Below are 50,809 nucleotides of genomic sequence, written 5' to 3'. Positions count from 1 at the left end.
ATGTAATGAATTATATTACACACAGACAAAAGGAGCAGGAAATATTGAAAAATACAGGGAAGGGACTACATATTTAGGAAATAATACAACCCTAATAAGATGTTATACTTATTGAGCGTCCGCCCTGGAAAGAGGGAGATAGTACTTGAAAAAGAAATAAAAAAGAGGAGAATGAAGTGCATTGATAATCAATCATTTGCGACTCAGGGGTCTGGAGGATATCAGGTGTATGATAGACTTTTCAATATTTGGCTTAGGAGGAATTACTGATTTAACCGGAAACATCAGTGCTAACCATCTTCGCGGCTGTCGGTGATTGGTATAAAAATAAAAGACCGGTGTCAGTTCATTCGACGACACCGGTCTTTTATCCTTTTATTCATCAATCAAGTTTCTACTTTACTTCGATGCCCTTGTTTTTCAAAGTCATATTCAATATTGTAGTATACTTCGTGTACTGAGCATCCGTCAACGTTTTTTTCATCAACTTCAGATTTCCGTAGACAGCGTTACGAACCAGGGTGTCTTTATTCTTTTTTGACGTAGTGGCTCTTCCCATCTGCTCGTCAAAGTAGTTACAAATGTTGGCTACTTCTTCTGCCTGTACAGAAGATAAATTCAGGTATTTACCCAATTTATTCACATTGATGTTACCTTCCCATTTTGCAACTGTAGGTTGATTTTCTGCTGCAAATGTGGTGGCAGCAAGGCAGAGTGCTGCTACTAATGTTAATCCTAATCTTTTCATAATACCTACTTTTTTAATTGTTATTCCTGAAAACTAATCTTTGTCCCTATCCTTATCATAAGGACCCCTAATACCTATTAAAAACAATTGTTAAGCTCTTAGCTTTTTCTTTTTACCTATGCAAATATACAAATATGTTGTTCAACATAAAAGGGATAGGGAAGGGAAGTAGGCAATAAGGTGTCATTTCTTGATGTATATCAAGAAAGAAGTGTGAAAAAGATAACATTATTGCGAAAATTGAAACAGTTTTGTAATAAGATACCTATATGGAACAGAATAGTGTCACCAGAAACGGCACGCTAAAGTCCACAATGAAACCATGAAAGATAGAGACTATGACGAATTCCTGCCCTGAACAACGGGTGATAATGGGAAGAGTCGTATCCATAGTGGTAGCTCCTCCGACTGAAATGGGGGCCAGTTTTCCGAAGAACTTTACCAATAAAGGAGCACAAAGCAAGGCGATGATTTCGCGCATGATATTTGAGAGCAGTGCGATGGTTCCCAGTTCGGCTCCTTTGTATTCGGTGATGAAAATGCTTGAGAGTGAATAATACCCGAATCCGGAACCCACTGCCATGCAATCGGCCGGTGAGCGATGCGATAGAAAGAGACTGACTACGGCACATCCTGCCAGTGTGCCCAGAATGGTCATTACGGGTAGGAAGAGTAAGCGCGGATTCAGTGACCGGAAACTTTTCAATGTTTGCGGATCATTGCCTATACTGATACCGACACAAAACATCAGCCCGCATAAAGCATAAAAACTGAGTTTGCTTTGGCTGAAATCATATGGAATCAGATGAAAAAGTCCGCACAGGGTGCCGACGATAAAAAAAGAGACGATAATAAGGCTGCCTTTCATGGCTTCACCTCCTTTTTCTGATAACGTGCATAAAGCAGATACCATAGTCCCCATGCAGCCAGTGTGCTTCCGGCTACGGCTGCTGTGGTGATGATGAAGGCTTCCAGCCCGATGGCGTGCAGTCCTTTCACGATGGCTTCGTTGCCTCCTACATCGATGCCGAGGAGGAAGAGCAACAGCCATATTAATAATGTGATGACTTTATGTATCCATGTGAGTCTTTTGCTACGTAACAGGTAGCCAAGCAGCATACCTGTAAGCATGATTCCGATTATTATAAACATATAAATGTGCTTTTAGGGCACAAAGATAGTGGTTTCTTTATAAATCCGGCATCGTTGGGGGAACTGCGTGGTTTTTAACCGTCAGCATGTAGTTGGTTTCTGCGCTGAATCCAACCATTCCGGTACCGCCGTTCACATTGCTGGGGAAAGCAATGGGCTCACTTAAGGTATTGTCATAGGCATCTGAGTCGAGCAGGTTCAGTGCTCTCAGATAATAATATTCTTTTTCGGTGATGCTGAGTATGCGGATATAGACATCTGTTTTTATCCATGTATATTCACTTCCCCAGAATCCCCATCCGTAAATATCGTTATAGACAGTCATTGTATAACTTCCGTCCGCGAAACGTGAGTCGTCAAATACGGCATACTTGTTAGTGACACTGCCGAACAGGCCGTTTTCGTCATCTTCTTCCGTACTCGGCTTGCCGTCGGTCAATACCACATCTTCGTTTGTCTGCAACTTAAAACTTTTCGACATGGCCGATTCCCAGTTAATCTGGTCACCCTGTTGCCAATAGTATTTCCAGTATTTCCGCTGTTCCACAATGATCCGATAGAAATTCTTCTCCCCCGGACGGTCGTTTATTTGGATTTGATAACGGAGATGTCTTCTCGGCGGAGTCCCGTAACCATAGTTACTTGGTATTCTCATGATAGAGACTGTATCTACCTTTTCTATCTTCCCGATAGGTTGGGGGACGGTGACTTCCGCCCATGCATGATATGCACCGTCATCTGTCATGGCGTCTATGCGGACTACATCGCCCGGACGGAAAGTACTGTTGATATAAAAACGTCCTTTATCGCTGCTGTACGGATCGGGGCGCAGCGTTTCGCTGAGAGAACCGTTAATGCGTACTTCCACAGTGGCTCCGTTGATTTGTCCGATTTGGTTTCTGCCGGTAAAGTTCAGGAACAGTTCGTTGTAAGTGCTATCGGCGTTGATGATGGCGTTCATCACCAGTTTAGGCGGATTCTCCTTCAGATCGAAAGGGAGATCGTGGTTGCAGGCTGTGGCAGATATAATAACCAGCAGGAACAGGAGTATGTCGTGAATGGATCGTTTCATAAATACTTAGAATTTATATGTATAACTGAATGAAGGAATACAAGGCAACAAGGTGAATTTCCGGATGACCGGTATGCGGTTGCCTTGTGCTTGTTCGCCTTGAGTATATTCAGTCTTTTTGTAGGTGCGGTATACCAAGGTAGGGTTCATGGCATTGTATACATTATATATACTGACGTTCCAGATACGCATGCCATGCCGTGTTTTCTTGCTGAAATTAACACCTACATTGAGCCGGTGCGTGGCGGGAAGGCGATAGTTGTTGCGGTGCTTGACATAATCTCCTTCTTGTATCGATGAATTGTTATCGCCCGGACGGATGATAGCCGTCAGTTCAGTGGGGATTGTGGTTGTACCTCCGGTGGTAAGTATCCATGAGGCACTTACGTCGATTCGTTCGTTGAACCGGTGGTTGAGGGTCAGGTCTATATTGTGCCTCCGGTCATATTTATATGGAAAGCGTGCCCCATTGTTTATCCCTCCTTTGGCAAATTTACGGTCACTCTTGGCCAATGTATATGCCAGCCATCCGGTTGTCTTCCCGATGGTTCTCTGTGCCATGAATTCTATACCCATGGAGCGTCCGCGTCCCATCTCCACTTTGTCTTCCCATCCGGTGGAAGAGCCGAGGAAACTGACTCCGTCTTTGTATTCAAGCACATTTTTCATTCCTTTATAGTAGCTTTCCACCGAGAATTCCCATCCGTCGATTCCTGTGTAATAGCCACCCAACGATACCTGATGCGCCTGCATAGGTTTGATTTTATTGGTCACCGGCACCCACAGGTCGGTGGGCATGGCGAACGGCATGGATGAAATCAAGTGTACATACTGGCTCATTTTGGTGTAAGAAGCTTTGATTACGATGTCCTTGTTGAGCTGATAGCGTGCGGAGATGCGGGGTTGTATGGAGAAATAGTTTTTCTTTTGCACTTGGAAAGTCGAGAAGTGCAGGCCCAGATTCATACGCAGGCGACTGCTTAGATTGAAGTTATCTTCAAGGTAGGCAGATGCTTCGTGGGCAAGGATTTCGCTGTTAGAGGCGGTATAATACGTCGTATCCCGCTCGATGGTTTCTCCGGTCTTGTCGAATATCTTTGAGGTGGATACTTCCGGACGGAAACTATGGTGCAGGTATTGCATTCCGAACTTGACATGGTGTGCGGGGATAGGATTATAGTCAAAATCTATCTGAGCACTCCAGTCCCGGATTCCCGATTTATAGTCGGCTTTATAGCGGTTCCAGGTTATTTGGTTGTTTGTATGTATCTCGTTCTTGGTGAACGTGCTGACGTCAAACTTATAGTTATTGAAAGCGACTGTGGTATTGCTGAACAGTTTGTTGTTAAAGATGTAATTCCAGCGTCCCGAAACGATGGTGTTGCCCCAGTTCATTTTTCCGCCGTCCCTGTACTTGTCTTCGTCACCGTAGTAAGTGTCGTCATACTTTGTCATGAAATGGTCTTTGCCATTGTATGCACTGAGGAAGAGGCGGCTCCGGTCGGAGAATTTATGGTTGATTTTGGCATTGATGTCATAAAAGTAATAACTGTACTTTTCTTCTTTCGGCATGAAGGGTTTGGCCAGCAGGTCGATGTAGGAGCGGCGGGCAGAAATGTTGAAAGAAGTCCGGTCCTTGATGATCGGCCCTTCGAAATTGAGTTTGCTGGTCAGGAGTCCTATACTGACTACGCCATGATAGTTCTTCATGTCGCCATCATTGGTGCGTACGTCAATTACGGAGGAGAGGCGTCCGCCGAAGCGGGCGGGGAAAGAACTTTTGAAGAGGGTTACTTTCTTTACGGCTTCGGGAGTGAAGACAGAGAAGAATCCTAATAAATGATCTACGTTGTACACCGGTACACCGTCCAGCAAGATCAGGTTCTGGTCGGGGCCACCACCACGTACATACAATCCGGCAGATCCTTCCATTCCGGCCTGTACGCCCGGCATCAACTGGATGGCTTTCATTACATCTGCTTCTCCCAGTATGCTGGGAGTGTTTTTTATTTGTGTCATCGGTATCTCGCTGGCACCCATTTGAGTGGCCATGATCCCCGATTCGGTCTTGTCCGACACGACGACCACTTCTTGCAGCATGTTGCTGTCTTTCATCCGGATGTTCAGCAGGGTGTCACGGGTCAGGGTCAGTACGTGTTGCTGGCTGGTGTAACCCAAATAGGAGAAGCTCAACTGAGCTTCTCCTTCCGGCAGCGTAATGCTGTAGAAACCGTAAGGATTGGTGGTGGTTCCTTGATGATGACGACTCTCAAGAATATTGGCACCAATCAGCGTTTCGGCAGACGCCCCGTCGGTTACGTATCCACTGATAGTAAACCTGCGGCTTACGGGTTTGGGGGGGATTTTTTGTAACAGGATGTGCTTTCCTGTTATTTTATAGCTTATCGGTTCGTTGGCAAACAACTGGTTCAGAACTTCTCCGAGAGGTTTCTTCTGTACGTTGAGGCTGACTTTATGGTCGAGTTTCACCTCTTCACCGTAGATGAAAGAGAAACCGGTGGCTTGTTCTATATGCCGGATAATCTCTGAGAGGCTGGTGTTTTGCAGCTTGAGGGTGATCCTGGGCTCCGGTGTCTGCGCGTTGATAGTTGAAAAGAATATGGAAACCACACACATCAGAATGTAACTTCTGATGTGGTGGAAATCCGGATTGGATTTTCTCATGTTTAGTTAAGTTTAGTAGTAATCGTTATTTTTTCATTGTTGTGTGAATAGTTGAATTTACCGACTGTATGCAGCAGATCGAGAATCTGGTCGAGTCCTTCTCCGTCGGAGAATCGTGCCGTGATCCGGTAGTTCTGCAATGCTTTGTCTGCTATGGAGATGTTTACACCAAACGTGTTGGACAACTGTCGGGCGATCTCCTGCAGGGGAAGGTTGGTGAAGACTAATTCGCCATTCCGCCAGGCTATCTCTTCGGCAGCGCGATCTGAAACTTCAAGGGTCATGCTCTTTTTCACCTTATTATATATAGCACTTTCGTTTGGCTTCAGAACCATGCGCACAGAATTGGCTTTATTGCTCACCACCACGGAACCTTCGAGTAGGGTGGTTTTCACTTCCGGATCGTCCGGATAGGACTCTACGTTGAAGTGAGTTCCCAGTACCTCTACATTGACCGACTCTGTCTGTACGATGAAAGAGTGTTCCCGATTCTTCGTCACTTCGAAATAGGCTTCTCCTTTCAAGTCTACTTCCCTGTGTTTCCCTTTGAATTTCTCGGGATAGGTGAGAGAAGAGAAATGGTTCAGCGTCACTTCCGTTCCATCGGGTAACTTTATAGTCCGTGTGTCGGCCAGTGTAGAAACGGTTTGCAAGGCGGCAGGTTTCAGATAGCAATAAGTGCTCCATCCGATGTAGCAGAACAAAGCGATGGCGGCTACTGCCGAGAAAATGCGTATAGAGAAAAGCCGGTGTGCCGGACGTGGCAATCGCTTCTCTAATATCTGATAGCTTGCCGCTGCCGAGAATCTTCCTCTGGGCGAGCGGGTGGAGGCTATGAGTTTCTCCAATAATCGGTTAAGTTCCTGGTCGGTATACTTCATTTTTTATTTCGTTATTTTTTCACCAGCCGGATAGACATCTGGGTCGTTTCCGACTTTCCGTTCTGAGGCCGGCAGACAAGCTGAATGTATTCATTCGTTCCCACTTTCTGGGGATAGACCAGAATAGTGGCTTTGGCCGATTTACTGCCTCCCTTGATGGTGACTTTATTATCTTTAATCTTAAAAAACTGTGCCGAAGGGCTTCCGGGCTTCGTCGGACGTGAGGGTGATTCGATGAAGACAATCCGGTCTTCTTTCGTTTTATCAACCGCAATGATCTTTACTTGGAATTCGGCTTCCGCAGTATTCTTTTGGTAAGAGAAGTCCTGCGCTTTCTTTTCGAATCCCAGATATTCCTTGGGATAGGAGTTGTTGCCGTTTTCGCATGCAGTGAAACACAGTGCCATCGTAAGCAATGCAAAGGTTGTAGGTCTTAATAACTTCTTCATAAGCTAAGTCTTTGTGTTTTGATTAAAATGAATTTCACTGATAAAGACAGAGCGTTCGAAGGATCTCCCTATCGGGGATGTGCAAATAAAAGTTAAACCTTGTCCATCGTTTCCGGCCGGTGGTTCATTGTTTATCGTTCATCGTCAATATCGCTTCTTTCAGTCGGATTGTTGCTTTCTGGAGTTGGGCGTCTACGGTCTTTGTGCTGATGCCCAATTCTTCGGCCACCTGTGCATAGCTTTGTTTTTCTTCGCGGATGCGGATGAACACTTCTCTGCAACGTTCAGGCAGGCGGTCGAGCGCCTTCACATAGATGGCGAACAGCTCTTCACTGATCATCGATTCCTCGGGCGAATCGCTTTGTGCTTCCGGTTCCGGCAATACTTCGGTGGATACGGTTGTGCGCCTGTTCTCTTTTTCCAGATAGTTGAGTGAGGCGTTTTTCACCAGTATGAAGCAATAGTCCTCAATGCTTTTGACTTCGGGCAACGAACTGCGTTGTTCCCAGAGTTTCAAGAATACATCAAGTACGATCTCCTGCGACCATTCTTCCCGCTTTACGTAATAGTAGGCAATGCGGTAAAGCCGGTCGTACGTCATATCGTAGAAGGATCGGAACGCCGTTTGCGAGTCCAGCTCCTTCATTCGTCTTAATAGTTTTCGAACCTCTGATTCGGTCATGACTTTATAATTTTAGTTGTCCACCCGGAGAAGATCGCTCATGATGCTGTCGGAAATAAAAATTCCTTCTCGGGTGAGGCGCAGAGCACCTTCGTGTATTTCTAATTTGCCGTTTTCTAAAGAAGGACGTGCCATCTTGAGGCAGTATTGTTCCAGTTCGGTTCCATAATCGTTGCGGAGGCGTTCGAGTGAAATTCCCCATTGAGTGCGGACGGAGGTAATGACAAATTCATTGTACCGGGTAGTTAAATCCCGTTCTTCCCGTTCAAAGTCCCGTTTACCGCTTTCGATGCCTGCTATGTATTTCTCTATCGACGAACAGTTCCATTCGCGTGTTGCTTCGTCGAAAGAGTGTGCCGACGGACCACAACCGAGGTAGCTGGTCCCTTGCCAGTACGAAGTGTTATGGCGTGAATACATTCCCGGCTTGCAAAAGTTGGATATTTCGTAGTGCTCATATCCTGCTTCCTGCAGCCGGTCTATCAATAAGGTGAAGAACCGGACACTGCTGTCCTCGTCCACTTCTTCAACCTGGTGTTTTTGCAACATTCTATAAATAGGAGTACCTTCTTCATAAATCAGGTGGTAGGCCGAAACATGCTCCACATTGAGGGCAACGGCCTGTTGCAGGTCCTTTTCCCAACGCTCTGCTGTCTCACCGGGAAGTCCGTAAATCAAGTCGATGCTGATGTTGCGGAACCCGTAGGTACGGCATAATTCTACTGCACGAATGGCTTGAGTGGCATTGTGGCGTCGCTTCAATAACGTAAGCGTGGCATCATCAAAAGTCTGGATACCCATACTGATGCGGTTGAATGGCAAGCGGGAGAGCATTTGCACATATTCCGGACAGAGGTCATCCGGATTGGCTTCAAGCGTTATTTCATGGCAATTTTCCATTCCGTATACACGCCGGACGGTGTCGAACACTTTCCGGAAGTCCTCTTCATCAAGTTGCGAAGGAGTACCTCCACCAAAGTAGAGCGTTTCTATGGGCTCTCCTTTCAGGTAAGTATATCTCATTTCCAGCTCCTTGCAGAGGGCTTCGATGTAGTGTCCTTTCCGTTCGCTTCGCGTGGTGGAGTAAAAATCGCAATAAATACAGCGTGTCTTACAGAAGGGGACATGTATGTATATGCCTGCCATGATAGTCTGAGTTATTTTTGCGTTTTAAATTGCAAAAGTAAGGTTTTCGTTTTAGTAAACAACTTTGCAGGGCATATATTCTTTCTTATTTAACGGGAGGAAAGTTCCTTTTTAACCATTTGACAATCTGATTATCTGATGATCTCAGAATGCTTTCGTTTCGTGCCGCTCTGAAAGTTGGAGAAAAAAACGCCTGCATTTGCCGGTAGGATTTTCCCATGTGTCGCAGATCTGTGATATCTGTTCTCCAATAGATAGCTGTGCGGCGGAATCCTGCCCTTTTTCTTTTATTTTCCTCTTCCTCCGGTGATTCTGTTATATATGGTTTGACTGGCTTTACAGAACAACCGGAGGAGAAAGAGGCATTCATACGGCCTTTTTGTTATAACAATATATGTAATGTGGCAAAACATGAGGAGATTTTCGGAAATGAAGTAAGCATTTCCGGAAAGTGCTTACTTCTTTGGGTCCGAATGCTTACTTCTTTTTCCGGAAATACACCGTCTTTGTGCTGAAAAACCGCCGTCTTTTGCCTCAAATACTCCCGTTTTGCGGCGAAAACCCCGTTACTGAATCCTATTTCATTCAGTTTGGCAGAAGGCAGTGTAAGCAAATGTGAGGTGAATAATGTTTTTTAATAGATAATAAAGGAAAAGACTTTCATTCTGACAAACGGTTTATTCTCTTCCCGTTTGTATCAACATGTTACATAACATTGTTTAGTAACACTGTCAGTTTTATTGCTTTTCATTTGATTAATGCCTAATTTGCGCCTCAGTAAAAAAAGGGTATGCGAAAAACACATACTGAATCATTCATTTAAATCTTATATATCATGAAAAAGACCTTAAGAATTTGTTTAGGAGTGACTTTCTTTTTATTTGTTTCTGTTAATGTCTGTTTGTCTGCGTTGAAAAACAAAGATAAAAAAGCGAATATGAAGATGCTTACTTTAGAGTGTCTTGCAATGGGAGAAGGTACTGATACCGGAGAAGGAGGAGGAGGCAACTATTCATGTACAGTAACTGTAGAATGTGGATTTCCTCTATCTGGTTCAGTATCTTGTAGTGGTAAAAAATGTAGTAGAGGACTTGATTGGTTAAATGGTGCCTATGTTGAATGTGATGGAAATAAGACTTATTGCTAAAGGGTAATGAATAGAATATTGATTCTTATTATCGCAATTTTATGTTTTTCTTCTTGTAACAACAAGGAGAAAAATCGTAACTTAATGTATTGTCAGTCGGAAATTAAGATAGAAGAATATCCTGATTCTAGTTTCTTCTCCAACATTACGTGTATGACTTATTATAAGAATAAGATATATGTTTTGGACAAAAAACGGGGAGACATTGTGGCGTTAAGTGATAACTTAAAAGAGATGGAATATGTTAGCAAACATGGTGAAGCCCCTTATGAAACAACATGGCCATTTACCTTTAATGTACTGAATGACACGGTATATGTTGTTGATTTTGGAACAAAGTCAATGAAAAAATTTCATGGAGGAGTTTTCTATGGTGATTTTTCACTTTCAAATGCAAATGAAAACAGATTTAGTCTCAATGATTCTTTAATCTTTTTATCTGCGAATACGGATTCGACAAGTTTTCTAATGATTGATAAATATCACCCAAACAAACAAATCCCAATGGGAAAGGTTGTACGAGAAAAAACTCCTTTTAAAACCATTATATCTAACAAGAAACATATTCTTTATGATCAAGGCAAAGGAATATTTTCGATTTCAAATTGCTACCCTTATATAGAGCAATATAATATTCATGGAGAATATATTAAAACATTTGATATCTCTTCAATTCCTATAATAAAAGAAGCAACAGAAATTGCTAAAAAGAATTCTAATAAAGAGAAATCTGTCTATATATACATACGTGATGCTTATCTTGCAAATGACCATATATATATACTGTGTTCATCACGGAGCTCATCAGGCGATTATCGTGTAAATACTATTTTGAAATTATCAATCAATGACGAAATGAAGCATATCTCTACCTACATTCTTCCACATGATATATATTCTTCTTTTTGTGTTTCAGACACATATCTATTTGCTTCACAAGAAGTGGCAGGAGTAACCATTGAAAAAATAAAAATAGGTGATGCGAAAAAATAAATTCTTTACCTTATTTATATTGCTTTGCATTATATGGGGATGTAGCAATAATCAAAAAAAAGAAAATGATGTTACTAAAACTCCCCAAAAGGATGTTTATAACTTAATAGGGAAAAGGGTAACCTCCATTGATTCTATTGTGTCAAATAAGACTTGTAGAGTTATTTTTCTATTTAACTATTATGATTGTGGGAGTTGTATAGATTTAGGATTCTCTATTACAAAAAAAATAGATTCTCTTTATAGAAATAATAAAGTAGCTATTATTTCAACTATGGGAAGCCCTTCATCTTTCCAGAAACGTAATAAATATTATGAGTATATATATCTTGACTCAAAAGATCTGATAAGAAAAGAATTGAAATATGTTCCAACACCTATAATGCTTTTATTGGATTCTTCAAACTGTATAAAAGACTATATATTCCCTAATACATCAGATGATAGAGAAGTTGTTCCATTTATAGAATCTGTTTTATAAGGAAGCATAAGCCAAGAGGTATATTATATTGGTGTTACCAAGTTCGATAATACGGAAAGTTGTTATCCTAATTCAACTTCGTTTAGAGAGTGCCAAGAGTTTGTGACACTGTGATATCTGCTTAATAAACAGATCCTGTATGTTACATAACATTGTTTAGTAACACTGTCAGTTTTATTGCTTTTCATTTGATTAATGCCTAATTTGCGCCTCAGTAAAAAAAGGGTATGCGAAAAACACATACTGAATCATTCATTTAAATCTTATATATCATGAAAGTATATCAGACTAACGAAATTAAGAACATTGCCCTTCTTGGCAATGACGGCTCAGGAAAAACCACTCTCACAGAAGCGTTGCTCTATGAGAGTGGTATTATAAAACGTCGCGGCAGGATTACTGCCAAGAATACCGTAAGCGATTACTTTCCGGTGGAACAGGAATATGGATATTCCGTCTTTTCAACTATTTTTCATGTGGAATGGAATGGAAAGAAACTGAACATCATAGACTGTCCGGGCAGCGATGACTTTGTAGGTGCTGCCATGACGGCACTCAACGTAACCGATACAGCTATTTTGCTGCTGAACGGACAATATGGACCGGAAGTGGGAACACAAAATCATTTCCGCTATACCGAAAAACTGGGTAAACCGGTAATCTTCCTGGTGAATCAACTTGATAACGAGAAGTGCGATTATGATATGGTGCTTGAACAACTGAAGTCCATTTACGGACCGAAAGTGGTTCCCGTCCAGTATCCTTTGGCTACAGGCCCGAATTTCAACTCACTGATCGACGTGCTGCTGATGAAGAAATACTCTTGGGGACCCGAAGGTGGAGCACCCACTATTGAAGAGATCCCGGCCGAAGAGATGGACAAGGCTATGGAAATGCACAAAGCCCTGGTAGAAGCCGCTGCTGAGAATGATGAAGGCTTGATGGAAAAATTCTTCGAACAGGATTCACTGACAGAAGACGAAATGCGTGAAGGTATCCGCAAAGGATTGGCTGCACGTGGCATGTTCCCCGTATTCTGTGTCTGTGCAGGCAAAGATATGGGTGTACGTCGTCTGATGGAGTTTCTGGGTAATGTAGTGCCCGGTGTATCCGAAATGCCGAAAGTGCATAATACCCGTGGTGAAGTGGTGGAACCCGATCCCGATGGGCCTACTTCACTCTATTTCTTCAAAACAGGTGTGGAGCCGCATATTGGCGACGTTCAATACTTCAAGGTGATGAGCGGAAAAGTGCACGAAGGAGATGACTTTACGAATGCCGACCGCGGTTCGAAAGAACGTGTGGCACAGATTTATGCTTGTGCCGGTGCCAACCGTATCAAAGTAGAAGAGATGGTGGCCGGTGATATCGGCTGTACCGTGAAGCTGAAAGATGTTCATACCGGAAACACGCTAAATGGTAAAGGTGCCGAAAACCGGTTTAATTTTATTAAATATCCGAATTCTAAATATTCACGCGCCATCAAACCGGTGAACGAAGCCGATACAGAGAAGATGATGGTTATCTTGAACCGTATGCGCGAGGAAGATCCGACTTGGGTCATCGAACAATCGAAAGAATTGAAACAGACCATCGTACATGGTCAGGGTGAATTCCACCTCCGTACTTTAAAGTGGCGTCTGGAGAATAATGAAAAACTTCAGGTGAAATTCGAGGAACCGAAGATTCCTTATCGTGAGACCATCACTAAGGCGGCCCGTGCCGACTATCGTCATAAAAAACAATCGGGTGGTGCCGGACAGTTTGGTGAAGTGCACTTGATTGTAGAACCATATTATGAAGGAATGCCGGTGCCCGATACGTATAAGTTCGGTGGACAGGAATTTAAGATTAATGTGAAAGGTACCGAAGAAGTTCCATTGGAATGGGGCGGAAAATTGGTATTTGTTAACAGTATTGTCGGTGGTTCTATCGATGCCCGCTTCCTGCCTGCTATCCTTAAAGGTATCATGTCCCGTATGGAGCAGGGACCTCTCACCGGTTCGTACGCCCGCGATGTACGTGTCATCGTATATGACGGAAAGATGCACCCGGTAGATTCTAATGAAATCTCGTTCATGCTGGCCGGACGCAATGCTTTCAGCGAAGCATTTAAGAATGCGGGACCGAAGATTCTCGAACCTATTTATGATGTAGAAGTCTTTGTGCCTTCCGATAAGATGGGTGATGTGATGGGAGATCTTCAGGGACGTCGTGCCATGATCATGGGCATGAGCAGCGAAAACGGTTATGAAAAGCTGGTCGCTAAAGTGCCTTTAAAAGAGATGTCTTCTTATTCGACAGCGCTCAGCTCGCTTACCGGAGGTCGTGCTTCGTTCATTATGAAATTTGCAAGTTACGAACTTGTTCCGAGTGATGTGCAGGATAAATTAATAAAAGACTTCGAATCCAAGCAAACAGAAGAATAATGTGGTTACAGCCTGCCGGACTGCGGGCTGCAAATGGCTGAACTGCTGAGTTATAAAGCTATGAGGAGTGTACAATGTATGTGCAACTGCTCGTAGCTTTATTCTTTTAAGGCATTCTGCTTGTGGTTGTAGCTGCCGTTACATGCCATTGACAGTTCGTCGGTCGCCTCTTGAAACCTGCTTACTCATTAACAATGATTAAAGAAAGTAGATTTTCTGAAGAGAAATCTTTAATTTTTTATTAAATTTGCAAACCAAAGGCATATACGTTTTGTTATAGTGGTCAGAATACGACCTAAAAAACGTCTTTCGGTTAATTATAGAGAACATCCTGTTAAAACAGGTTAAGCTGTTAGGAGTGTTAATTAGGGAGTGTTAATTTTGTTGCTATGAAAAAGTCAACAATCTGGATATTAGGCATTATTATGGGTCTTTCCTTTCTGAGTTTGCTCTATTTACAAGTGAGCTACATCGAAGAAATGGTGAAGATGCGTAAAGAACAATTTAATACATCCGTGCGAAATGCTTTGTTTCAGGTTTCAAAGGATGTGGAGTATGATGAAACGCAACGTTGGCTGTTAGAAGACATTACTGAAGCGGAACGTAGAGCACTGGCTCAGTCTTCTTCTACTACCGAACAGAAAAATGGTTTGATTCAGCAATCGGAGCGTTATAGGTTCAAGTCACCGGACGGAACCCTGTATTCGGAGTTTGAACTAAAGATGATTACCACCGAGCCGTCGAAGGTGCCCAAAGCCATGATTTCGGAGAGACATGGCCGGAATACCATTCCGCAGACATCGCGAAGCTTGACCGACGCTATTAAAAATAGGTATATGTATCAGCGTTTCCTGCTCGACGATGTAGCTTTGCGGATGATTTACAAAGCAAGCGATAAGTCGATTGGCGAACGGGTGAACTTTAAGAAGCTGGATAATTATCTGAAGTCTAACTTTATTAATAATGGTATAGAGTTGCTATATCATTTTTCGGTAATCGATAAAGATGGACGTGAGGTATATCGCTGTTCGGATTACGAAGAGGGAGGAAGTGAGGATTCTTATACCCAACCTCTGTTCCAAAATGATCCGCCTGCGAAGATGAGTATTGTGAAGGTGCACTTTCCGGGAAAGAAAGATTATATCTTCGACTCGGTTAGTTTTATGATCCCTTCGATGATATTCACTTTCGTACTGTTGATTACATTCATCTTCACTATCTACATCGTCTTCCGCCAGAAGAAGCTGACAGAAATGAAGAATGACTTTATCAACAATATGACACACGAGTTCAAGACACCGATATCTACCATCTCGCTTGCCGCGCAGATGCTGAAAGATCCCGCAGTCGGGAAATCACCGCAGATGTTCCAGCATATATCGGGAGTCATTAATGATGAAACGAAGCGGTTGAGATTCCAGGTGGAGAAAGTTCTTCAGATGTCTATGTTCGACAGACAGAAAGCAACACTGAAGATGAAAGAACTCGATGCCAATGAGTTGATTACCGGGGTTATCAATACGTTCGCTCTGAAGGTGGAACGCTATAATGGTAAGATTACATCGAACCTTGAGGCTACCAATCCTGTTATATTTGCGGACGAAATGCATATCACCAATGTGATATTCAACCTGATGGATAACGCGGTGAAATACAAGAAGCCCGAAGAAGACCTGGTGCTCGACGTGAGAACTTGGAACGAACCCGGTAAACTGATGATTTCGATACAGGACAACGGTATTGGTATTAAAAAAGAAAACCTGAAGAAGGTGTTTGATAAGTTCTATCGCGTGCATACAGGTAATCTGCACGATGTAAAAGGTTTCGGTCTGGGACTGGCTTATGTGAAAAAGATTATTCAGGATCATAAGGGAACCATCCGGGCGGAGAGTGAACTGAATGTAGGAACTAAATTTATTATTGCATTACCTTTATTAAAAAATGATTGATATGGACGAGAAACTGCGTATTTTATTATGCGAAGATGATGAAAATCTTGGCATGCTTTTAAGAGAATATTTACAGGCGAAAGGTTACTCTGCTGAGTTGTATCCTGATGGAGAAGCCGGATTTAAGGCTTTCCTGAAGAATAAATATGACTTGTGCGTGTTCGACGTGATGATGCCTAAGAAAGATGGTTTCACGCTGGCACAGGAGGTTCGTGCGGCCAACGCTGAAATTCCGATTATCTTCCTGACTGCAAAGACACTCAAGGAGGATATTCTGGAAGGATTTAAGATCGGTGCGGATGATTACATCACCAAACCTTTCAGTATGGAAGAACTTACTTTCAGAATTGAAGCGATCTTGAGACGTGTTCGTGGAAAGAAGAACAAAGAAAGCAATATCTATAAGATCGGTAAGTTTACGTTTGATACACAAAAGCAGATTCTGGCTATCGGTGACAAACAAACTAAGTTGACTACCAAGGAATCGGAATTGCTGGGATTGTTGTGTGCACATGCCAACGAGATTTTGCAGCGTGACTTTGCTTTGAAGACTATCTGGATTGATGATAACTATTTCAATGCCCGTAGTATGGACGTATATATCACCAAACTGCGTAAGCACCTGAAGGATGATGATTCGATTGAGATTATCAACATCCACGGAAAAGGTTACAAGTTGATTACCCCCGAACCGGAATCATAATGGAGAGGGGGATATACAGAAATAAAAAAGCCGGAAAACATTCGTTTTCCGGCTTTTTTATTTCTGTTGAAAATATTAATCCGCAATTCTTTTATTGATCGCAATGTAAGAAATGAGTCCGAGTACCACCAATACTATCGAGCCTCCCAGGATAGCGTTGTTGTTCACGTCTCCGGTCAGAGAACAAACAATCAGAATGATTATTCCGACTAAGATTAATATCAATCCTAAATTCTTTAATAAGCCTTTCATGTGTGTGTATTTTAATAGATTATTATATTCCAGTCACAAATTAACGCATAATTCTTTAACGAGCGAAATTATTTTCGCAAAAAAACCATTAATTAGCCATAAATAGTTGATTTGGTTGCTTTCACTTCTCCGTATTGATTAATCTTTGGTATTGAAAAATATCTTTCTCAATACTTCCTGGCTTACGCTTAATTCTTCGACTGTGATGCCGTGCAACGCCTCTTTCAGTGTCCGGTTGGCTATAACACGGGCTTTTTCTTCCAGTTCTTTTCCTGTTTTGGTCAGGTGGATCAGATTGGTACGACGGTCCTTTTTGTCGGAGATACGGACAACCAGATGCTGGCGTTCCATATTGTCGATTAAGCGGGTCATACTCGGTTTATCTTTAAAAGTTGCATTGCACAACTCTTGTTGGGTCACTCCGTCTTTTTCCCAGAGAAAAATAAGAACCGTCCATTGTTCCGGGCTGATCTCCAGACCGTTCTGTCTGAAGTTACGGTATAGCTTACGGTTGATGGCGGCAGAAACTTTGCCATTCAGGATAGCAAAGATTAGTCTGATATCAAAATTAAATTGTTCGATCATGAAATTATTGTTTAAGCAACTTTGCAAAGATAAATGTCTTCTTCGACAAATCCTATCCCGTGGCATAAAAAAAGATTAAATGTTTGCAGTTCAAAATAAAATGCCTACCTTTGCACCGCATTTTTAAAATCAAATAATTTATTTATTTAATTAAAACGAGTATGAATCAATACGAAACCGTTTTCATTTTAACTCCCGTTTTGTCTGATGTTCAGATGAAGGAAGCGGTAGAAAAATTCAAAGGCATTCTTCAGGCTGAAGGTGCTGAGATTATCAATGAAGAAAACTGGGGACTGAAGAAACTGGCTTATCCAATCCAGAAGAAGTCTACAGGATTCTATCAGCTGATTGAGTTCAATGCAGAACCTACTGTTATTGACAAGTTGGAATTAAATTTCCGTCGTGATGAACGCGTAATCCGTTTCCTGACTTTCAGAATGGATAAATACGCTGCAGAATATGCTGCAAAGAGAAGAAGTGTTAAATCAAACAAAAAGGAGGATTAATCATGGCACAACAAGTTCAATCAGAAATCAGATATTTAACTCCGCCTTCAGTAGACGTTAAGAAGAAAAAATACTGCCGTTTCAAAAAGAGTGGTATTAGGTATATCGACTACAAAGATCCTGAATTCTTGAAGAAATTCTTGAATGAGCAGGGTAAGATCCTTCCGCGCCGTATCACCGGTACTTCTTTGAAGTTCCAGCGTCGTATTGCGCAGGCTGTGAAGAGAGCACGTCACCTGGCGTTACTTCCATTTGTAACTGACATGATGAAATAAGGAGGAAAAGTATGGAAATTATATTGAAAGAAGACGTAGTAAACTTGGGTTATAAGAATGACATCGTAACTGTTAAGTCTGGTTATGGTCGTAATTACTTGATCCCCACCGGAAAAGCTGTTATTGCTTCTCCTTCTGCAAAGAAAATGTTGGCTGAAGAACTGAAACAGCGTGCTCACAAACTTGAGAAAATCAAGAAAGATGCTGAAGCACTGGCTGCTAAGTTGGAAGGTGTATCTTTGACTATCGCTACAAAGGTTAGCTCAACCGGTACTATCTTCGGTTCTGTTGGTAACATCCAGATCGCTGAGGAATTGGCTAAGTTGGGTCACGAAATCGACAGAAAGATCATCGTTGTAAAAGACGCTGTAAAAGAAGTTGGTTCTTATAAAGCTATCGTTAAACTGCACAAAGAAGTTTCTGTAGAAATTCCTTTTGAAGTAGTAGCTGAATAAGCCTATCATATGACATTGAGAAGGGACATTCCAAAACGGGATGTCCTTTTTTTTTTGAGAGATTATTGGGAGAGTGTCTTTGTTTATAAATAAAGAGATACCCGGCAGAGGTGCCCAGTGTTGAAGAAGGGGAGATGTGGAGGAAACGACTTCCGTAATGGAAAGGTACGGATATAAAAAAAGTCTGTACGTGCTTTTGCACGGCAGACTTTCAATTCTCTCTAATGTTGTTCGAGATTATTCAGCTACAACTGCTTCAGTTGCAGTAGAGTCAGTTGCTGTAGTATCAGCTACCTGAGCTGCTGCTTCAGCTGCAGCTGCTTCAACTGCTGCGATAGAGTCAGCGATACGGATAGAATCTGCAGTTGCTTTTTCAGCGTTAGCTGCTTTGTTACCACAAGATGCGAATGATACTGCTGCGATAGCTACGAACATCAAAACTAATTTTTTCATTTTCTTTGCTTTTTAAATCTGTAATACAATCAATTGCTTATTAAAACGATGCAAAGGTATGTACTTTTTGCATATGTTGTACTCCTAAACCCAACTTTTTTTTATTTTTTTTTTAGAAGAATGTTTCATTATGTTTTTTTGTATGTTTTAAAACATATCTAATCTTCTGCTATACTGTTATATAGATAGCGTTTGATACTTCTTTTCGGAGTCTTCTCAAACTCAGTGGGGTAGAGTTGAATCTGGCTTACTTTTTCGTAGGCTGCCACGCTATTATTCAAATTCTTCAGGTTTTCGTCCATAATCGTTTTCAGGTTATCTTCGTGGTTGAGTCCTAAAGAATCCAGCGCTTCATAATCGGCATATACCAAGGCAACCAGTTTCTTGTTTCGTTCTATGATAAGACTTTCGAGAATGAAAGGCAGATTATTAAGTTTAGCCTCAATTTCTTCGGGGAAGATGTTCTGTCCGCTCGAACTGAGTATCATCGTCTTCAGGCGGCCACGGATGAAAATATTACCTTCATCGTCCATAGTGCCTAAGTCCCCGGTGCGCAACCAACCGTCTTTAGTGAAAACTTCGCGGGTGGCTTCCGGATTTTTATAATATCCCGTCATTACGTTTTCTCCACGCACTTGTATTTCTCCGGTACCGGCTTCCGGATTCTCCTTATAAATACGGGCTTCCATGATATCGAGTATTTTACCTGATGAGGAAGGGACGAATTTATCCCAGGGAGCATAACTGATGAGCGGCCCACATTCCGTCATGCCGTAGCCAATGGTGAAAGGGAACTTGATTTTATGGAAAAACTCTTCTACTTCCGGGTTCATAGCGGCTCCGCCGATAATAATTTCCTTGAAACGTCCTCCAAGGGCATCGATCAGCTTCTTGCGAATCTGTCCGTATATCTGGCTGTCGAGAAGGGGGATGCTCAACGCCCATTTCATGCCTTTCTTGCTGATGATGGGTTGGATTACATTTTTATAGATCTTCTCGATGACAAGCGGTACTGTGATAATCAGGTTGGGTTTGACCTCTTCGAAAGCTTTCATTATGATTTTGGGGGAGGGAACTTTGCCAAGCAGGGTTACGTGCGTGCCAACTGCCGTAGCTGTCAGAAAGTCGAAAGCACATCCGTAAGCATGGGCAAGTGGGAGGAAAGAGAGCACTTTATCACCTTTTTTTAGCAATTCCGTTCGGATACCGAAAGTCACATTACCGGCCAGGTTGTTGCCGGTCAGCATTACTCCTTTACTGAATCCGGTAGTGCCGGAGGTATAATTCAGTAACATAACCTTGTCGTTGGACAAGGTGGTGTAAAGGACATCTTCTTTTTGGAATCCTTTCGGGTAAGTTTCTTCCATGCACTGATTGATATGTTTCAGGAATTTCTGAACCGTTTCGCCATCGCGTTGGTGCAGGCAACGGAAGTCTGTCAGTGAAAAGACGGCACGGATGCCGGTCAGTCGTTCTTCTTCCAAAGTTTCCCAGATGGTGTCGCTGGTGAAAAGGAAGACAGATTCAGAATGATTTACGATATGGTGTACATCATTCGGATTGAAGTCTTGCAAGATAGGTACTACGATGGCCCCGTAGGTAATGGTCGCCATGTAAGCGATGCACCAACGGGCATTATTTTTTCCGATGACTGCGATTTTATCTCCCCGGCGCAAACTACAGTGCTTGAAAAGCAAATGAAGTTTGGCTATTTCTTCGGCTACTTCACCGTAAGTATAACTTTCCGGTTCACCATAATTGGTGTAGCAGGGCAAATCCCAGTTTTCACGGAAACTATTTTCGTAGAGTTTTATAAAGTTTTCTTTTATCATTGCACGTTTTTTGAAGATTTGTGCAAAAGTAGGTATAAACTTTCAGAATAGAAAACCTCTAACTCCTTTTAACTCCTTCTGCATCTTTACTCCTAATAATAATGTGTAACTTTGTACCGAATATGCGTTTTTACAGATTATGATAGATACCACTGTATTTCAAGATAAGACAGCCGTTTACTATACTTTAGGCTGCAAGCTGAATTTCTCAGAGACTTCGACGATTGGTAAAATCCTGCGTGAGGCAGGTGTGCGTACGGCCCGGAAAGGTGAAAAGGCTGACCTTTGCATTGTCAATACCTGTTCGGTGACCGAGATGGCGGACAAGAAGTGCCGTCAGGCTATTCACCGCCTGGTGAAACAACATCCCGGTGCGTTTGTGGTGGTGACAGGTTGCTATGCCCAGTTGAAACCCGGTGATGTGGCAAAGATAGAGGGAGTGGACGTTGTGCTTGGTGCGGAACAAAAGAAAGACCTGCTTCAATACCTGGGCGACTTGCATAAACACGAAGGAGGAGAGGCTTATACAACCGCAACGAAAGATATCCGTTCCTTTGCCCCGTCTTGTTCAAGAGGTGACCGTACCCGCTTTTTCCTGAAAGTACAGGATGGGTGCGATTACTTTTGTTCTTACTGTACCATTCCTTTTGCCCGTGGACGGAGTCGCAACGGGACTGTCGCATCTTTGGTGGAGCAGGCACGGCAGGCTGCTGCCGAAGGTGGGAAAGAGATTGTGCTGACCGGAGTCAATATCGGAGATTTCGGAAAATCTACCAGCGAGACTTTCTTCGATTTGGTGAAAGCGCTCGATCAGGTAGAAGGCATTGAGCGTTATCGCATTTCTTCTATTGAGCCCAATCTGCTGACGGATGAGATTATAGAATATGTGTCCACCTCCCGTAGCTTCATGCCTCATTTCCATATCCCTTTGCAGTCCGGTTGCGATGAAGTGCTCCAGTTGATGCGCCGTCGGTATGGAACGGAACTTTTTGCTTCGAAGATTGCAAAGATAAAAGAGGTGATGCCTGATGCGTTTATCGGCGTGGACGTAATTGTGGGTACACGTGGCGAAACCGACGAGTATTTTGAGAAAGCCTATGAATTTATTTCCGGACTGGATATCACGCAATTGCATGTGTTCAGTTATTCGGAACGTCCCGGTACCCAGGCACTGAAGATAGACCATGTGGTGACTCCTGAGGCGAAGCATCAGCGAAGCCAGCGTTTGCTTGCGTTGTCGGATGGGAAAACGAAGGACTTCTATGCCCGTCATATCGGCCAGACTATGCCTGTCCTGATGGAGAAACCTAAGGCAGGAGCGCCTATGCACGGCTTTACGGCAAACTACATTCGTGTAGAGGTGGAAAGTGACCCGGCATTGGATAATCAAGTTGTAAATGTTCTCTTGGGAGATTTTAACGAAGATGGCACTGCACTGAAAGGAACTATAACACAATAAACATGAAATCGAAACTTCTTTATTTGTTAACCTATGTGGGGATGTGGCTTTTGGCTATTCTTCCGTTTCCGGTGTTGTATGCTCTGTCCGATTTTATTTACTTCTGGTTGTACCACGTGATCGGTTACCGGAGAAAGGTGGTGGGTACCAATCTGAAGAACTCTTTTCCGGAGAAGTCGGCAGCAGAATTGAAGGCCATTGAACGTAAGTTCTATCATTACCTTTGCGACTATATGCTCGAAGATGTGAAAATGTTGCGCATGTCCGAGAAAGAGCTTTGCAAACGTATGACTTACGAAAACAAGGAAGCTTATCTCCGGATGATTGACGAACGGGGCGGGATTGTCCTGCTGATCCCCCACTATGCTAATTTCGAATGGATTACGGGGATGGGAATGATTATGCGTCCCGGCGATGTACCTGTACAGGTATACAAACCTTTGAAAGATGTTTATCTGGATGGTCTTTTCAAGTACATCCGCAGCCGCTTCGGAGGGTACAATGTGCCGAAGCACTCCACCGCCCGCGAAGTGATCAGGCTGAGACGTGACGGCAAGAAGATGGCTATCGGACTGATTACCGACCAATCGCCCAATACGAACGAGGCGCACCATTGGACTACTTTTTTGAATCAGGACACGGTGTTCATGGATGGTGCCGAGCGCATTGCCAAGATGATGGACTTTCCGGTTTTCTATTGTGAGTTGCGCAAGGAGCGGAGAGGGTATTGCCGCGTAGAGTTCGATCTGGTCACCGATCGTCCGAAAGAAACCGCCGATGGTGAGATTACCGAAATCTTTGCCCGCAGATTGGAGCAGACCATCCGGAAGGAACCTGCTTACTGGCTTTGGTCACATAAGCGCTGGAAGCTGAAACGCCCCGAAAAGAAAGATGAATAAGATATCTGTCGTTATATTGAACTGGAACGGTTGCGAAATGCTCCGTTCGTTTCTTTCCTCCGTACTCCGGCATTCCGAGGCGGAAGGTGTGGAAGTTTGTGTGGCTGATAATGGTTCTACAGATCAGTCGGTAGAGATGCTGCGGCACGAGTTCCCTTCGGTTCGCCAGATTCTGCTGGATGAAAATCATGGTTTTGCCGACGGTTATAACTTTGCCCTCCAACAGGTGGAAGCCGAATATGTAGTTCTGCTGAATTCTGATGTAGAAGTAACAGAGCACTGGCTGCAACCGATGGCTGATTATTTGGATACCCATCCGGAGGTTGCTGCCTGCCAGCCTAAGATACTCAGTTGGCGACAAAAGGACCTGTTTGAATATGCCGGCGCTTCCGGCGGATTCATCGACCGTTATGGTTATCCGTTTTGCCGGGGACGGGTGATGGGAGTGGTCGAGGCGGATAAAGGACAATATGATACAGTATTCCCCGTGTTCTGGGCTACCGGTGCCGCCCTGTTCATTCGTCTGGCAGATTATCGTGAGGCAGGCGGGCTTGACGGGCGTTTCTTTGCTCATATGGAAGAGATAGACCTTTGCTGGAGGCTTCGTGCCCGTGGACGGGGGATCGTTTGCATTCCTCAAAGTACGGTGTATCATGTAGGAGGGGCCACATTGAAAAAAGAGAATCCGCATAAAACCTTCCTCAACTTTCGTAATAATCTTGTCATGCTCTATAAGAATCTTCCGGATGAAGAGTTGCCCGGAGTGATGCGGGTACGTTGCTGGCTCGATTACATTGCGGCAGCTACGTTTGTTCTTAAAGGACAGCTGCCCAACGCAAAGGCCGTTCTCCATGCCCGTCGTGAATTTAAACAATTGCGCGATAGCTTCCGGGATGCAAGAATGGAGAATCTCAGAAAAACTTCCTCACACTTTATTCCCGAACGGATAAAAAGTAGTATCTTAGTGCAGTTCTATGTGAAAGGGCGGAAGTTCTTTTCGCAATTACCAGATTTTAAAGGATAACGTTATGGAAAAACTAATTCGAAGAATCGGGCTGGTAGCACACGATGCTATGAAAAAAGACCTGATTGAATGGGTTCTTTGGAACTCGGAGTTATTGATGGGACATAAGTTTTATTGTACAGGTACCACCGGTACGCTGATATTGGAAGCATTGAAAGAGAAACATCCCGATGTGGAATGGGATTTTACCATTCTGAAGTCAGGTCCTTTGGGGGGTGACCAGCAGATGGGATCGCGTATTGTGGACGGAGAGATCGATTATCTTTTCTTCTTCACTGACCCGATGACCCTGCAACCGCACGACACGGATGTAAAGGCACTGACCCGTCTGGCAAGTGTAGAGAACATTGTTTTCTGCTGCAACCGTTCCACTGCCGATCATATTATTTCGAGTCCGCTCTTTGTTGATCCGGATTACGAACGGACACATCCGGACTACTCCGGCTATACGAAACGTTTCGAAAACCAACCGGTAGTTACCGAAGCAGTAGAATCGGTAAAGAAAAGAAAGAGAAAGAAATAAGAGCCTATTCGGCTGCAAGTATATTTCACTACAGAGTACACAGAGGGCACGGAGCTTTAATTATATAGAATTACTATATAATAACTCCGTGCCCTCTGTGCGTTCGGTGGTACATCTACTTTGTGGCGTATCGGTTTTGCCTGTCGTTTATCTTTCTGTTTTTGTCAAGAGCAGATTTATGTATTGTTAACTTCCAAGCCTTCATCTTTCCCGCCGTTGATTATCAATAGGAGAAAAAAGATTATCTTCTGATGAAAACACATTTTCATGCCGGGAAATGTGTCCCGACATACCGGGAAAAGTATCGGAAGCAACCGTCTGAATGAGTAAAACTCAGGCTCTAAATGGGGGAAACACCGGCTCTGCAGGCTTCAAACCAACGCTCTTCCGGAATTTTTTGATGCAGGTACAAAAAAATAGGGAGAAACATTTATTCCTCCCTATTACCGTATTCTAATTCGAATATACTTTATGACTACATAGGCAAAGATACTCTGTTTTCTTGCAGAAGTCAAGCTTTTGCCTGTTTTTATTTTTCCAATGATCCGGTCGAGAATATGTTTTCACTCATTATAATAGGTGCTCAACTGTTCTATTACCTTTTCCGGTTCGTCCGGGGCGGCTGCGTGTCGGATAGCTATTTTTCCTGTTTTATCAATAACTACAAAGCAGGGGATACTCAGTATTTGCCGTTCGTTTCCAAGTTCGGCATACAACGATTTTCCTAACTTTTCGTTTACCAATAAGTGATAGCCTTTCAGTTGGTGATATCCGATGGTTTTCTCCCATTTCTCCTTGTCCTGAGGGCGGTCTATCGAGATGTATAGGTACACAATGTCCATGTTATGTGTTTTTTCTTTGAGGGCGGGTAGGTATTGGAACTTTTTGATGCATGGGGCGCACCAGGTAGCCCATACGTCGATATAGACCACTTTGCCTTTGAAGGGTTTTACCGCATCTTCCAGATTTTCAACTGTGGAGTCGCAAGGCAGAATGTGATAGTCCTTGTCGTCGATGCGGCTGTTTTGGAAGCGGAGGTTTTTATTAACGCCCGGTTCAAGAACAGATAGAAAGGGGCTATTGGGGAATTCGGCCTTATATCTTTCGTATAGTTGGGGGATTGAGGGAGTATTTCTTGTTTGAAATTCGTCTTCGTAGATAAGTAGCGCTTGTGCATATTGCAGATTGTCGCCTTTGAAGAATTTCCGGTAGCGGTCGAAGCGGAAGGCGCAATAGTCCTTTATCTCTTCGGGTTTGCCATTTTCCAGTTTTATGAATTGTGCGCCGATCAAGTCGTTTATAAAGAGTCCGATTCCGCGGTAGGAACGCAGATAATCACTGTCTACGGGTTGATTGATGATTTCTGCAAGTTCTTTACGCCAATTTTCGGTAAAGTTTTCATTTTTCACCAGATACATTGCGACGTGCAGAAAGATAGACCGATGGGTGTAATCGATGTGTGCATGCTGCTCTGCGAGAAACTCTTTATCAAGTCCGGAGGCATTTACAGAGTCGAGTGCCTGTTTCATCCTGGCATCTGCCAACTGATGATATTGTTCCAATGAAGTCACCCCTTCGAGTTCGTGAGGCTGCATGTATATCAGATTGTCGCTATATTGCTGATAGTCGTCCACCGCTTTCAGACATCGGTTGTAGACCCGGTTGGTGCCACTGAAGTTGATCGTGTTTTTGGCCACAGCGATAGTATCTTTGCTTCCCGGTGTCAGGTAGAGCGTGAAAGAATTATTCCCTTTGGCCCATACATGAATCGTAGTGGGACGGCTCACGCTGAATTCATGAACGAACTGCCCCTGAGGGTCAGCTTGTGCCTTAGTGCCCAAGGTAATGAAGAACAGGTGATCTTTTCCTGTAGGCCAGTAAGCGATTTCGTTGTCCGGGGTGGTCTTGACTACAATTGTCGCAGTTTGTTGTGCGCTGATTTCTCCCGTTAGCAACAACAGGAGGATTAATAAAAGGTTTTTCATCGTATTAGTATATTAATGTTGATTCAGTCTCTCGTGCAATGCATCTCTACTCCGGCAGAGTCGATGTCTGCTCCCATGGGCGGATTCCTTTTCGACAGTTTGATTTCTATCTCACTGATTTTCGGGAAGTCCCGGAAGAGTCTTTTCACGATTCGTCCGCAGGCGTGTTCCAGCAGTTTAGAGGGAATATCCATTTCTTCTTTCAGCGCGGCGTGTATGTCTGCATAGCTGACGGTATCTTCTACTTCATCCGTTTCGGTGGCTTTGCCAAAGTCGGTTTTCAACCTCAGGTTGATGATGAACTCGTTGCCAATCGCAGTCTCTTGTGGAGCTACTCCATGATAACTGTAGAAACGGACGTTTTCCAAAAAGATATAATAGTGGGTAGTCATAAATATAAAGATTGATATTGTCTTCTGGCAAAGATAAGATAATAAATGCAATTATGATTCCTGTTGTTGCGATTGCTTGGTTTTGATAAAGTCTTTTTGCGCCACAGCCTGCGGAATCAGTTTCAGAAATATGGGAGTTGCGGCAATGCAGATTGTCAGGGTGAGCAATAGCAAGACAATGGCTTGTCCCCATTCATTATGGATAAACCGGCTGACAACCGGATATTCGAAATGTAAAAGGGGGGCATGTATTCCCAATGTAATGACCGAGTAACGTCCCAGATAAGAGATGACAGGGAGCTTTTTAAACTTTTTGCAGAAAAGCATAATCATAAAGATGCCGGCAAACGCTGAGGCCCAGAACTGGAAAATGTTGCCTGCATAATTGTTGGTACGCATACCGACAAACGTGGCGGTGAAGTACATCACGACCAAGGCTGCCAGGATACATAGCGGAATCAGTTTGTCAAAACGGTGGGGAAAGAGGAAAAAGTTGTAACGGCGAATCCAGAATCCGGCCACATAGAAGGGCAGGGCGGTCATGGCTATGTCTATGTACAAGGGCAGTTCGATCTGGTGTTTACCCATATAGAATCCGGCGATTCCGATCAGGAGGGTGAGGGCAAACATTAAACCTAACTTCCGGTCGCGCAGGCTGTGGACCAGATAGAACAGGATATTGCAATTGAAAAGTGCCAGTAAAAACCAGATAGGAGGGTTGAACTTGATCAGGGCATGATCATGAAACACAACTAAAAGCTCTGTCCAACTGACCGGGAGTTGAAATACACCCGGAGCAATTTTCCATACAATATACTTCAGGAGGAATGCGCTGAGATAGAAAAAGAGGAAGGGGACGATCAATTTGTTTATCTTCCGGATGAAGAATCCGAAAAGCCCCTCGTACGACTTGAAGAAGATACCTGAGATAAAGAAATAAAGGGGCATACGAAAACTGGCGATCATCGAATGGTAATCGAGCTTTTCGAAAGCTCCACCGATGTGTGCCATCACCACCAGGATGATGCAGACTCCTTTCGTCAAGTCTACAAAATCAATTCGTTTGTTTTTGTCGTCTCCCATTCTGACTGTTTGTGCATTGGTGCAGCAAAGATACTGAATATTACTGAAAAGCAAGAGAGAAGAGCGAAAAACACACCGGTTCGCTCTTCTCTCTTTGTTCTTTTTCTTCCTTGGGAAACTGACGGATATTATTTTTCCGGATTTCTGCCGGTTTGCTTAACCAGTTCTCTGATTTTCTCATTCAGGCTTTCGGCTTTCATGAGCTGTTCCAGTGTCAGATGCATCCGGTAACGCCAGTAGTGACGGGGATTGGCAGGGACATTGATCCGTTCTTCCTGCACGTTCGGGTTGCGCCATCTTCCGTCCATCGATAACCAATCTTGTAGTGACAGAATGCAAAGGATGGAGTTACTGTAGAGGTGGTTGCGGACCACTTCTTCACACAGTTCCGGTGTTGCTACGGCAGGGGCGGCACCATAATGCCCCAGCATCTGATTGTAGTAACGTTGAGTCTGTTGATAATCCTCTTCCCACCATCCGCGTAAAGTCGACATGTCATGGGTAGAGAATGTGCAAACCGAGCGATACGGGTATTCGTTCAGACGACCGAACTCTTCAGCCGGGTTCTTGGGCATCCGCTGGATTTCGAGACTCAGAATGCGTAGGTCGTTCATCACCCATGCCACGCAATCCGGTATCATTCCCAAATCTTCACCACATACCAGCATGCGGGTCGACTGAGTCAGTTGTGGCAGTTTCTTCATGGCTTGTTGTTGCCAGAAGTCATTATGGCGATGATAATAATACTGATCGTAAAGCCGGTTGAATGCTGCTTTCTCCCAATCGTTCAGGGCACGGTAGATGAAGTCGTGCTGTACTCCGATACGCGGATGAAAGAGGTTCGTATCCTTACGGTCGGGCACAAACAGTACGTCGCTTATCAAGGCGTACAATCCGTCTCTGATCCATATGCTGTCTTCATCGTTCTTGCCGGCAAAGAAAGCTTCCACTTTGCGTTGAGTGTCGAACTCCGGACGCATGCGGTACACTTCGTACGTGTCGGTCGGCTCAATAAAGGTTTGTTTGACGTAGTCGGTGTGGGGACCAAACACTTGTCCGAGAAAGTACTCGTGGATATAAGGCGTCAGGAATTCTTCGCGGAAAGGTAGTCCGTAGCTTTCTATCTCTTCACGGCTCATGGGCAGTGCGGGAACAAACTGCCCCAGTAATCCATGCACGGCATTCATCGGGATTTCCCAAATGCGGAAAAATCCCAGAATGTGGTCGATGCGGTAAGCGTCGAAATACTCGGCCATCTTTTGGAAACGTTTCATCCACCATTTATAGCCATCCTTTTCCATTACGTCCCAATTGTAGGTGGGGAAACCCCAGTTCTGCCCGTTGACAGAAAAATCATCGGGTGGGGCACCGGCCTGTCCGTTGAGATTGAAATAATAGGGCTCTGTCCAGGCTTCCACACTGTTGCGGCTGATGCCGATAGGGATATCTCCCTTTAGTACCACTCCGTGCTCGCGGGCATATGTGGTTGCTTCCAGCAGTTGTAAGTGGAGGTTGAACTGTATATAGAAATAGATGGCGATATTGGGGTAGACTTCCGTACCGGGACGGCAAAGCTCTTCAATCTCTTGTGCATTATATTCCGAATATTTAGGCCATTCGCGGAAGTTTGGTGTCCGGTATACGTCACGCAGATAACTGAAGGCAGCATAGGGTTGCAGCCATTCTTTGTTGGCCTCAAAGAAATCACGGAAGGCTTTCGAAGCCAATACTTTTTCTCCTTCTTGCTTGAATAGCTGATGGAAATATTCCCATTTTCCCCGGTTCACTGCTTCGTAGTCGATGGCAGAAAGTGAATTCAACTCTTTCTGTTTTTGGTTGAAAGCGGTAGCGACTTCTTTATCTTTCAGGGTACCCATCTGTTTAAGGTCGGCATACATCGGGTGGAAAGCATAGATGGAAATACTATTGTAAGGGTAGGAATCTGTCCATGTATGGGTCATGGTGGTGTCATTGATCGGTAGGATCTGTACCACTTTCTGGTTGGTACTGACTGCCCAGTCTACCATTCGTTTCAGGTCTCCGAAGTCTCCTACACCGAAGCTTTTCTCCGATTTGAGTGAAAATACGGGGACGGCCACTCCTGCACCTTTCCAGGCCGGAACGTCAAAGTAGACATATCGGTCGGAAATAACCAGTGTTTCGTTTGCTTTGATCTCGGGGGTAGCCATGTAACGGTTAGGATTGTTTTCCCAAGCTTCAGCTTTCTTCTCTTCCTTATTATATAATACAAATTTGTACTCTAATGGAAATTCCAGTTTAGATGCATCCAATTCGGCTTGCCATTCTGGGAAGTTGATGTCGCTCATAGGCCATGCTTTGTCCGGATTCCAGTTGCCAAGGACTTTCTGATTGCCACAGATGGCCAAACAGTAGTTGCCGTTGATGCGTGGAGCATAAGCCTTGATCATCAATCCTTTTTTGTAACTTTTGGGGGTTGCACTCCGGTCACGGTGTGCCAGAAGCGATTCGGTGAATGCCGAACTGTAGAAATACTGCTGCTCCGGAAGGTTCTTCCAGCAATCATTGATGCGCAGACTTTTTTTGTCATCCGCAGGCAGGTAGGCACGCCGGGGGAAAGAGTTCCATTCAGTACGGATGTTCTTATTGTCGCGATAAATGTGATAACTGTATTCTATAACTCCTTCTGCCGGTGATTGAAGAGCTATTTCACTGCTCCAATGGATACCGTCTACTGTGGTGAGGGAGATAGCTTTATCCGGATCATTGTTTCCAAGTTCGGGTACAGAACCTAATATTCTGACTTCTTCTCCCCAACTTGTGCGATACTCAATATGAAATGATACTATCATATATATTAGATTTAATTTTTGACTAATGATTTTGCAAGTATAGAAATATTCTACGTATGTCGTATCTTTACTTTCATCGAACTACTTTAAAATAGTATGCAAACGTTTGTGTTGTTTATGTTATTAAGCATTGAAAGGAGCCAAGAGGCTCCTTTCAATGCTTTTGCTTATATATTAATCATTTACAGGTTTGTTTTTTATCCGCACCTGGATGCACCGCAAGTGGTACAGATGAGGCAACCTTCCTGATAAACCAATGTCTCATTTCCGCAGTTCGGACATTTTTTGCCTTTAGCTTCCGTTCCGTCCTGCACATATTTCTTCAGCGCACGTTCTACACCATTCTTCCAGGTATTGATGTTTTCGCTGTCCAATTGTAGCGAACCTACCAGTTTGATGACTTGTTCGATCGGCATTCTCCAGCGGAGCACACCTGAGATCAGTTTGGCATAGTTCCAATATTCTTTGTTGAACTTCTCGGACAGACCTTCGATTGTCATTTTGTATCCGCGTTTGTTTTCAAACTGGAAGTCGTAACGTTTGTTTCCGTTCTCATCAACATTCTTGATGATGCGTCCGGTATTTACACTTTTCGGAATAATGATTCCTTCGTCGTCGTCTTGCAGACCGGTGAATATTTCGTAAGGTCTGCCGTCGAGCAGGCCGACCAAAGCTACCCATTTCTCTTTATTGTTCTGGAAACGCACAACATCAGCTTCAAGTACCGGCGGACGTACTTCGACTACCGTTGGCGGCTTGCAAGGAGGAAGCTCTTCTTTCTTGTCTTTGTCGGACTTCGCAGAGATAAGCACTCCTGAACGGGAACCGTCACGGTAAACCGTACAGCCTTTACAACCGGACTTCCATGCTTCGACATACAGGCGGTTCACCAGTTCTTCGTCTACATCGTTCGGCAGGTTAATGGTCACACTGATGGAGTGGTCTACCCATTTCTGGATTTTGCCTTGCATACGGACTTTCATCAACCAGTCTACGTCGTTTGAAGTTGCTTTATAATAAGGTGACTTGGCCACCAGTTCGTCCACCTCTTCCTGAGTATATCGTTTGGCGGGATCGTAACTGTTCGCTTCCATCCAGGTCACGAATTTGTGGTGGAACACGATGTATTCTTCAAAAGCGTCTCCGGTTTCGTCTACAAAGTCAACGCGTACGTTGGTGTCATTCGGGTTCACTTTTCTTCTGCGTTTATATACCGGGAGGAATACAGGCTCGATACCTGAGGTTGTCTGAGTCATCAGACTGGTTGTTCCGGTAGGAGCGATGGTCAGACACGCAATGTTACGGCGACCATATTTCTTCATGTCTTCGTACAATGCCGGATCAGCTTCGCGCAAACGGTTGATGAACGGGTTGTTCTTTTCTCTTTCCGTATCGTATACATCGAATGCACCACGCTCTTTGGCCATATCCACCGATGAACGGTAAGCACCCAGTGCTACGGCTTTGTGTACTTTCTCAGAGAAGTCAGTCGCTTCTTCTGTTCCATAACGCATTCCGAGTGCGGCGAGCATATCGCCTTCGGCAGTGATACCGACACCGGTACGTCTTCCCTGACCGCTCTTCTTATAAATCTTTTCCCACAAACCGCGTTCAGTGTGTTTCACTTCTTCGTTTTCCGGATCCAGATCTATCTTCTCCATGATGCGTTCTATCTTTTCCAATTCCAGATCGATGATATCATCCATGATGCGCTGAGCCAGTGCTACATGTTTATGGAAGAGCTCAAAGTCAAAGTAGGCATCTTTAGTGAATGGGTTGACTACATATGAATACAGATTGATGGCCAACAGGCGGCAAGAATCATAAGGGCACAAAGGAATTTCTCCACAAGGGTTTGTCGAAACCGTTTTATATCCCAAATCTGCATAACAGTCGGGCACTGATTCACGGATAATGGTATCCCAGAACAATACGCCCGGTTCAGCCGATTTCCATGCATTATGCACAATCTTCTTCCACAAGTTGGAAGCATCGATCTCTTTCACCGTAGTGGGATGGTCAGAGTCAATGGGGTATTGTTGGGTATACTTTCTGCCTTCTACAGCTGCTGCCATGAATGCATCATCCAGCTTTACTGAAACATTGGCACCTGTAACCTTGCCTTCTGTCATTTTTGCATCAATGAATGCTTCGGAATCCGGATGCTTGATCGATACACTGAGCATCAACGCACCGCGGCGTCCGTCTTGGGCAACTTCACGTGTAGAATTAGAATAACGTTCCATGAATGGGACCAGCCCGGTAGAAGTCAGGGCTGAGTTTTTCACAGGAGAACCTTTGGGACGGATATGGGAGAGGTCATGACCTACACCTCCGCGTCTTTTCATTAGTTGCACCTGCTCTTCATCTATTTTGATGATAGCTCCGTATGAATCGGCAGAACCATCAATACCAATCACAAAGCAATTGGAAAGTGAAGCAACTTGATAATCGTTACCGATACCTGTCATCGGACTGCCTTGCGGCACGATATACTTAAAATGGTCAAAAAGCTCAAACAGCTGTTCGGAGCTTAGTGCGTTTGGGTACTTTGCCTCGATGCGGGCCACTTCGTTAGCAAGTCTCCAATGCATGTCCTTCGGTGATTTCTCGTAAATATTTCCGAAAGAGTCTTTTACTGCGTATTTGTTTACCCAAACTCGCGCAGCAAGTTCATCGCCCTGAAAATATCGTAAAGATTCTTCGTAGGCTTCCTCGTAAGAGTAAATTTGCTTTTCCACGATGCAATGTGTCTTAGATATCATTATTAATAAGTAAATATGTAGAAGCTTACTTATCATTAACAAACGTGCCTGCAAAGCTATGAATGTTTTTTGGTATATCAAAATAAAAACGAGATAATTTATTAACCGGTACTAAGTTATCCGTTTATAAATGATAAGCAATTGATAAACAAATGAATGATGGTTTTGTTCAGTGCCTGAAGTTTTCCAAAAAGAAAATTAATCTAAATTGGAAATGAGATAGAATGATTATTCTTTTTATATCTTTGCAGAAAAAAGATATGATGGATACAGTTAAGAACAGAAGAACTATCCGCAAATATCAGCAAAAAGATATTACGTCGGATTTGTTAAATGATTTGCTTGAAACTTCATTTCGTGCTTCTACGATGGGCGGAATGCAGCTTTATAGTGTGGTTGTCACTCGTGATGCCGAGAAAAAAGAAATACTTTCTCCGGCTCATTTTAACCAGCCGATGATAAAGTCTGCGCCGGTGGTGTTGACATTTTGCGCAGATTTCCGTCGTTTCTGCAAATATTGTCAGGAAAGGAATGCGGAACCGGGATATGATAATTTAATGTCTTTTTTGAATGCGGCTATGGATACTTTATTGGTTGCACAAACCTTTTGTACGCTTGCCGAAGAGGCCGGACTGGGTATTTGTTATTTGGGTACTACTACTTACAATCCTCAAATGATAATTGATGCTTTACACTTGCCGGAACTGGTATTTCCCATTACTACTGTAACAGTGGGATATCCGGCGGAATCTCCTAAACAAGTAGATCGTCTGCCTATAGAAGGTATCATACATGAAGAGAGTTATCACGATTATACAGCCGAAGATATAAACCGGCTGTATGCTTATAAGGAGTCCTTACCTGAGAATAAGCAGTTTATAGAGGAGAATCATAAGGAGACTTTGGCTCAAGTGTTTACAGATGTTCGTTATACAAAGAAGGATAATGAATTTATGTCTGAAAATCTGTTGAAAGTACTTCGCCAACAAGGCTTTATGAATGATGGGCAATAACTGGCGGTGATTAATAAACAGCGAACGATGAACAGCTTGCATGATTGGTTGCAAATGTTCATCGTTCACTGTTTATCGTTCACTGTTTATATTTCTTTTCTTTAGTAAAGTTTCTATGTTTTCCAGATCGGACCGGAAGCTTTTATCAACTTCGCACTGGCCTTTTACTGTTTTGCATGCATGTAATACGGTGGCATGATCTTTATTGCCTATGAATTTTCCGATTTTGGAAGTAGAGAAGTCTGTATGTGTCTTGGCTAAATACATGGCAACCTGACGTGCCTGTACCACTTCTCTTTTTCTTGATTTGGTGTGGATGGCTGATGATTCCAAGTCGAAATGTTTGCAGACCACATTAATGATATCATCGATGGTCACAGCTTTCGTTTCACTGCGGACTACTTTGCGGACAATGCGTTGTGCCAGATCCAAATCGATTTCTTTATTGTAAATAGTCGAGTGGGCCATGATAGAAATAACAATGCCTTCCAAATCACGCACGCTTTCGTTTACATTCTCGGCAATGTAGTCTATTACTTCAGAAGGGAACTGTAACCCATCCCTATGAATCTTATTTCTTAAAATGTTCTTTCTGAGTTCTACAGTCGGTTTTTCCAGTTCGGCTACCATACCCCATTTGAAGCGGGTTAACAGACGCTCTTCCATGCCTTGCAGTAATACGGGAGCACGGTCGGAAGTCAATATCAACTGTTTGCCGTTTTGGTGTAGGTGATTGAAGATATGGAAGAAAGTATTTTGTGTTTTGGTGACACCGGCAAATTCTTGAATATCATCAATGATCAGTACATCGATTGTCTGGTAGAAGTTGATAAAATCATTCGTTGTATTATTGCGCACAGAATCGGTGTACTGTACCTGAAATAAATGTGCTGAAACGTAAAGCACTCTTTTGTCCGGATACAACTCTTTTATACGAGTTCCGATGGCGTTGGCCAAATGGGTTTTTCCTACTCCCGATGCTCCATGAAGAAACAACGGATTAAAGACCGTCTTGGCCGGATTTTCGGCAACGGCCTCGGCAACACTTCTTGAAAGTTTATTACTATAACCTTCAATAAAGGTTTCGAAATTATAGTTCGGATTTAGATGTGGGTCAAGGTCTTGGACAGCCGGAGCACGCAATAACCCCGGAGCTTTCCTTTCGTCAACCCGGGGGAGTCCGGACTGAGGGATAGCCGTAGAGCGGGTAGTAGACTCCTGGTTCACGGTTGTCCCTGAACTTTTGTCTACCAGCACATTGTACATCAACTTAGTGCCGTCTCCTATAACCTTATATAACGTCTTACGTAGCAAGTCCACAAATTTATCTTCCAGAAATTCATAGAAAAACTGGCTGGGAACTTGTACGATTAACGTTTTGTCCTCATATTTTAAAGGAACAATGGGAACAAACCATGTTTTGTATGTCGACTCAGGAACATTGTCTCTTATAATTTCAAGACAGCGGTTCCATAGGCCGACATGACTCGATTCACTCATAGCGGCTGTAATACATTTATTAATTAAGCAAAACTTCTACGATTGCAAAATTGGGAATCTTATTTGAGAAAAACAAATCTCTTTTTTCTTGTATTTCTCACTGAAAGAATAATGTGTTTACTTTCAATGACTTATCATTTTCCTGTAAAATACCCCTTGCCGGAAGCTATTGCTTTTTTGTAACTACTTATTAATTAATTGTTTATCAGATAAATTTCCACATACTATTCTTGAACCTGATAGCCGGTACAGATATCCTTTCTGTCTATGGATAGACTTTTAAAGGATTTCATCCTGTCCTTGTTTTGTAGGCGCTTATTTAGATAAATTCTATTTAAGAGGTTTCACCTACTTATCTTTTTTGCCAAACAGGGAGAAGTGGACATATCGTTTGGGATGTTCCTTCAGGTCTTCAAGCAAACTTGCTGCATTGATGGTAGTTTGGTTCAGGTTATTGTATAATTGTGGATCGTTTAGCAGCAAACCAACGGTGTTGTCTTTGCTGTTAAGCTTTTCTGTAAGCATTTTTACGTTACTGAGGGTTGCGTCTATTTTTTTGAACGTAGTGGCATAATCAATTTCTTTCAGATTGCCACTGATTACGATAAAGTTGTCTCCGATGGTATTCAGCTTCCCTGTTAATTGTGGAATATCATTATTCATCAATACTTTCAGCTGGCGGCTGGTAACTTCCAGATTGGCCGTCGTCTTTTCAATAGAATGCAGAGTTGCCGGGATACTTTGATCCGCCATAATCGTGTTCAGTGAAGTGAGGATAGAATCTAATTTAGGCAGCATCTTTTCTACGGCGGGCATCATAGCTGCTACCTTTTCCATCATTCCGTTGTTCAGAGTTCCGGGAATTGTATCACCTACCATATAACGTTCGCGCGGATTATTAGCCAATAAGATATTCATTCTTACTCCTCCCATCAGTTCGGGCACCAATTCGGCAGAGCTTCCTTTCGGTATGCGAAGATCAGTGTCTACTTCTACTTCCACGATGACATTTTCCGGTTGGTTGTAATCATAGGCAATATCACGGACAATACCTACACGGACACCGTCGGCAAATACCGGGCTGGACTGTGCCAGACCGTTTACATTATGGAATTTTACATAAAAATAGCTGGCAGGCTTAAACATATTAATGCCCTTCAGATAGTTAATTCCGAAAACGAGTAAGCACAAGGCTGCAATACCTGCTATTCCTATTCTGACTTCTTTCGTAATGAGTTTCATGTTTTGTTATTTAGTCTTTTTATTTATTTCTTCTTTTCTTAAATTCGGCTATAGCCTCATTGATATTCATTTTCTCTCCGTTGCGGAATGCAATGATGAAAGCATCCTTAAATAATGGAGTCACCGTATTACGGCGCGTCCGCAGCACCTTGTTATAATCAGGAGATGCCCCGTAAGTGTATTTGTATATTCCGCCTTCTTTATAGTAATCTACGTCTTTCAATCCCTTCAGTCGTTTGTCATTTTTGGCCAATGGACGTGAGGAAGTAAGTATTTGTATCTTAAACGTAATTTCGGAGTCGTTTGTTGTGCTTTCTGCAACAATTGGACGTTGAGTTTTCGCTTCTGCCATTAACTCTTTGGGGCGTGAAGAGTTTTTAGGTCTTTCTGCTGCTTTTTCTTGTGTACTCTCTGTCTGTGCAATCACAGGTGCTTCTGTAGCTTCTTCGTCATCATTTGGCAAAATGGTACGACTGGCACCGGTCAAACGGATTTCGTGTTCTCTTTTATAAGCCAGAAATGCCCGATAGATTCCTCTTGCCAAAGTAGTAGTTCCTTCATCCGTATTCAGATAGCGTTCCTCTTCAGGAGTGGAAATGAAACCAAGCTCAACGAGAATACTTGGCATGGCACTGGCCTTTAATACCAGAAACCCGGCTTGGTGTACACCACGGTCTATCCGTTTGCAATGATGGCGAAACTGTTTTTGAACCAGAGATGCCAGATGCACACTCTGCTCCATATATTTATCTTGCATGAATTCGAAGATGATATATGATTCTGCAGAATTAGGGTTGAAACCTGCGTAACGGGTTTTATAATCATCTTCATATAGGATTACAGAGTTCTCCCGTTTGGCGACTTCCAGGTTGGCATCCGATTTGGCCAGACCTAATGTCCAGGTAGAAGCACCTTTGGCTGTCCGGTTATTGGCTAAAGCATTGGTGTGGATTGAAATAAATAGATCGGCTTTGGCATTATTAGCAATTTCGGCACGGCGATCCAGTGGTATAAAAACATCTTTGCTGCGGGTATATACTACTTTTACGTCGTTGCAGTTTTGCTTAATCTGATTTCCCAATTTCAATGCTACCTTCAGATTGATGTTTTTTTCTTTAGATATCTTTCCGATGGCTCCGGGATCATGACCGCCGTGTCCGGCGTCAATAACGACAACAAAATCTTTTGCCCAGGTACTACCGACGTTTAGTGGAGAAACGAGTAGCCAAAGGCAAATCAGTATATATAATATGTGTGGTCTACGTAGTTCCATATAAAAATAATGTGCAAATGTAGCAGAATTTTGTTGAAAACTCACTATTTAGTGTTAAGTTTTGAGTTTTTTACCTTACTTTGCACTCGAAACTTAAATGATATAACGATGCTGAAGTTCTTGAAAAATTGGACGCTTCCGGTAGCGATGTTGTTAGGCGCCATTGGTTATCCTGTATTTATCAGCCTTTCTTTTTTGACTCCGATACTGATTTTCACTATGTTACTGCTTACTTTTTGTAAAGTATCTCCTTGTGATCTAAAGCCTAAACCCTTACATTTGTGGCTTTTGTTGATCCAGATATTCGGTTCATTGGCGGTTTATCTTCTTCTTTATCGTTTTAATAAAATTGTAGCGGAGGGAGCAATGGTTTGTGTCATTTGTCCTACAGCTACGGCAGCGGCGGTCATTACTTCTAAATTGGGTGGAAGTGCTGCCAGTCTGACTACTTATACGTTGATTGCAAATATTGGGGCAGCTGTTGCAGTTCCTATTTTCTTTCCGTTAATAGAGGCAAATCCGGATATTAGTTTTATAGATGCATTTCTGGTTATTTTGAGTAAAGTCTTTCCATTGTTGATTTGTCCTTTTCTGGTGGCCTGGTTTCTGCAGAAGTTCATTCCCAAAGTTCATCAGGTATTGTTAAGCTATCACGAATTAGCATTTTATTTGTGGGGTATTTCTCTTGCCATCGTAACGGCACAAACTATTTATTCGCTGATTAACGATCCGGCGGACGGACTGACGGAAATCATGATTGCAGTAGTTGCTTTGATAACTTGTTGCTTGCAATTCTTTTTAGGGAAAACCTTGGGTAGTGTCTATAATGACCGAATCAGTGGAGGACAAGCTTTGGGGCAGAAGAATACGATTCTTGCCATTTGGATGGCTCATACTTATCTGAATTCACTTTCGGCTGTGGGACCGGGGAGTTATGTTTTATGGCAAAACATTATTAATAGCTGGCAATTGTGGAAAAAGAGAAAGAATGATATGAAATAGAGAATGTAAGATACCGATTTGAAGCTGTTGGACTTTGTTTGTCCCTTTGTTTTTCCTTTTTCCTACTTATTACTGGATTACTATACTGGCGATGTCGTCAGAAAATAAATAAGGATGTAATTATGGATATTGTTTCATTGCGAAAGAATCCTCAATATTTAGAGGAAGCGATTGCTTATTTCCAAAGTAAATGGGCTGACGAAAACAGTAAAATGGTCTATGACAACTGTTTTAGAACCTGTGTGGTGTCAGAATCTCCCTTACCACAGTTCTATCTTCTGATGGATAACGAAGAAATAATAGGTTGTGCCGGACTTGCAACAAATGATTTTAATTCACGAATGGATTTGTATCCGTGGCTGGTTGCCTTATTCATAGAGGAGCGATATAGAGGACATAATTATGGAAGATTATTAATCGAAACCGTAGAAAAAGATACCCGACAATTGGGGTTTGGGGATTTATATTTGTGTACAAAACATATAGGCTATTACGAACATTTCTGTTTTAATTATATAGGAGATTGCTATCATCCGTGGGGGGAGCATACACGAGTTTACCAAAAACATATCACTTTCTCAGCTGATCTTTAGAGATACTTCTGGCATTTACACGTTTGCCACAAGTTTAGTATATTCCTTTGTTTATATAGCAAACTAAACCTTACTTCTATTGGAGCCAAAATATCTGTGGTAGTAAAAAGAAAAACAATCTTTTTCTTTTTACCAGCTTTGTTTTTATGATTGGCTACCTTTTGTTACCTTTGTGTATCAGGCTCATTATTCGGTGAATATTTTTGTTTTCTTACTATCTTATTACCCCGTTATTAATTATAAGAGTATATTTAGTTTGGTATATCTATAGCCGGTATAATGTACAGTGGAGATAAAGAATTTAAAGTGCCCTCTATCCGGTGGGACGGAACTATAAAATATTGGATTATGGATAAAATATTGCGAGCTTTCTGGAATCGTTATTTTCATTATGATTGGGCTTTTGGTCTGTTCCTGATTTTATTATTCGGTGTTCCCCGGTTTGTTATTGTCCTGCAATCTTACGTGACAAGAAGTTATGGTATAGTGATGTTTGTTTTTTTAGCCATGTGGTTTGTACCCTTTATTTTCCTTACCGGATACGGACGAAAATGTATTGGCATAAGGAAGCCTGATCACTGTGGACGTTTGTTTTTGTCTTTTATTGCGGGAGGGATGTCTTGTGCTGTTATATTTGCCCTTTTCTTTTTATTATATGATAAAACAATAGATAACGCGTTTGTATATATAGGAGGGAATAATCCCGGGGCATTCATTTCAGGACCTGATAAGCAGCTTTATTTTTGGATAGCTGTTATTCCAAGTATGATATTTAGCCCGATAGGGGAAGAGTTTCTATACCGTGGGATGATACATGGCAGTTTTGTTCAAAGGTTTGGTGAGTCGAAGGCCTCTGTTTTAGATTCATTGGCCTTCGCTGTTACCCATGTTGCCCATTTTGGTATTGTTTATGTTTCTGGTATTTGGCAATTTCTTCCTTTTCCGGCTATTCTTTGGGTTTTATCCATGTTTGTAGTCAGCCAAATTTTTTTCAGATGTAAGCAGTTTTGTAATTCCATTTGGGGAGCCGTGTTTGCACATGCGGGTTTCAATTGCTTTATGATGTATTTTATTTTTTATCAGTTATAGAACACACTCTCACTTTCTGAATTTAGTTAAGTTCTGATAGTTTCATGTGCTCTACATCGAATACTACTTTTTTGTTTGCTCTGCTTAATTCCTGCAAAGAAATCTGTTGGGCATTGGGAGTGGGATTACCTATCGAATACCGTTTTGTATTGTCGTCCGGATCACGGAAACAGAATGTATAGTTTATCAACAGTAGCGGGTATTGTTTGGCATTGGGATAGGTCTGAGGGTGTTGTACCAATACGATCCTTTGATTTTCAATAGAAAACTGAGGAAGCAGGCGTATGAAAGTGTTCCCTAATACAATTTCTATTTCCTCTGCGATGTCGAACTGTACATTGTTTATCAATAGGTCACCTAACCTCAATTCATCGGCTATTGCCATGCGCTTCTTGCCACCTTTACCAGTACTGTCTTCAAATTCAATGATTTTCATTTTAAGTTTCTGGGCATCGGCTTCCGATATGCTTGAAAAACTGTGGTCTGGAGCAAAGTAGAGTTTACTTTTTATTTCATTTATCTTTCCCCTTACTAAAAGTCCTTTTTCGTCAAGAGTAGTACTGATAGATACTTCCGGTTTTGTCCAAATGAGCCGCTGTGCCCCGAAAGGCTCTAAAGCTACGCATTTATTGTATCCGTTTATTATGTCAGGGACAGCTTGTGCACAGATTTTCATTAATTCGCCTGCCTCTTTATACATTCCCAGATAGGCTAATGAAGCGGCACGCAGGTTGAGTACAGAAAGTATACTTCCCCCAAGCTCCTGTTGGTATTTGCCTAACAAACTGTCTGTGTAGTGGATACAGCTTTCCGGATTATTTTTCATAAACCCGATAAATGCATTGGTAAGCCATCTGCCTATTTCGTCGGTAGTTTTCTCTATCCGTTCATATTGAGCATCCAAGCCCATAATGTCTCCGCTATTGATATATTCTGAATAATTTTTACGTAACTGATAATCTTTGCCGGAGAAGTTCATACGGTCGAAGTTGAGTGTACAGGTTTCGAATCCGTAGAAGAATGGGAACCCTAATAATCCGGATTGTCTGGTTATGGAATCCGCTGTATATGTATTGAAGAATTGTACCGGACAATCATTCACGTCCATCACTTTGACGGAAGCCGTGTCCGGTGTGTGTATGAAACTTCCTTCTCCGCCTGTGTCTAATAGATAACTCCGGTTGTTCGCGAATAGAAAAACACAACCGGTTTCTGCGAAACATATATTGGGATCGATGGGCTGCCTTTGCTCCTCTTTTTTGAAAGTTAATTTGCCAAATTCGAATTCTATTTTAGAGATTCTCCGGAGTTCTTTTATTCCTAAGATGGCGTCGTGACCGGAAAAGATAGGATCCTTTTCAACAAGAGAAACATGGACTACCGTGTTGTGGAAAGTGATATTACCCAATTGTAAAGTCTCTACGAAACCGGTGGTAGCTTGTGAAGTACCGAACATGCTGTTTACGGATATGGTATCTCCCATACATGTCACGTTACATTTGCGTGCCATCTCCTGAGTGAGAAAAGTATAGGGTGCTCCTGTATCGAAGATGGTGTTAGGCAATTCGGTTTCATTTATTGTCATTGAGAGTATTAACGGATATGTATAACTTGTAGGAAGTGTACAGGATGTTCCTGGAAAATCTATCCGGAAATTATTTTTTTCCGATAAACCTTGGATTGTTTTTTCTGAACAAAGGAAGTTTCCTTTTCCTTCTATCGCCTGGTAGAGCTTTTTATCTTTGCGCAAGGTCTGCCACCAGGAATTGAGTTGTCTGTAGTTCCCTTTTTCCAGAAGTTTCTCTGTTTTGGCATAACAATAGGCCAACTTTTGTTCCGGAGTACATTCTTCCGGATATAGAGTGAGGAGAGAGTCTACGCATTGAAGCATTTCGTCGGGGCGATTAAAATAATAATTCAATGATACTTTTGCATGTAACCGGGTTGCTTCATCCATCACAGAAGAAGAATCGTTATACAATTTCCACAGTTGTGGAGCATCCTGATAATCGTCTAATGCTAATATTTTCGACCTTAAAGAAGTGGTTGTTTGTGAAAAGGCAGTCATTGAAAAATAAATTGTACAAGTAAGAATGCCGAGCTTTAGTCTTGCCATAGTAGTATATGTTATAATTCAATTAGTTCTTGTGAGTTTATGTGTTTTTTATGCGGAGTCATCAGTGTCGGCATCAGAATCCGGCATCCTTTTTATATAAGCCATAGATTACACTAAATGTAGATAATCTGTCAGTTCTACCTTCAATGTAATCTATGGCATATTAATGTAGTTTTGTTCGTTGACCCGAATCTTTAGTGTGCGAACAAGTCGTTTGTCGGAATTTCATTTCTTTCGCTACCTGTTACAGTCATTTTCAGTTGTCCACCGTTTTGGTCAAAGTATCGTACTTCTATTGGGTGATATCCTTTGGCCAATGCTTTCTGTCCAATCACTTCGCGCGGTCCGTGCGGTCCGTCGTTGTTGATGACTTCTTCACCGTCTATCAGTAAGGTACTGCCGTCATCAGACAGCAGGGCAAAAGTGTAAATGTCATCTTTCGGAGCATTGATAAATCCCTTGATTACCAAACCGATGTTTCCCTTTGCTTTTTCTGGGATCATTATTTTCTCAATGACATAAGTTCCGTTCAGTGGAGCTTTGGGGATGTCATCGCATTTGCTGCCTTTAAATTCATACCATTCAGCTTCCAGACCTTTGTTGGAAGGAGTGGTAGTTGTGGCTGGAGCATATTCGCTCTTAATGAAACGCGTACGTGCGATATCACCGGCTTTCCCGTTAGGACGGAACGTACGGAAGGTAAAATCGGTTGTTTCTTTCACTGGGATAGGACCTTCGTATCTGGATGATTGCAGCGTCGGAATGCTTCCGTCGGTAGTATAACGAATATCTGCACTCGGATCCAGGCAAGTCACACTAACACTTCCCTCACCAATGAAAGCGTTGTTGCGGTGGAAACCTTCCAGATCGGGGATACGATAATTGATACCCATGATGTTGAGGCGTTCGAACTGATTGGCCAACCGTTGCGCGAAGGTATTCCAGTCTTTCTGCGAAGCCTGGCTCCATCCCAATTCGGCAATAGCCAGCAGACGTGGAATAGCCATGTATTGCATCCGTTCGCGTGAGGGAATCCATTCGCACCAAATGTTTCCCTGTACGCCTTTGATCAGTCCTTGTTGTTCAGGAGTCGCTCCCTCGATCGTCAGGTCGAGATCGTAAATGTTGCGTACAGAATTCTTATCTTGCTGATAATCCAGGTAGAACTGGCTGTTGGGGGAGAAGATGATTGGGTTGCCCTGTTGGGTAGTCTTTTGCGGAGCATCCTTGACCCAGCTTCTCCACCACATGACGGTAGCAGTCGGGCTTAATCCACCTTCGATGATTTCGTCCCAACCGATCATCTCTTTGCCTTTTGAGTTGAAAAACTTTTCCATGTTATGGATAAACCAGGCTTGCAGTTCTTCTTCTGTCTTCAATTGGTTGTCTCGCATACGTTTCTGGCAGTCGGGACATTTTTTCCAGTTTGTCTTTTCCACTTCATCGCCGCCGATGTGCACGTATTTATAAGGGAACAGGTCTATCAGTTCGCTATATATGTTTTTACAAAACTCTATTGCCGATTCTTTTCCGGGGCAAACAGGAGAGGAGAAAGTGCTTCCCCAACCTACTTTGTCTGTACAGGCTACTCCGGAATAATTGCTGACGGCTGCCAGCATGTGACCCGGCATATCGATTTCGGGAACAATATCGATGCCGCGTACTTTGGCATATTCTATCACTTCTTTTATATCCTCTTGTGTATAATATCCGCCATACAGCGTGTCACCTTCCACGATGCGAAGCTTGTTTACCGGAATCTGATAATCGGGGTTATCTTCCGATTTAGCCAGTTCCATGCATGACCGGTCGTGTGAATTGAACGTACGCCAAGCTCCTTTTTCGGTGAGTAACGGATATTTTTTGATTTCAATGCGCCATCCCTGGTCATCTGTCAGGTGCCAGTGGAACTTATTCATTTTATAAAGTGCCATTACGTCAAGCAGTTCTTTTACTTCTTCTTTGGTATAGAAGTGGCGGGATACGTCGAGCATAATACCACGCCATTCGAAGCGCGGGGCATCTTCAATCTGTACGGCGGGTATGGCCCATGTCACGCTGTCCACCACCTGCTTCGATTCAATCTGAGGCGGAAATAACTGGCGGAGTGATTCGATACCGGCTATCACACCGTTATAAGAATTTCCCGTAATCTCTATTTGATCGGGTTTTGCGGTGAGCGTATATGCCCCCTCCTTGCCTTCTATGGCAGCGGTAGAAAGAGTGATGTTTCCTTTGCCTTCTTTCACCTGGATGTTATATCCGGTGGCTACTGACAGAATACCTTTCAGGTACTCTGCTGCTGGAAGCAGTTCTGGATTGGTGGTACCGATGATGGTGTTTGGGGTTAATACAAACGCACCATGGTTCTGTTGCACTTTGTTTGGCAACGGTACAATAGAAACATCTCTGGTAGCGGGAGTGGGGCTACAGCCCGTCAGCAGTAATGCGCCGGTGAAAGCACAGGTTGCTAACCATTGTTTGTAAGATGGTTTTGTCATAAGGATAATTATTGGATTGTTTTTCAAATTAGTTTTAGTCTGCTTACTTTTACTGTATGAAAAGCACAAATATACAATCAATTCTTTTGATAATCTTCATTCCTGATTGAAAAACTGTTGCTATCTTTGCTCTTACGTAAACTTTCGCAGTCGGCTGTATGTTTCTTCTTCAGAAGAAATCGGTTTATTAAGTTGCTTTTTGCCTGTTTGTCAGTGTTTGTCATGGGATGGCTAATGTTTTGACGTATTGCTTCTTTCGATTTATGTACGTGCCTTCTTGAGACCACGGCTGTGATTCAAAGAGATCGCAATTGTGAACTGATGGAACCACAGTTGCAGATTGAACTGAATAACAAACTAAAAACTGTTGATAAATGCGTGAAATTGATAAGATAAACAGTGTGAATTTGCTTACTGAATAAGGAATGAGCAAGCCGGAAATTATAAAAAGTGAATAGAATATGGGAGCGCTTGATTTAATTGATAAATATTATCCTCAGGATAATGAGTTAAGAAATATATTGTTGGTTCACAGTCGTTCGGTTGCCGATAAGGCATTATGGATAGCCGATAAGCACCCGGAGTTGAACCTTGATACTACTTTTCTGAACGAAGCTGCCATGTTGCATGATCTCGGAATTTTTCTGACACATGCTCCGGGCATTAAGTGTTTGGGTAAGGAGCCATATATTTGTCATGGATATCTGGGAGCCGAGCTGGTGCGCAAAGAAGGTTTTCCGCGACATGCTTTGGTTTGTGAGCGTCATACCGGTGCGGGACTTTCACTGGAAGAGATTATTAAACAGCAGCTTCCTATTCCGCATCGTGAAATGTTGCCGGTCAGTATAGAAGAACAAGTGATTTGCTTTGCTGATAAATTCTTTTCGAAAACACATCTTGATCGTGAAAAATCGGTGCAAGATGCCCGTAAAAGTATTGCCCGGTACGGTGACGAAGGACTTCGACGCTTTAACAATTGGTGTGAGCTGTTTCTTTAGTGCCTAAAAAAGAATTAAAAATCAAGATTCTCAAGTATATTTGGTGAAGATTGTGTACTTTTGCCCCTTCAAGCGTAAACTATTAGTTAATGACGCCATTGAAAGCAAATACAATACTATCATTTATACTATTATTGATCCTCTTGATGCTTCCGGATGAAGCGATGGCTCAACGTCGCCGTGTCAGAGAGGTGAGGGGGCCTATCACTTATTCGCCCCAGCAAACTGATTCATTAAAAGCAGATACGTTGAAGGCTGATACCTTGTCGTTGCAATCTGCCAGGAAGAAGAAACAACCTCTGGATGCCCCTGTGGTCTATTCGGCTAACGATTCCATTGTTTTTACCGAAGGTGGCTTTGCACATCTGTATGGCGATGGTAAAGTGAATTATGAAAAAATAGAATTGGGAGCACAGATCATCACCATGAATATGGATAGCAGTACGGTGTATGCTCGTGGTGTGACTGATTCGTTAGGGGTTGAACAAGGCAAACCTGTGTTTAAGGATGGCGATACGCCTTATGAAACCAAAGCAATCCGGTATAATTTCAAAAGTAAAAAAGGATTTATCAATAACGTTGTAACTCAGCAGGGTGAAGGATATGTTGTGGGTAATAATGCCAAGAAAGGAGCTAATGATGAACTGTTTATGGAAAACGGACGTTATACGACCTGTGATCATCACGATCATCCACACTTCTACATGCAGTTGACCAAGGCCAAAGTTCGTCCCAAGAAGAATGTGGTGACTGGGCCTGCCTATTTGGTGGTAGAAGATGTACCGTTGCCATTGGCTGTACCTTTCTTTTTCTTTCCTTTTTCCAGCAGTTACTCTTCAGGTTTTGTGATGCCAAGCTACATGGACGATTCCAGTCGTGGTTTCGGATTGACGGGAGGTGGTTATTATTTTGCCATCAGCGATATAATGGATCTTAAGTTGACCGGAGATATATTTACGAAGGGGTCATGGGCCGGTAATCTGGAGACTAATTACAATAAACGTTATAAATATTCCGGTTCGTTACAGGCTGGCTATCAGGTTACTAAATTGGGAGATAAGGGATTGGCTGACTATTCGGTTGCCAAAGACTTTAAGATTGTATGGAATCATCGGCAAGACCAGAAGGCCAGTCCGAACAGTACTTTCTCGGCAAGTGTGAATTTCGCGACCAGTAGTTATGAGCGTACCAATATCAATAACCTCTATAATTCTCAGCTGATGACTCAGAATACGAAAACTTCGAGTGTCAGTTACTCCCGCAGTTTTCCGGATCAGAAGCTGACGCTTGCAGGTACTTTCAACATAGCCCAGACCATGCGTGATTCTTCAATAGCTGTCACTTTGCCTGACTTGAATATCACTCTTAGTACTATTTTCCCTTTTAAACGTAAACGTGCGGTAGGTGAAGAGCGTTGGTACGAAAAGATTTCCTTGCGTTACTCGGGGCGTCTGACCAACAGCCTGAAAACTAAAGATGACCGCTTGTTTAAAGCAGGTTTTAGAGAGTGGGAGAATGCGATGCAGCATAACATTCCAGTGCAGGCCACCTTTACTCTTTTCAAGTATTTGCAGGTAGTGCCTTCATTCAATTATACAGAGCGTTGGTATACCCGTAAGGTGATGAAGAGCTATGATGAAACTACTCAGAAATGGGATACACACCCCGGCGATACGATTCATGGGTTCTACCGGGTATTTAATTATTCGGCCAGTTTGTCGTTGAGCACAAAGATGTATGGTATGTATCAACCTCTGTTTATGAAGAAAAAGGAAATACAGATTCGTCACGTCTTTACACCGCAGATTTCGTTGAATGGTTCTCCAAGCTTCGGACAGTTTTGGGAATACTATCGTGATGCAGACGGTAATGACCAGTATTATTCTCCTTATTCCAGCCAGCAGTTTGGTACGGCTCCGCGTGAAAAGTCTGGAACGGTTAGTTTCGATGTATCGAACAACCTGGAAATGAAATACCGTAACAAGAAGGATTCTCTTATGAAAATAAGTCTGATCGATGAGATAGGCTTTAATCTTTCTTATAATATGGCGGCAAAGAAACAGCCGTGGAGTAACCTGAATATGCGTTTGCGTATGAAGTTTAAAAAGTTTAATAACTATACGCTGAACATGAATGCGGTGTTTGCCACTTATGCTTATACATTCGATAAGTCGGGTAATGTAATAGTCGGTGATCGTACAGAATGGTCTTACGGACGTTTCGGACGATTCCAGGGATGGGGATCTTCTATCAACTATACTTTTAACAATGATACTTGGAAGAAGTTGTTCGGAAAAGATAAAGATAGCGATCAAAAAAAGAAAAAGGATAGTGCTGACGATGAGGGAGGAGAGTCAACCGGTGACGAAGTGGTTACTGAAAAGAAAGTTGAGAAAGCACAGGCAGACAGTGACGGATATCAGGTTTTCAAGATGCCATGGTCACTGAATGTTAACTATTCGTTCCGTATTAGTGAGGACCGTAGTAAGCCGATCAACCGTAATACCATGCGTTATCCGTTTAAGTATACGCAAAATATCAATATGTCGGGTAATCTGAAGATTTCCAATAACTGGTCGTTTACATTCAATTCCGGATATGATTTCGAAGCGAAGGAGATTACTCAGACCTCTTGTACGATTACTCGTGATTTGCACTGTTTCAATATGTCCGCCAGTATTTCTCCTTTCGGACGTTATCGCTATTATAACTTTACGATCCGTGCAACGGCCAGTATCCTGCGTGATTTGAAGTGGGATAAGAGAAGCCAGACTCAAAGCAACATCCAGTGGTATTAATAAATATCTATGAACGATAAACGGTGAACAATTTACGCCTTCGTGCTACAAATTGTTCACCGTTTATCGTTCATAGATGGCTGTCTTCACTACCAGTTTATCTCTGTTTTTCCGTGGGTCTTCAAGTATTCATTCGTTTTGCTGAAATGCTTATTCCCAAAGAAGCCGTTGTAGGCAGAGAGGGGAGAAGGGTGTGCCGAACTAAGTACCAAATGCTTGTTACGATCAATAAAGGCACCTTTCTTCTGTGCATAACTTCCCCATAGGATGAATACCAGATTTTCTCTTTCTTCCGCCAGAACACGGATAGCAGCATCTGTAAATTCTTCCCATCCGTGGCGTTGGTGCGAACCGGCCTGATGGGCACGTACTGTCAAAGTAGCGTTGAGCAACAGGACACCTTGTTCAGCCCACCGTGTCAGATTACCAGTGGGAGGAGTTGCCGTACCAATATCTTCTTTTATTTCTTTGAATATATTCACCAAAGAAGGTGGAAAGGCTACTCCATCATTTACCGAGAAACAAAGACCATGTGCCTGTCCGGGACCGTGGTAAGGGTCTTGTCCGATAATGACTACTTTTACTTTGTCAAAGGGACATAAATTGAATGCGTTGAATATCAACTTTCCAGGAGGAAAGATCTGGTACTGGCTATATTCGCTTCTGACAAATTCGGTCAGTGTGCGGAAGTAGTCTTTCTCAAATTCTGGTTGTAAATGAGCTTTCCAGCTCTCTTCTATTTGTACGTTCATAGGCTATTAAATAAGGTGTATATTAAGGGCTGTACATTCACGGCGCATTTCTTCAGGCCAGATACTTGCTTGAATCTCACCGATATGCGCTTTGCG

Annotated in this window: 44 protein-coding genes (1 of these 44 cut by a window edge); 19 read left to right on the top strand and 25 right to left on the bottom strand. The window is 42.8% G+C overall.

Annotated features, from left to right (window positions below):
• Positions 1-394: 394 nt before the first annotated feature.
• The 9 genes from ISX59_RS14920 to hemW all read right to left on the bottom strand — a co-directional run bounded on the left by ISX59_RS14920 (position 395) and on the right by hemW (position 8,815).
• A complete protein-coding gene (locus ISX59_RS14920) occupies positions 395-748 on the bottom strand; it encodes a hypothetical protein (RefSeq protein WP_005808506.1) in 354 nt (117 codons plus the stop codon).
• A 265-nt stretch (positions 749-1,013) separates the two neighbouring features.
• Positions 1,014-1,616, bottom strand: a complete 603-nt coding sequence (locus ISX59_RS14915; RefSeq protein WP_005808504.1) for a lysine exporter LysO family protein — start codon at positions 1,614-1,616, stop codon at positions 1,014-1,016.
• Positions 1,613-1,900 carry a LysO family transporter gene (locus tag ISX59_RS14910; RefSeq protein WP_005808502.1) on the bottom strand — a complete coding sequence of 96 codons (288 nt, stop codon included), beginning with the start codon at positions 1,898-1,900 and terminating at the stop codon, positions 1,613-1,615. The genes ISX59_RS14915 and ISX59_RS14910 overlap by 4 nt, the downstream gene beginning before the upstream one ends.
• 37 nt (positions 1,901-1,937) lie before the next feature.
• The gene (locus tag ISX59_RS14905; protein WP_032539704.1) at positions 1,938-2,972 is read right to left on the bottom strand and encodes a DUF4249 domain-containing protein; all 1,035 of its coding nucleotides are present in this window, start codon (positions 2,970-2,972) and stop codon (positions 1,938-1,940) included.
• A gap of 6 nt (positions 2,973-2,978) precedes the next feature.
• A complete protein-coding gene (locus tag ISX59_RS14900; RefSeq protein WP_032539702.1) occupies positions 2,979-5,657 on the bottom strand; it encodes a TonB-dependent receptor in 2,679 nt (892 codons plus the stop codon).
• A gap of 2 nt (positions 5,658-5,659) precedes the next feature.
• Positions 5,660-6,538, bottom strand: a complete 879-nt coding sequence (locus tag ISX59_RS14895) for a FecR family protein (protein ID WP_044299482.1) — start codon at positions 6,536-6,538, stop codon at positions 5,660-5,662.
• Between the two features lie 11 nt (positions 6,539-6,549).
• The gene (locus ISX59_RS14890) at positions 6,550-6,987 is read right to left on the bottom strand and encodes a hypothetical protein (RefSeq protein ID WP_032532018.1); all 438 of its coding nucleotides are present in this window, start codon (positions 6,985-6,987) and stop codon (positions 6,550-6,552) included.
• A gap of 124 nt (positions 6,988-7,111) precedes the next feature.
• Positions 7,112-7,669 (bottom strand): RNA polymerase sigma-70 factor, encoded by a 558-nt coding sequence (locus ISX59_RS14885; protein ID WP_005821857.1) that lies wholly within the window; start codon positions 7,667-7,669, stop codon positions 7,112-7,114.
• A 12-nt stretch (positions 7,670-7,681) separates the two neighbouring features.
• Positions 7,682-8,815: a radical SAM family heme chaperone HemW gene (gene hemW / locus ISX59_RS14880; RefSeq protein WP_032543934.1), complete on the bottom strand. Its 1,134-nt coding sequence runs from the start codon at positions 8,813-8,815 to the stop codon at positions 7,682-7,684.
• 835 nt (positions 8,816-9,650) lie between these two features.
• Here hemW and ISX59_RS14875 point away from each other — a divergent pair.
• The 6 genes from ISX59_RS14875 (at position 9,651) to ISX59_RS14850 (ending at position 16,517) form a co-directional block, all read left to right on the top strand.
• Positions 9,651-9,962, top strand: a complete 312-nt coding sequence (locus ISX59_RS14875) for a hypothetical protein (RefSeq protein ID WP_005808483.1) — start codon at positions 9,651-9,653, stop codon at positions 9,960-9,962.
• A 153-nt stretch (positions 9,963-10,115) separates the two neighbouring features.
• On the top strand, positions 10,116-10,955 hold the full coding sequence (locus ISX59_RS14870) for a hypothetical protein (RefSeq protein WP_234230103.1): 840 nt from the start codon (positions 10,116-10,118) through the stop codon (positions 10,953-10,955).
• Positions 10,942-11,436 carry a hypothetical protein gene (locus tag ISX59_RS14865; protein WP_005781462.1) on the top strand — a complete coding sequence of 165 codons (495 nt, stop codon included), beginning with the start codon at positions 10,942-10,944 and terminating at the stop codon, positions 11,434-11,436. Before ISX59_RS14870 ends, ISX59_RS14865 begins: the two co-directional genes overlap by 14 nt.
• Before the next feature lie 272 nt (positions 11,437-11,708).
• On the top strand, positions 11,709-13,865 hold the full coding sequence (locus ISX59_RS14860; RefSeq protein ID WP_032532016.1) for a translation factor GTPase family protein: 2,157 nt from the start codon (positions 11,709-11,711) through the stop codon (positions 13,863-13,865).
• A gap of 389 nt (positions 13,866-14,254) precedes the next feature.
• A complete protein-coding gene (locus ISX59_RS14855; protein WP_005781458.1) occupies positions 14,255-15,814 on the top strand; it encodes a sensor histidine kinase KdpD in 1,560 nt (519 codons plus the stop codon).
• 1 nt (position 15,815) lies between these two features.
• Entirely contained in the window at positions 15,816-16,517 is a 702-nt protein-coding gene (locus ISX59_RS14850; protein ID WP_005781457.1) for a response regulator transcription factor, read from the top strand.
• Positions 16,518-16,592: 75 nt separating this feature from the next.
• Here ISX59_RS14850 and ISX59_RS14845 read toward each other — a convergent pair whose 3' ends face one another.
• Both ISX59_RS14845 and ISX59_RS14840 read right to left on the bottom strand, forming a co-directional pair.
• Positions 16,593-16,769 carry a hypothetical protein gene (locus tag ISX59_RS14845; protein WP_005781456.1) on the bottom strand — a complete coding sequence of 59 codons (177 nt, stop codon included), beginning with the start codon at positions 16,767-16,769 and terminating at the stop codon, positions 16,593-16,595.
• A gap of 138 nt (positions 16,770-16,907) precedes the next feature.
• Positions 16,908-17,354: a MarR family winged helix-turn-helix transcriptional regulator gene (locus tag ISX59_RS14840; protein ID WP_005781455.1), complete on the bottom strand. Its 447-nt coding sequence runs from the start codon at positions 17,352-17,354 to the stop codon at positions 16,908-16,910.
• Between the two features lie 161 nt (positions 17,355-17,515).
• On the opposite strand from ISX59_RS14840, the gene rpsF reads away from it, so the two are divergent.
• The 3 genes from rpsF to rplI are packed head-to-tail and all read left to right on the top strand — an operon-like array spanning position 17,516 to position 18,590.
• Positions 17,516-17,860 carry a 30S ribosomal protein S6 gene (gene rpsF / locus ISX59_RS14835; protein ID WP_005781453.1) on the top strand — a complete coding sequence of 115 codons (345 nt, stop codon included), beginning with the start codon at positions 17,516-17,518 and terminating at the stop codon, positions 17,858-17,860.
• A 2-nt stretch (positions 17,861-17,862) separates the two neighbouring features.
• Positions 17,863-18,135, top strand: a complete 273-nt coding sequence (gene rpsR / locus ISX59_RS14830) for a 30S ribosomal protein S18 (protein WP_005781450.1) — start codon at positions 17,863-17,865, stop codon at positions 18,133-18,135.
• Between the two features lie 11 nt (positions 18,136-18,146).
• Positions 18,147-18,590 carry a 50S ribosomal protein L9 gene (gene rplI / locus ISX59_RS14825; RefSeq protein WP_005781448.1) on the top strand — a complete coding sequence of 148 codons (444 nt, stop codon included), beginning with the start codon at positions 18,147-18,149 and terminating at the stop codon, positions 18,588-18,590.
• A gap of 237 nt (positions 18,591-18,827) precedes the next feature.
• On the opposite strand, the gene ISX59_RS14820 is transcribed toward rplI, so the two are convergent.
• Positions 18,828-19,043, bottom strand: coding sequence for a hypothetical protein (locus tag ISX59_RS14820; RefSeq protein ID WP_220576020.1), 216 nt, complete (start codon positions 19,041-19,043; stop codon positions 18,828-18,830).
• Between the two features lie 158 nt (positions 19,044-19,201).
• Positions 19,202-20,875, bottom strand: a complete 1,674-nt coding sequence (locus ISX59_RS14815) for a long-chain fatty acid--CoA ligase (protein ID WP_005808472.1) — start codon at positions 20,873-20,875, stop codon at positions 19,202-19,204.
• A gap of 139 nt (positions 20,876-21,014) precedes the next feature.
• Between ISX59_RS14815 and mtaB the strand changes: the two genes are divergently transcribed.
• From mtaB to ISX59_RS14795, 4 genes are read left to right on the top strand one after another with little or no spacing between them, the layout of a single operon-like run.
• Complete coding sequence (gene mtaB, locus ISX59_RS14810; RefSeq protein ID WP_032539698.1) at positions 21,015-22,334, top strand: tRNA (N(6)-L-threonylcarbamoyladenosine(37)-C(2))-methylthiotransferase MtaB; 1,320 nt, start codon at positions 21,015-21,017, stop codon at positions 22,332-22,334.
• A gap of 2 nt (positions 22,335-22,336) precedes the next feature.
• On the top strand, positions 22,337-23,233 hold the full coding sequence (locus tag ISX59_RS14805; RefSeq protein WP_032537576.1) for a lysophospholipid acyltransferase family protein: 897 nt from the start codon (positions 22,337-22,339) through the stop codon (positions 23,231-23,233).
• Positions 23,226-24,257, top strand: coding sequence for a glycosyltransferase family 2 protein (locus ISX59_RS14800; RefSeq protein ID WP_220576019.1), 1,032 nt, complete (start codon positions 23,226-23,228; stop codon positions 24,255-24,257). The genes ISX59_RS14805 and ISX59_RS14800 overlap by 8 nt, the downstream gene beginning before the upstream one ends.
• A 4-nt stretch (positions 24,258-24,261) precedes the next feature.
• Positions 24,262-24,780: a methylglyoxal synthase gene (locus ISX59_RS14795; protein WP_101603762.1), complete on the top strand. Its 519-nt coding sequence runs from the start codon at positions 24,262-24,264 to the stop codon at positions 24,778-24,780.
• A 563-nt stretch (positions 24,781-25,343) separates the two neighbouring features.
• Here ISX59_RS14795 and ISX59_RS14790 read toward each other — a convergent pair.
• The 5 genes from ISX59_RS14790 to ISX59_RS14770 form a co-directional block, all read right to left on the bottom strand.
• Positions 25,344-26,765 carry a TlpA disulfide reductase family protein gene (locus tag ISX59_RS14790; protein WP_220576018.1) on the bottom strand — a complete coding sequence of 474 codons (1,422 nt, stop codon included), beginning with the start codon at positions 26,763-26,765 and terminating at the stop codon, positions 25,344-25,346.
• 23 nt (positions 26,766-26,788) lie between these two features.
• Positions 26,789-27,157 (bottom strand): dihydroneopterin aldolase, encoded by a 369-nt coding sequence (gene folB / locus ISX59_RS14785; RefSeq protein ID WP_005781435.1) that lies wholly within the window; start codon positions 27,155-27,157, stop codon positions 26,789-26,791.
• Between the two features lie 51 nt (positions 27,158-27,208).
• On the bottom strand, positions 27,209-28,240 hold the full coding sequence (locus tag ISX59_RS14780; RefSeq protein WP_005781433.1) for an acyltransferase family protein: 1,032 nt from the start codon (positions 28,238-28,240) through the stop codon (positions 27,209-27,211).
• 128 nt (positions 28,241-28,368) lie between these two features.
• Positions 28,369-31,071, bottom strand: coding sequence for a 4-alpha-glucanotransferase (locus tag ISX59_RS14775; RefSeq protein ID WP_220576017.1), 2,703 nt, complete (start codon positions 31,069-31,071; stop codon positions 28,369-28,371).
• 197 nt (positions 31,072-31,268) lie between these two features.
• Complete coding sequence (locus ISX59_RS14770; protein ID WP_032539721.1) at positions 31,269-33,812, bottom strand: adenosylcobalamin-dependent ribonucleoside-diphosphate reductase; 2,544 nt, start codon at positions 33,810-33,812, stop codon at positions 31,269-31,271.
• A gap of 248 nt (positions 33,813-34,060) precedes the next feature.
• On the opposite strand from ISX59_RS14770, the gene ISX59_RS14765 reads away from it, so the two are divergent.
• Positions 34,061-34,849 (top strand): NADPH-dependent oxidoreductase, encoded by a 789-nt coding sequence (locus ISX59_RS14765; protein ID WP_005808456.1) that lies wholly within the window; start codon positions 34,061-34,063, stop codon positions 34,847-34,849.
• Between the two features lie 72 nt (positions 34,850-34,921).
• On the opposite strand, the gene dnaA is transcribed toward ISX59_RS14765, so the two are convergent.
• From dnaA to ISX59_RS14750, 3 genes are all read right to left on the bottom strand, one after another.
• Positions 34,922-36,349: a chromosomal replication initiator protein DnaA gene (dnaA, locus tag ISX59_RS14760; RefSeq protein ID WP_005781424.1), complete on the bottom strand. Its 1,428-nt coding sequence runs from the start codon at positions 36,347-36,349 to the stop codon at positions 34,922-34,924.
• A gap of 348 nt (positions 36,350-36,697) precedes the next feature.
• A complete protein-coding gene (locus ISX59_RS14755) occupies positions 36,698-37,591 on the bottom strand; it encodes an MlaD family protein (protein WP_005781423.1) in 894 nt (297 codons plus the stop codon).
• Between the two features lie 19 nt (positions 37,592-37,610).
• Positions 37,611-38,864, bottom strand: coding sequence for an N-acetylmuramoyl-L-alanine amidase (locus tag ISX59_RS14750; protein ID WP_032539692.1), 1,254 nt, complete (start codon positions 38,862-38,864; stop codon positions 37,611-37,613).
• 108 nt (positions 38,865-38,972) lie between these two features.
• Between ISX59_RS14750 and ISX59_RS14745 the strand changes: the two genes are divergently transcribed.
• The 3 genes from ISX59_RS14745 (at position 38,973) to ISX59_RS14735 (ending at position 41,548) form a co-directional block, all read left to right on the top strand.
• Complete coding sequence (locus ISX59_RS14745; protein WP_032532009.1) at positions 38,973-39,866, top strand: transporter; 894 nt, start codon at positions 38,973-38,975, stop codon at positions 39,864-39,866.
• A 122-nt stretch (positions 39,867-39,988) separates the two neighbouring features.
• On the top strand, positions 39,989-40,459 hold the full coding sequence (locus ISX59_RS14740) for a GNAT family N-acetyltransferase (protein WP_032532008.1): 471 nt from the start codon (positions 39,989-39,991) through the stop codon (positions 40,457-40,459).
• Positions 40,460-40,807: 348 nt separating this feature from the next.
• Positions 40,808-41,548, top strand: coding sequence for a CPBP family intramembrane glutamic endopeptidase (locus ISX59_RS14735; protein WP_005808448.1), 741 nt, complete (start codon positions 40,808-40,810; stop codon positions 41,546-41,548).
• Between the two features lie 22 nt (positions 41,549-41,570).
• Here ISX59_RS14735 and ISX59_RS14730 read toward each other — a convergent pair whose 3' ends face one another.
• Entirely contained in the window at positions 41,571-43,664 is a 2,094-nt protein-coding gene (locus ISX59_RS14730) for a retroviral-like aspartic protease family protein (protein ID WP_032539691.1), read from the bottom strand.
• A 194-nt stretch (positions 43,665-43,858) separates the two neighbouring features.
• On the bottom strand, positions 43,859-46,165 hold the full coding sequence (locus tag ISX59_RS14725) for a family 20 glycosylhydrolase (protein ID WP_032532006.1): 2,307 nt from the start codon (positions 46,163-46,165) through the stop codon (positions 43,859-43,861).
• 461 nt (positions 46,166-46,626) lie between these two features.
• On the opposite strand from ISX59_RS14725, the gene ISX59_RS14720 reads away from it, so the two are divergent.
• A complete protein-coding gene (locus ISX59_RS14720; RefSeq protein ID WP_005808444.1) occupies positions 46,627-47,163 on the top strand; it encodes an HD domain-containing protein in 537 nt (178 codons plus the stop codon).
• A gap of 89 nt (positions 47,164-47,252) precedes the next feature.
• Entirely contained in the window at positions 47,253-49,961 is a 2,709-nt protein-coding gene (locus ISX59_RS14715) for a putative LPS assembly protein LptD (RefSeq protein ID WP_220576016.1), read from the top strand.
• A gap of 89 nt (positions 49,962-50,050) precedes the next feature.
• On the opposite strand, the gene ung is transcribed toward ISX59_RS14715, so the two are convergent.
• Together ung and asnA are read right to left on the bottom strand one after the other, a co-directional pair.
• Complete coding sequence (gene ung / locus ISX59_RS14710; protein ID WP_005781405.1) at positions 50,051-50,713, bottom strand: uracil-DNA glycosylase; 663 nt, start codon at positions 50,711-50,713, stop codon at positions 50,051-50,053.
• Positions 50,714-50,719: 6 nt separating this feature from the next.
• Positions 50,720-50,809, bottom strand: the end of a protein-coding gene (gene asnA / locus ISX59_RS14705; protein ID WP_005781403.1) for an aspartate--ammonia ligase. The gene runs 948 nt beyond the window's last position; only the last 90 of its 1,038 coding nucleotides appear in the window; its start codon lies off the right edge, out of view; the stop codon is at positions 50,720-50,722.

Origin of the sequence: Bacteroides sp. FSHCM14E1 (assembly GCF_019633785.1) — a bacterium.
Taxonomy (GTDB): Bacteria; Bacteroidota; Bacteroidia; order Bacteroidales; family Bacteroidaceae; genus Bacteroides; species Bacteroides hominis.
This window is presented reverse-complemented; position numbering and strand designations above follow the sequence as displayed.

What these genes read in the sequence shown, in the direction of transcription:
- ISX59_RS14745 (WP_032532009.1), top strand. Translation starts at nt 38,973, where the DNA reads ATGCTGAAGTTCTTGAAAAATTGGACGCTTCCGGTAGCGATGTTGTTA.
- ISX59_RS14860 (WP_032532016.1), top strand. Translation starts at nt 11,709, where the DNA reads ATGAAAGTATATCAGACTAACGAAATTAAGAACATTGCCCTTCTTGGC.
- rpsF (WP_005781453.1), top strand. Translation starts at nt 17,516, where the DNA reads ATGAATCAATACGAAACCGTTTTCATTTTAACTCCCGTTTTGTCTGAT.
- ISX59_RS14795 (WP_101603762.1), top strand. Translation starts at nt 24,262, where the DNA reads ATGGAAAAACTAATTCGAAGAATCGGGCTGGTAGCACACGATGCTATG.
- ISX59_RS14845 (WP_005781456.1), bottom strand. Translation starts at nt 16,769, where the DNA reads ATGAAAGGCTTATTAAAGAATTTAGGATTGATATTAATCTTAGTCGGA.
- ISX59_RS14850 (WP_005781457.1), top strand. Translation starts at nt 15,816, where the DNA reads ATGGACGAGAAACTGCGTATTTTATTATGCGAAGATGATGAAAATCTT.
- rplI (WP_005781448.1), top strand. Translation starts at nt 18,147, where the DNA reads ATGGAAATTATATTGAAAGAAGACGTAGTAAACTTGGGTTATAAGAAT.
- mtaB (WP_032539698.1), top strand. Translation starts at nt 21,015, where the DNA reads ATGATAGATACCACTGTATTTCAAGATAAGACAGCCGTTTACTATACT.
- ISX59_RS14920 (WP_005808506.1), bottom strand. Translation starts at nt 748, where the DNA reads ATGAAAAGATTAGGATTAACATTAGTAGCAGCACTCTGCCTTGCTGCC.
- ISX59_RS14735 (WP_005808448.1), top strand. Translation starts at nt 40,808, where the DNA reads ATGGATAAAATATTGCGAGCTTTCTGGAATCGTTATTTTCATTATGAT.
- ISX59_RS14915 (WP_005808504.1), bottom strand. Translation starts at nt 1,616, where the DNA reads ATGAAAGGCAGCCTTATTATCGTCTCTTTTTTTATCGTCGGCACCCTG.
- ISX59_RS14815 (WP_005808472.1), bottom strand. Translation starts at nt 20,875, where the DNA reads ATGATAAAAGAAAACTTTATAAAACTCTACGAAAATAGTTTCCGTGAA.
- ISX59_RS14765 (WP_005808456.1), top strand. Translation starts at nt 34,061, where the DNA reads ATGATTATTCTTTTTATATCTTTGCAGAAAAAAGATATGATGGATACA.
- ISX59_RS14780 (WP_005781433.1), bottom strand. Translation starts at nt 28,240, where the DNA reads ATGGGAGACGACAAAAACAAACGAATTGATTTTGTAGACTTGACGAAA.
- ISX59_RS14725 (WP_032532006.1), bottom strand. Translation starts at nt 46,165, where the DNA reads ATGACAAAACCATCTTACAAACAATGGTTAGCAACCTGTGCTTTCACC.
- ISX59_RS14790 (WP_220576018.1), bottom strand. Translation starts at nt 26,765, where the DNA reads ATGAAAAACCTTTTATTAATCCTCCTGTTGTTGCTAACGGGAGAAATC.
- ISX59_RS14820 (WP_220576020.1), bottom strand. Translation starts at nt 19,043, where the DNA reads ATGAAAAAATTAGTTTTGATGTTCGTAGCTATCGCAGCAGTATCATTC.
- ISX59_RS14840 (WP_005781455.1), bottom strand. Translation starts at nt 17,354, where the DNA reads ATGATCGAACAATTTAATTTTGATATCAGACTAATCTTTGCTATCCTG.
- ISX59_RS14755 (WP_005781423.1), bottom strand. Translation starts at nt 37,591, where the DNA reads ATGAAACTCATTACGAAAGAAGTCAGAATAGGAATAGCAGGTATTGCA.
- ISX59_RS14855 (WP_005781458.1), top strand. Translation starts at nt 14,255, where the DNA reads ATGAAAAAGTCAACAATCTGGATATTAGGCATTATTATGGGTCTTTCC.
- ISX59_RS14715 (WP_220576016.1), top strand. Translation starts at nt 47,253, where the DNA reads ATGACGCCATTGAAAGCAAATACAATACTATCATTTATACTATTATTG.
- ung (WP_005781405.1), bottom strand. Translation starts at nt 50,713, where the DNA reads ATGAACGTACAAATAGAAGAGAGCTGGAAAGCTCATTTACAACCAGAA.
- ISX59_RS14895 (WP_044299482.1), bottom strand. Translation starts at nt 6,538, where the DNA reads ATGAAGTATACCGACCAGGAACTTAACCGATTATTGGAGAAACTCATA.
- ISX59_RS14875 (WP_005808483.1), top strand. Translation starts at nt 9,651, where the DNA reads ATGAAAAAGACCTTAAGAATTTGTTTAGGAGTGACTTTCTTTTTATTT.
- ISX59_RS14730 (WP_032539691.1), bottom strand. Translation starts at nt 43,664, where the DNA reads ATGGCAAGACTAAAGCTCGGCATTCTTACTTGTACAATTTATTTTTCA.
- ISX59_RS14905 (WP_032539704.1), bottom strand. Translation starts at nt 2,972, where the DNA reads ATGAAACGATCCATTCACGACATACTCCTGTTCCTGCTGGTTATTATA.
- ISX59_RS14900 (WP_032539702.1), bottom strand. Translation starts at nt 5,657, where the DNA reads ATGAGAAAATCCAATCCGGATTTCCACCACATCAGAAGTTACATTCTG.
- ISX59_RS14720 (WP_005808444.1), top strand. Translation starts at nt 46,627, where the DNA reads ATGGGAGCGCTTGATTTAATTGATAAATATTATCCTCAGGATAATGAG.
- hemW (WP_032543934.1), bottom strand. Translation starts at nt 8,815, where the DNA reads ATGGCAGGCATATACATACATGTCCCCTTCTGTAAGACACGCTGTATT.
- dnaA (WP_005781424.1), bottom strand. Translation starts at nt 36,349, where the DNA reads ATGAGTGAATCGAGTCATGTCGGCCTATGGAACCGCTGTCTTGAAATT.
- rpsR (WP_005781450.1), top strand. Translation starts at nt 17,863, where the DNA reads ATGGCACAACAAGTTCAATCAGAAATCAGATATTTAACTCCGCCTTCA.
- folB (WP_005781435.1), bottom strand. Translation starts at nt 27,157, where the DNA reads ATGACTACCCACTATTATATCTTTTTGGAAAACGTCCGTTTCTACAGT.
- ISX59_RS14865 (WP_005781462.1), top strand. Translation starts at nt 10,942, where the DNA reads ATGCGAAAAAATAAATTCTTTACCTTATTTATATTGCTTTGCATTATA.
- ISX59_RS14910 (WP_005808502.1), bottom strand. Translation starts at nt 1,900, where the DNA reads ATGTTTATAATAATCGGAATCATGCTTACAGGTATGCTGCTTGGCTAC.
- ISX59_RS14870 (WP_234230103.1), top strand. Translation starts at nt 10,116, where the DNA reads ATGACTTATTATAAGAATAAGATATATGTTTTGGACAAAAAACGGGGA.
- ISX59_RS14885 (WP_005821857.1), bottom strand. Translation starts at nt 7,669, where the DNA reads ATGACCGAATCAGAGGTTCGAAAACTATTAAGACGAATGAAGGAGCTG.
- ISX59_RS14750 (WP_032539692.1), bottom strand. Translation starts at nt 38,864, where the DNA reads ATGGAACTACGTAGACCACACATATTATATATACTGATTTGCCTTTGG.
- ISX59_RS14775 (WP_220576017.1), bottom strand. Translation starts at nt 31,071, where the DNA reads ATGATAGTATCATTTCATATTGAGTATCGCACAAGTTGGGGAGAAGAA.
- ISX59_RS14740 (WP_032532008.1), top strand. Translation starts at nt 39,989, where the DNA reads ATGGATATTGTTTCATTGCGAAAGAATCCTCAATATTTAGAGGAAGCG.
- ISX59_RS14805 (WP_032537576.1), top strand. Translation starts at nt 22,337, where the DNA reads ATGAAATCGAAACTTCTTTATTTGTTAACCTATGTGGGGATGTGGCTT.
- ISX59_RS14890 (WP_032532018.1), bottom strand. Translation starts at nt 6,987, where the DNA reads ATGAAGAAGTTATTAAGACCTACAACCTTTGCATTGCTTACGATGGCA.
- ISX59_RS14800 (WP_220576019.1), top strand. Translation starts at nt 23,226, where the DNA reads ATGAATAAGATATCTGTCGTTATATTGAACTGGAACGGTTGCGAAATG.